This window comes from Streptomyces sp. NPDC005181, from assembly GCF_040608395.1.
Lineage (GTDB): Bacteria > Actinomycetota > Actinomycetes > Streptomycetales > Streptomycetaceae > Streptomyces.
In genome coordinates this window covers 1-56,004 of the sequence record NZ_JBEXID010000001.1, presented here as the reverse complement: position 1 = coordinate 56,004, position 56,004 = coordinate 1, and the positions used below count along the sequence as shown (strand labels likewise).

Sequence of the window (56,004 nt, the reverse complement as noted above, 5' to 3'; positions counted from 1 at the left end):
CTTGCCGTCATGTCAGTTGTAGAATCAAACTCACTCGCGGGCGAGGCCGATCCGAGGCCGCCCGCGGAGCCCGCGCCGCCTGCGGCGGACAGACCAGGAAAGGGCTCGGCGAACGGGTCCACGAAGAGTCCGGCCACCGGATCCCGTGCCTCGGCCTGGATCGTCTCGGCCGGGGTCTTCGTCGTGAATCTCGACCTGTTCATCGTCAACGTGGCCGTACCCGCCCTCGGCGACTCGTTCGACGGCAGCTCGCTCGCCTCGCTGTCCTGGGTGCTCAACGCGTACGCGATCGTCTTCGCCGCGCTGCTCGTCGTCGCCGGCCGGCTCGCGGACCGGTACGGGCACCGGCGCGGCTTCCTCCTCGGACTGGCGGCCTTCACCGTGGCCTCCGCGCTGTGCGCCGTCGCCCCCGGGGTCGGCTGGCTGGTCGCCGCCCGCGCCCTGCAGGCGGCCGGGGCCGCCGCCCTGATGCCCACCTCGCTGGCGCTGCTGCTGGTCAACACCGCGCCGGAGCGCCGGCCGCAGGCCATCCGCAGCTGGGCGGCGATCGGAGGCATCGCCGCCGGTCTGGGTCCCGTGATCGGCGGGCTGCTCGTGGAGGCCGACTGGCGCTGGGTGTTCCTCGTCAATGTGCCGGTGGGTGCGGTCGGCCTGGTGGCCGGGGCCCGGCTGCTGCCCGATGCCCGCCCGGACCGCGACGGTCGGCTGCCGGACCTGGTCGGCGCCGCGCTGCTCACGCTCGCCATCGGCGTACTGGCGCTCGGCCTGGTCAAGGCCGATGCGTGGGGCTGGGGTTCGCCGGAGGTGATCGGCTCGCTGGTCGCCGCGGTCGCCCTCGCCGGGGCGTTCTGGCTGCGCTCGGCCCGGTACAGCGCCCCGATCGTCGAACTGCCGATGCTTCGCACCCCGGCCTTCGCGGCCGCGACCCTCGCTGCGTTGCTCTTCTCCGTCGCGTTCGCGGCGCTGCTGCTGACCTCGGTGCTCTGGTGCCAGCAGGTATGGGGCTACTCGGCGATCCGTACCGGACTGGCCATCGCCCCCGGGCCCCTGGTCGTACCGGTGCTCGCCGTCACGTCGGGCCCCGTGGTCCGCCGCCTCGGCGCGGGCCGCACGGCCGCCCTCGGCTGCCTGCTGTTCGCCGTGGGCCTCGGCTGGTGGGCCGTAGCGCTCGATACGGCCCCGCACTACGCGGCCGGGCTCCTGCCCGGCATGCTGATCACCGGTATCGGTGTCGGCTTCGCCCTGCCCACCCTGGTCGGTGCGGCCGCGGCGGCCCTGCCGCCCACCCGGTTCGCGACCGGATCGGCCGTCACCACGATGGCCCGCCAGACGGGTTCGGTCCTCGGCGTCGCCCTGATGGTCACGCTGCTCGCCACCCCGGACGGCCCGGCCGAGGCGCTCGACGCGTTCCGGCACGGCTGGTGGGCAGCGGCCGCCATCGCCGCACTGGCTGCGGCGACCTCCCTCGCACTGCCCCGGCCGGGCGCTGCGGGCCGCACCTGACCGCGTAACGACGGAACGGAACGGGAGGGGACAGCGAGGTGGCGGTCCACCGGAGACTTCCCGGTGGACCGCCACCTCACACGGTGCTGCGCACCGTACGAGCGAATTACGCGGCCGAGCGGAAGGCGGGCAGATAGCCGCCCGACTGTCCTGCGGACTTGGGATGGTACGACTCGTAGACAGGGAGGGTCACGCTGTTGAGCCACGGACTGCCTGAGCACAACTCGTGCCCCGTGAACTCGTCGACCACGCTGGAGAAGGTGAACCCGGCATGGGACGCCTGCTGGGCGACGACGCCGTTCAGCACGTCGGACGCGTTGTTGATGGCGGAGCGCTCGGTCTCGGAGAGACCGGCGATGCAGTCCCCGCTCAGCCGGTAGAAGCGCGGATATCCCAGCACCACCACATGGGCCTGTGGGGCGCGTGACCGGATGGAGCTGTAGAGCGAACCCAGTCCGGACGGCAGTGAGTTCTCCATCTGCGAGACAGCCGTGTTCACGCTGCTCAGGCAGGTGGCCTCGCTGTACAGAACGCAGTCCTCCATGACATCGGCGAAACCGACGTCATTGCCGCCCGCCGTGACACTGACCAGGGTGGTGGACGAACTCAGCGCGCCCAGCTGACTGCTCGCCACCGAACCCGTCGTGGCCCCCGAACAGGCCACGAAGGCGAACGAGGACGGCGAGTTCTGGGTGGCCCAGAGGTAGGGGTAGGCCTTGGTGCTCCGGTGGCAGTCGCCGCTGTCGGAGAGGTAGCTTCCCGAGCCGACGCCGGACGAGTAGGAGTCGCCGAGAGCGACGTACCCGCCGGCGGCGGCCGTGGAGGTTGCCGAAGCCGGCTGGGCAACGCCCAGTGCGGCCACGGCTGCGAGGACCAGAGTGGATGCGGACGCCCAGAATCTCCGTACTGACATCACTGTCAGCCCTCCGAAGTGTGGGGGGTGGGTGGGGGGTTGAGTGAGCGAGCACGTTTCTAGCAGCTGCAGGTACCGGCCGGTAATAGCCGTGCAGGAACCCGCCTGATATGCCCGAATGATCGTTCGGTAGGCATAGCTCCGCGCGTAGATAAACCTTCAACTGCCCCTGCAAATAGGGCTGATGTGGTGTGCTGCCATGGCTCCACGCGAGCAGTGTGCGCTGCTTCCGGCTGTGGAAGGTGACGATGTACGCGATATCCCTGGGCGACGACGGCGCCGAGCTGCGTCCGCTCGAGCCGTGGCGGGCCGAGGAGTTCCTGGCCCACATCGACCGAGGGCGGGAGTTCATCGGGCAGCACAACGCGCTGCCCGACGTCGTCACGGACCTGAAGTCGAGCCGGGCGTTCCTCCAGGCGTACGCGGAGAAGACCGCCGCCGACGCCGGGCGGCTCCACGGCATCTGGACGGACGGCAAGCTGGTCGGCGCGGTCCTCTTCCGGACCATGGACGTCGAGCAGGGCACCGCCGAGGCGGGCTGCTGGCTGGAGCCGTCTGCGGTGGGCAAGGGGCTCGTGACCCGGGCCGTGCGCGTGATCATCGATTGGGCCGTCGAGGAGCGGGGTATCCACCGCGTGGAGTGGTGGGTCTCGGCGACGAACGAGGCCAGCATCGCCGTGGCCCGGCGGCTCGGGATGACGAAGGACGGCGTGCTGCGAGCGAGTTACCTGTACCGGGGGAAGCGGCACGACGAGGAGATCTGGTCGGTGCTCGCACCGGAGTGGCGGGCGGGCCGACAGGCGTCCTGAGCTCGGGGCACGGTAGGTGCCGCTGCTCTTCGGCCTCGGCCCCCGCCCCCGTGCAGACCGTCTACGCCCCCGTGCAGAACGCGATCGTCGCTGCCGTCGTGGCCGCCATGTCCTCCGCGTCCGCACCCGAGGCGGCATACGCGGCGCCCCACTTCTCGCCCGACCGTGTCATGAACTCCTTCGCCTCGGGTCGCGACGACTACCTCAGCACCATCTCGGCTCCGTCCGTGAACATCCAGTACTTCGGCTTCGGCTCGACCAGCAGCCGCTGAATCGGCGTCGCGTACGTGTTCCTGCCGGACCGCTTCCCACGTGTACCTGTCCACCCCGCTCGCGGTGGCAGAAGGCATGCACGCCTTCGCGGCCAGGATCCGGGAGGCGGTGCATGAACTCCGCGAACTCCTCGCGGAGGGCCGGCGCACCACAGCTACCCGAGGCAACCCTGGTTTCAGGGCACTGAAACCATCGTGAAACCGCGCTGAATGCGCCCTGCCGCAACCTCTGCGGCATGACGACAACGACTCCGCACTCTCTCGCCATCGCGGCCAAGGGGCTGCGCAAGGCCTACGGGGACAAGACGGTCCTCGACGGCATCGACCTGGCGGTGCCGACCGGCACTGTCTTCTCCCTGCTCGGCCCGAACGGCGCCGGCAAGACCACCGCCGTCAAGATCCTCTCCACCCTCATCACCGCCGACGCGGGCGACCTGCACGTCGGCGGCCACGACCTGGCTGCCGACCCGCAGGCCGTGCGGGCCGCGATCGGCGTCACCGGCCAGTTCTCCGCCGTCGACGGCCTGATCACCGGCGAGGAGAACATGCTCCTCATGGCGGACCTGCACCACCTCTCCCGCAGCGAGGGCCGCCGTACCGCCGCCGAACTCCTTGAGCGCTTCGACCTGGTGGAGGCCGCGACGAAGCCCGCCTCCACCTACTCCGGCGGCATGAAGCGCCGCCTCGACATCGCCATGACGCTGGTCGGCAACCCGCGGATCATCTTCCTCGACGAGCCGACCACCGGCCTCGATCCGCGCAGCCGCCACAACATGTGGGGGATCATCCGCGAGCTGGTCTCCGACGGCGTCACCGTCTTCCTCACCACCCAGTACCTGGAGGAGGCCGACGAGCTCGCGGACCGTATCGCCGTGCTCAACGACGGGAAGATTGCCGCCGAGGGCACCGCCGAGGAGCTGAAGCGGCTCATCCCGGGCGGGCACGTCCGGCTCCGCTTCACCGATCCGTCCGCGTACCAGTCCGCCGCCGTCGCGCTGCGCGAGGTCACCAGGGACGACGAGGCGCTGTCGCTGCAGATCCCCAGCGGTGGCAGCCAGCGCGAGCTGCGCTCCATCCTCGACTGGCTGGAGGCCGCCGGTATCGAGGCGGACGAGCTGACCGTGCACACCCCCGACCTCGACGACGTGTTCTTCGCCCTGACCGGCTCCACCAACGTCCCCAACCAGCCCAAGGAGACTGTCCGATGAGCGCCCTCTCCCTCGCCGTACGCGACTCGAACACGATGCTGCGCCGCAACCTGCTGCACGCGCGGCGCTACCCGTCCCTCACCCTGAACCTGCTGCTCACGCCGATCATGCTGCTGCTGCTCTTCGTCTACATCTTCGGCGACGTGATGAGCGCGGGCATCGGTGGCGGTAGCGCCGATCGCTCCGAGTACATCGCCTATATCGTCCCAGGCATCCTGATGATGACCATCGGCAGCACCGTGATCGGGGCCGCGGTGTCCGTCTCCACCGATATGGCCGAGGGCCTCATCGCCCGCTTCCGTACGATGGCGATCCACCGCAGCTCTGTGATCATCGGGCACGTCGTCGGCAGCGTGCTGCAGGTGCTCGCCAGCCTGGTCCTCGTCGGTGCCGTCGCCGTGGCCATCGGCTTCAGGTCCACGGACGCCACGGCCCTGGAGTGGCTGGCGGCGTTCGGGCTGCTCGCGCTGTTCGCCCTGGCGCTCACCTGGATCGCGGTCGGGATGGGCATGGCCAGCCCGAACGCCGAGGCGGCCAGCAACATGGCAATGCCGCTGATCCTCCTCCCGCTCATCTCGAGCGCCTTCATCCCGGCCGACACGATGCCGGGCTGGTTCCAGCCGATCGCCGAGTACCAGCCGTTCACGCCCGCCATCGAGACCCTGCGCGGCCTGCTGCTCGGCACCGAGATCGGCAACAACTGGTGGATCGCGATCCTCTGGTGCGTCGGCCTGTCCGCGCTCGGCCACCGCTGGTCGACGGCGTTGTTCAACCGCGACCCGGAATGAGCGTGCGGGCTGCCTCCCGCAACTCGTCCCGCTCCAGGGCGGCGTACTCCGACACCGCGTCGGCGTACGCCGCCCTGTCGGCGTCCTTCGCCGCATGCCGGGCGCGGGCCGCCGACATCGTCGGCTGGAAATCGCGCGACACCCGCAGCCGTTCGGCCAGCGCGATCATCCGTACGGCAGAGGCGTCGCCGGACGCGAGCCCCGCCATGCCAAGGGCGTGCAGCACCGTCCCGAACACAGGGAGCTCCAGGTGCGAGCGGGACGGACCGGAGAGCAGGGTTCGCAGCCTCTGCCGCAGCCGGCCGACCGGCTCCGCGACCAGCTCGAGACGGCCGGCGTGCGCGTGCGCCGTCACCAGCGCCGACTGGATCTGAAACGCCCACGGGTCGAGCCAGGAGTCGCTGCTGTGCATCGAGCCGGCCGCGAGCATTCGCTCCACGGCGCTGCGCCACAGGCCGAGCCCGACCTCCGTCAGCCCGCGGGCGAGCGCGATCTCGGCGCGCCCGACGAGATCGGGCCTGTAGAAGGCGTCCTGCTGCGGGGTGTCGTCGCCCTCCGCCTGCCGCAGCCAGTACTCGGCCTCGTCGGGGTCGCCGCGCTGCAGGCAGGCGAGGACGAGGAGCGAGCGGATGCCGATGTAGTCGTGCCCGTCGCCGAGCCACGGCAGCACCTCGAGCGCCGCCTTGAGATGCCCATACGCTTCCTCGCCCTGCCCCGTACGCAAACACAGCTCGCTCAGCCGGGAATGCACCGTGAGCTGCACGGACGGATTGTCGACCGGCGCCAGTTCGGCGACCATCCGGCGAGCCGATGCGAGCGCGCGGTCGATGTCGTGCTCGTACTCCCAGACGTAGGAGGCGATGCACTCGGCGAGGCCGGCGACCAGCGGCTGCTCGCTGTCGCAGAGCCCCCGCAGCACGTCGTAGTCGGGAGGCAGCATCTCGGGGACCGCGCTCAGCACGACCGCGGTGGCGCGCAGCAGCGTGTCCGGCGGGGGCGGGGGCAGCCGCCGGAGGGTGACGAGCTGGCGTACGGCGCGCGGGCCGTAGCCCATGAACACGGTCGCCGTGCCCAACACCGCAGCGGAGCGGGCGACTTCGACGTATTCGGACCCAGGGTAGTAGTGCGACAGCGGCGGGCCGGTGTCCGCGGCGAGGGCGGCGAGGCGGGGAAAGTTGGATTCGGTGGACCACAGAGCGCCGAGGACGGCGGTGAGGGCAGCGATGGTGGGGCCGTCCGTACGGGCCAGGGCGTGCCGCAGGGCCAGCACGAGGTTGTCCTGCTCGGCCTTGATCCGCACCCAGGCGGCCGGCCGTTCCGAGCCGAAGAGCACGTCGTGGTACGCGACCCCGAAGTCCCGTGCCCAGGCGAGGAACCGGCCGACGGCCTCCTCGTCCTCGCCCGCCTCGGCACGCCGGGCCGCGCTGAACTCCCGTACGGTCTCCAGCATCCGGAACCGAACGCCGACCGGGGTGTCGGCGACGGTGAGCAGCGACTGACCGGCCAACTGCTCAAGGAGGAACAGTGCATCCTCGCCAAGCACCTGCTCCGCCGCCTCGCCGGAGAAACCGCCGGGGAAGACGGACAGCGTGCGCAGCGCGGCCCTGACGTCCTCCGAGAGCAGGTTCCAGCTCCACTCCACGACCGCGTGCAGTGTGCGGTGGCGCTCGGGCACGTCCCGCGCCCCGCCGCGCAGCAGCGCGAACCGGTCGCCGAGGCGGCGGGCGATCTCCGGAACCGAAAGGACTCGCACCCGCGCCGCGGCCAACTCCACGGCGAGCGGCAGCCCGTCGAGGTGGCGGCACAGCTCGGCCACCGCGTCCTGCGGCAGCTCAACGCCGGGCCGGGCGGCCCGGGCCCGCTGCGTGAACAGCTCGACCGAGGTGTCGAGACCGAGCTCCGGCAGCCCGTACACCGCCTCCGATGTGAGGCCAAGGGGGGCCCGGCTGGTGGCGAGCACCCGCAGGTCCTTGGAGGACGAGACCAGGGCCTGTACGAGGTCGGCGGCGCCCCGGACGACCTGCTCGCAGTTGTCGAGGACCAGCAGCACGGGCCCGGAGCCGAGCACACCGAGGATGCCGGACACCGGGTCGGCCGAGGCGTGGCCGCTCACGGCGCCGGGCCGCCCCTCGCCCGTGCCGAGCGCGGAGGCCACCTCCGCGGCCACGTCCTCGTCCGCGGTGACGCCGGCGAGCGGCACGAAATACACCACGCGCTGCTCGGCCCGGCGGCTGACGGCGTGCGCGAGCCGGGTCTTGCCGAGGCCGCCGGGGCCGACGACGGTGACGGCGCGGGAAGCGCGCAGCAGCCGCTCCACCGCCGCGATGTCCTCGTCCCGGCCAAGGAGCTGGTTCGGCTCGTGCGGTACGCCGTGCCTGACCGCAGGTGTCTCGCCGCGCAGCAGCTCCTGCTGTACGGCCTTGAGTCCGGCGCCCGGATCCGTGCCGAGCCCGTCGCGCAGCTCACGGCGGTACGCCTCGTACCGCGTCAGCGCCGCGGACGGGCCCGCCGTCGTTGCCTCGCCGCGCAGCAGCTCGGCGAGTATTTCCTCGTCGCGTGGATGCTCCGAGGCGGCCACGGCCAGCGGCCCGGCCGCCTCGGCGTGCCGCCCCAGCCGGGCGAGCGCGAGCGCCTGCGCGCGTACGAGCGTGTTGCGGACGGGGGCGCGCTCGGTGCGCAAGGCGGCTACGGGGTCGTCGGTGTCGCCGGCCCCGTCAGGGGTGCCTTTCCACAGCGCGAGCCCGGCCTCGGCCGCAGCCAGCGATCCTGCGTGGTCCCCGGCCCTGGCCCGGTCCGCGCTCGCGGCGGCGTGCAGCAGCAGGGCGGAGCTGTCGACCTGGTCCTCGGCGAGGGTGAGCCGGTATCCGGTCGGCGTGCTTACCAGGACGTCGGCGCCCAGCTGCGCCCGGGCCCTGGACACGAGGACCTGCAGCGCCTTTCCCGGCCGCTCCGGCAACTCGTCCGGCCACAGCCCTGCCACAAGCCGCTCGGTGCTGCAGCCCGTGCGCAAGTCGCCCGCGAGCAGTGCGAGGAGGCTGCGGAGCCGGGGCGCGGTGACCTCCTGTCCGCGATAGGCGACACGCGGCAGCAGGGTCAGGTCGGTGGTCACCCGTGCAGACTAGCCAAGGCCCGGCCGCCGGAACCCCCGCCGCGGGCCGAACTCCCGCTGCGCGGGCGGCCGTCGCAGCCGCGCCGACCGTTCCTGCACCCGCGCCAAAGCCTGGGGGGTTTGCCGGACAGGCGGACGGCCCTTGCCTGATCCAGAGCGGCCCGATCGGTGTTGCGGAGCAGCGCCTCGGGCTCGGGTAGGCCGGCCGCAGTCGAAGCGCTCAATCGGTCACGTAGCGTGATGCGGGACACTATTGCAAGCATGTGCTTGCAATAGTTAGCGGTGAGGGGGCACTATCGAGTCATGGCATCACTCAACGTCGGCAATCTCGGTGAGTATCTGCGCGAGCAGCGCCGCAATGCCCAGCTGTCGCTGCGGCAGCTCGCCGATGCGGCCGGGGTGTCCAACCCGTACCTCAGCCAGATCGAACGCGGGCTGCGCAAGCCGAGCGCCGAGGTGCTGCAGCAGGTCGCCAAGGCGCTGCGGATCTCCGCGGAGACGCTCTACGTGCGGGCCGGGATTCTGGACGAGCGGGAGCGGGGGGAGCTGGAGACCCGGGCGGTCATTCTGGCCGACCCGTCCATAAACGAGCGGCAGAAGAACGTGCTGCTGCAGATCTATGACTCCTTCCGCAAGGAGAACGGGTTCGAATCCGGCCCCGGGGACACCGGTGACGCATCGGGCCTCAGCGCCGACGGCTCAGATGCCGATACAGCTTCAAAGCCTTCACCACCCTCAAACTGAGTCTGATGATCCGGGAGGACCACAGTCATGGCCATCACCGATGACCTGCGTAAGACCCTCACCGACCCGACCCCCCTCTACTTCGCCGCCGGTACGGCCGACCTCGCCGTCGAGCAGGCGCGGAAGGTCCCGGCACTGATCGAGCAGCTGCGGGCCGAGGCGCCCGAGCGGTTCGAGGCTGTGCGCAACACCGACCCGCGGGCCGTGCAGGAGAAGGTGACCACGCAGGCCAAGGAGGCGCAGGCCACCGTGCAGGCCAAGGTCACCGAGGTGCTCGGTTCGCTCGACACCGATCTGAAGAAGCTCGGCGAGTCCGCCCAGGACCTGGCGCTGCGGGGCCTGGGTGTGGCCGCGGAGTACGCGGTCCGGGCCCGGGAGACGTACGAGAAGGTCGCCGAGCGCGGCGAGCAGACCGTGAAGACGTGGCGTGGCGAGACCGCCGAGGATCTTGTCGAGATCGCCGTCGTGGTCGAGCCGCGGCGGGAGTCCGAGCCGAAGCCGGCGCCTGCCGCGAAGAGCGAGCCGAAGAGCGCTGCCAAGGCGGAGACCCGGACCCCCAGCACCCCCGCCAAGAAGGCGGCGACGCCCGCGCGCAAGCCCGTAGCGAAGAAGCCCACGCCGCCGACCGCCAAGTAGCGCCGCGGCCGATGTGTACCGGGGCGCGGGGCGGGCACCTTTCGGGGTGGCCGGCTCGTTGTCCCGGTACCTTGGCGGCGAGGCGCTCATCCATTTATTAGGCGGTGCACACCATGTTGCTCACGGGGTTCAGCACACTCATCTGGCTGCTCTACCTGATCATGCTCGTCCTGGCCGTGGTCGCACTGTTCCTGGCCGCGACGGCACGCGCGGATGCGTACCGCGCCGCGGACAAGCAGAAGAAGTCCTTCTGGCTGATCATGCTCGGCATCACCGTTGCCGTGAACCTCTTCGTGCCGATCCTGTTCCTGCAGCTTGCGGGCGCGGTCGCGTCGATCGTCTTCCTGGTCGACGTACGGCCCGCACTGAAGGCGGTCTCGGGCGGCGGCGGCCGACCCGGTGGTTCCAGCAGCGACGGGCCGTACGGGCCCTACAACGGCGGGCGTTGAGCGCTCGCGGGTGACGCCGATCCGGGGCGGGGGCGCGGAAGGGACGCGCTCCGGCCCCGGTCACCACCGCGACTCCGGTCGGTGCTCCGGTCGCGGTCGAGCAGCAGGACGGCGACGTCGTCGGTGAGCTCGCCGCCGTTCAGCTCGCGCACCTCGGCGACGGCCGCCTCGAGCAGCGCCTCGCCGCTGAGCCCCTCCGCCAGCTGGCGGTTGATCATCGTGACCATGCCGTCCTGGCCGAGCCGCTGGGTTCCGGTCGGCCCGACGCGGCCCTCGATCAGCCCGTCGGTGTACATCATCAGGCTCCAGGAGCCACCCAGTTCGACCTGACGGCGCGGCCAGCGGGCGTGCGGCAGCAGGCCCAGTGCCGGGCCGCCATCCTCATTCGGGAGCAGCTGCGCCGCCCGGCCGTGGCGAGTGATCAGCGGGGCGGGGTGGCCCGCCAGGCAGAGTCCGGCGCGCCGGCCGTCGGGGGCGATGTCGACGGTGCAGAGCGTCGCGAAGATCTCCTCGCTCTCCCGTTCGTGCTCCAGGACCTGCTGGAGCGTGGAGAGCAGTTCGTCGCCGCAGAGTCCTGCCAGCGTCAATGCCCGCCACGCTATGCGCAGTTCGACGCCGAGCGCCGCCTCGTCGGGGCCGTGGCCGCAGACGTCACCGATCATCGCGTGGACGGTGCCGTCGGGGGTGCGGACCGTGTCGTAGAAGTCCCCGCCGAGCAGCGCACGGCTGCGGCCGGGGCGGTAGCGGGCGGCGAACCGCAGATCGGAGCCCTGGAGCAGCGGGGTGGGCAGCAGTCCGCGTTCCAGCCGGGCGTTCTCCTGGGCGCGCAGTTTCGACTCGGTGAGCTGGTGCTGTGCGACGTCGGCGCGTTTGCGTTCGACGGCGTAGCGGATGGCGCGCGTGAGCAGCCGCCCGTCGAGCTCGCCGCGGAAGAGATAGTCCTGGGCGCCGACGCGTACCGCCTCGGCGGCCAGCTCGGCGTCGTCCTCCGCGGTGAGCGCGAGGACGGCGTGGCGCGGCGCGATGCGCAGGACGTGCTTGAGGGTGGCGAGCTCGGCAGGCCCCTCGGCACCCTCGTCGGCGCGTGTCTCGCTGCTGGGCGGCAGAGCCAGGTCCAGCAGGATGCAGTCGACGTCGTCCGTGAGGAGCCGTCCCGCCTCGGTCAGATTGCGGGCGGTGCGGATGCGGACCCGGGTGCCGGCCGCCGCAGGGAGCTCGGGGACGGTGAAGGTGCCCGCCGGGTCGTCCTCGATCACCAGGAGGGTGAGGTGGGCGACGTGGGTGGTCTCCGCAGCGGGAGCGACACGCTGCTGCGGTACGGGTACGGGCATAGGTTCGGTTTCCTTCCCTCCCCCCGAGGGCGCGGCGGGACGACGATCGACGACCCGCCAGACCGGGACGATAGCGGTATCGGACATGCGAACGGAATGGCGAATGGCATCCGACCCCTGGCATATGCGGAGCCATAAGCCGCGTCCTGTCACGGATCCGGCGAGAAATGCCCGCCCGTGGGCGGACGGAGGGCCATGACAAACATCACCCCTGAGGCGCGGGCGCGGGTGGCGTGACTCACGGCGCGGTCGAGCGAGCGCGTGGTCCGGGTCACTCGCGCGGGGCCGGCACGGTGGGGTCGCTCGGCGGGCCGGCTCGGGTGGGTCACTCGGACGGGGACACCCGGGATCGAGCCGGGCGGGACAGGGCGGTGTGTGGCCCGGTCACCGGTCCGGGCGGACCACTCCGAGGATCTCCATCGAGCCCGCCCCGGCGAGCGTCACATTCCGCCCCGGGCGCGGTGCGTGCACGATGGCGCCGTCGCCGATGTACATCCCCACGTGGCTGGCGTCACCGTGGTAGATGATCAGGTCGCCGGGGCGCATGTCCTTGATGGCGATGTGCGGCAGCTGCCGCCACTGCTCCTGCGAGGTGCGCGGGATCGGCCGTCCCGCAGCCGCCCACGCCTGGGACGTCAGGCCCGAGCAGTCGTACGATCCGGGGCCCTCGGCCCCCCATACGTACGGTTTGCCGATCTGGGCCGTCGCGAAGGCCACCGCCTTCTTGCCGTGTGCGCTCGCCTCGCGGTTGATCTCCTTGAGGGCGCCGGAGCCGAGCCAGGCGGTCTGCGCCTTGTACTCCGCCTCCTGCTCCAGTTCGAGGAGGCGCGCCCGCTCCTCCTTCTCCAGCTGCGATTCCAGTTTCTTCGCCGCTGCGATCTGCCCGTTGATCTGCTTCTTGGCCCTGGCCTGCTTGAGACGGTTGGCCTCGAGCCTCTTCCAGTTACTGCTCGCGTCCTTGGTGTATGTCTCCAAGTCCTCCTGGGTTCTGGTCAGTTCACCGAGAACTCCCTTGGCGGCCTGCTGGCCCTGCCAGACCCTGTTCACGCCGTCCATGAACATCTGCGGGTCGTCGCTGAGCATCATCTGCGCGCCCGGCGGCAGCCCGCCGGTGCGGTACTGCTCGCGGGCCTGGGCGCCCGCCCTGCTCTTGAGGTCGGCAATCTTCGCCTGCCCCGCGACGATCGCCTGCGCCAGTTCGACGATCTCGCCGGACTGCTTCTTCGTCTGCTCCTCGGCGAGGTTGTACGCGTCGGTGGCCGCCTCGGCCTTGAGGTAGAGGGCCTCGATCTCCTTGCGTACCTCTTCGAGGCTCTTCTTCTGCGGACCTGTGGGGGAGTGAGAAGGGGAGGGGGGTGCGGGTGCGGCGAAGGCCTGGGCCGGCGCGGTCAGTACGGCCAGAGCGCAGACCAGAGTGAGCGCAGCAGCGGCACAGTGACGTCGGTTCACGAGCTCCCCCTCCGAGCAGATCTGATTTACCGTCAGTAACTTTTCACGACGTCGTGATCGTGCCACGCCGTACCGAAAAGCAACAGAGGCATTCCCCGTCATCTGGGACGAACGGAGCCGCGTCCGTGTTCCCGGATGCGCCCCGAATCGCGTCTGGTCAGAGTCCGTTGGCCACCGTTCGGCGCCCGCGGTCCACCGCTCCGTGTCTGTCGGGCTACTGCTCGGGCCGCAGCGCCGCCCACTTCACCGTGACTTCGCCCTGCCGCCACCGCCGTACCCCGTCCGTCAGCGGCCAGTCCCCCGACAGGGCGCGCACCGCGGTGATCCAGCGCTGCCGCGCGCCGAGTGAGGCGTACGGAGCCGCCGCGGCCCACGCCCGGTCGAAGTCGCGCAGGAAGGCGTGGACCGGTTCGCCGGGCACATTGCGGTGGATCAGCGCCTTGGGGAGGCGTTCCGCGAGATCGGAGGGGCGGTCGAGGGAGCCGAGGCGCGTGGCGAACGTGACCGTGCGCGGTCCTTCGGGTCCGAGCGCCACCCACACATGGCGCCGCCCGATCTCGTCGCAGGTGCCCTCCACCAGAAGCCCGTCGGGGGCGAGCCGGGCGCACAGCCGCTGCCAGACCGCGGCGACCTCGCCCTCGTCGTACTGGCGCAGCACGTTCGCCGCCCGGATGAGGGTGGGGCGGCCGGCCAGCGGGATCTCGAAGCCGCCGTGGACGAAGGTGAGCCCCTCGCGCTCGTACGGCTTCGCCGCCGCGACCCGCTCCGGGTCGATCTCGATGCCGACGACCGCGGTGCGGGGTTCGGCGGTACGCAGGCGGTGCAGCAGCTCGACGGCGGTCCAGGGGGCGGCGCCGTACCCGAGGTCGACGGCTACGGGGGCGTCGGAACGGCGCAGGGCAGGGCCGTGCGTGGCGGCGATCCAGCGGTCCATGCGGCGGAGCCGGTTCGGGTTGGTGGTCCCGCGGGTCGCGGTGCCGATGGGGCGCATGACAGCGAGCCTAACGATCCCGCGGACCCGGGCGGGCCGCGGTGACGCGCCGTAGCCGATCGTAATGATTTGGCAAAACGGAAACACAAGCGGAAATGAAAGGGTGCCTTCCGCTGTTCCAGGCTTTCGAGGGGGTGCCATGCCCTCTCGGTGTCATGCCCCGAGCGAGGAGGACCGGACGACGTGAGCCAGTACGTCTCTCGGCTCGGCAGCAACCGCATGGCGCCGCGCCTGAGGTTCCCGGGCGCCTTCCCCGGCAGTCACCGCAAGCCCCGTCGCATCGCGATGCTCTCCGTGCACACCTCCCCGCTGCACCAGCCGGGCACAGGCGACGCGGGCGGCATGAACGTCTACATCGTGGAGCTGGCCAAGCGGCTCGCCGCGATCAACATCGAGGTGGAGATCTTCACCCGGGCCACGACCGGTGCCCTGCCCCCCGCGGTCGAGCTCGCGCCCGGCGTCCTGGTCCGGCACGTCGACGCGGGGCCGTACGAAGGTCTGGCCAAGGAGGACCTGCCCGCCCAGCTCTGCGCCTTCACCCACGGGGTGATGCAGGCCTGGGCCGGCCAGCGCCCGGGTTTCTACGACCTGGTCCATTCCCACTACTGGCTCTCCGGCCATGTCGGCTGGCTCGCCGCGCAGCGCTGGGGTGTTCCCCTCGTGCACGCCATGCACACCATGGCGAAGGTGAAGAACGCGGCGCTCGCCGAGGGCGACACCCCTGAGCCGGCCGCCCGGGTCATCGGCGAGACCCAGATCGTCTGCGCCGCCGACCGGCTGATCGCGAACACCGCGGAGGAGGCGGACGAGCTCGTCCGGTTCTACGAGGCCGATCCGGCGGCCGTCGCCGTCGTCCATCCCGGGGTCAACCTGGAACGCTTTCGCCCCGCCGACGGGCGGGCCGCCGCCCGGGCCCGTCTCGGACTGCCCCAGGACGCCTTCATCCCGCTCTTCGCCGGCCGTATCCAGCCGCTGAAGGCCCCCGATGTGCTGCTGCGCGCGGTGGCCGTGCTGCTGGGCCGCGATCCGTCGCTGCGGTCCCGGATGGTCGTACCGGTGGTCGGCGGCCCCAGCGGCAGCGGGCTCGCGAAGCCGGAGGGGCTGCAGAAGCTGGCGGCGCGGCTCGGGATCACGGATGTCGTACGGTTCCACCCACCGGTCGGGCAGGACCGGCTCGCCGACTGGTTCCGGGCGGCGTCCGTGCTGGTCATGCCCTCGTACAGCGAATCGTTCGGCCTGGTCGCCATCGAGGCGCAGGCGGCCGGCACCCCGGTCGTCGCGGCGGCCGTGGGCGGGCTGCCGGTGGCGGTACGGGACGGGATGAGCGGCTTCCTGATCCCCGGGCACGACCCGCAGGCGTACGCGCAGCAGCTGGCCCGGTTCGCCGACTCGCCGGAGCTCGTCACCAGGATGGGTGCGGCAGCCGCCGCACACGCGCAGGGCTTCGGCTGGGGCACGGCGGCGTCCGCGACCGCCGACGTCTACACCGCCGCGATGCACGAGCACCGCCGTCGCGTACGCGTGCACCACGGCTGACGTACGCGCGAGCCCGTGGCCGAGGCATGCGAGCGCCACGGCAGACCCCCGCGCACCCACGCCCGCACCCATGCACGCATCCCGGCCGACGCCCGCGCACAGCCACCGCTGCCGTACGCTCACCCCATGGCTGACGTATCCGCCGCAGCGGCAACAGCGCAGGTCATCGAGGCGACGTTGAAGGACGCCGAGCTCGAGTGGGAGAGCCCCGAGTCCGGCAGTTACGTGGTGAAGCTGCCCGGCACCCGCAAGTTGTCCACCACCTGCTCCCTCATCGTCGGCGCGCACTCGCTCTCCCTCAACGCATTCGTCATCCGCCACCCGGACGAGAACGACGCGGCGGTCCACCGCTGGCTGCTGGAGCGCAACCTGCGTCTCTTCGGCGTGAGTTACGCGATCGACCGGCTCGGCGACATCTATCTGGTCGGCCGGCTGCCGCTCTCCGTGGTCACCCCCGAGGAGCTGGACCGCCTGCTCGGCGCCGTCCTCGAAGCGGCCGACGGCTCCTTCAACACGCTGCTGGAACTGGGCTTCGCCAGCGCGATCCGCAAGGAGTACGCGTGGCGGGTGTCGCGCGGCGAGTCCACGCGGAATCTGGACGCGTTCACTCATCTGACTCAGCGTCCCGCCAACTGACCCTCTCGATCGGCCTAATTCGGCGACGCACGACTCTTTCGCTGTGCTGTCGGGCCGTGGCATGCTCACCGCAGACGCAAGTATGAACGTCGTTCACATGCATGAAAGGCGGGTCAGTTCGATGGCTTCTGTGGGGAACATCAGCAGACGTGGACTGCTCGGCAGCGCGGTGGCCGTGGCCGCAGCCGCGGCGACCGGCGTGATCGGCGCGGACACCGCCCGGGCGGCCACGCAGGGCGGTCACACTTCGGGCGGCGCCACCGCGATCTGGCGCGAGTTCGCCGCCGCCCCCTTCACGCACGCCCAGATCCCGTTCATCGGCCGGGCCGGCTACCGGGGCGGCTCCGACCTCCCCCGACACCGCAAGATCGTCGCCAACGTCCTGCACTACGGCGCCGAACCCGACGGTTCCGCCGACGCCGCCCCCGCGATCAACCGTGCCATCGCCGCTGCCGGAGAGCGTGGCGGTGGCACGGTGCTCATCCCCGCAGGCACATACCGCATCGACGACATCATCCGGATCGGCCACAGCAATGTGGTGGTGCGCGGTGCGGGCAGCGGACGTACGAAGCTGTACGCGACCAAGAACCTCACCGAGCTGGTCGGCGTGTACGGCAGCCGCTACGGCGGCGACAAGTCCAGCTGGTCCTGGGCCGGCGGCCTGATCTGGCTCTGCCCCGAGGACCGTTGGACCTCGCTCACCGACGCGATCAAGGCGAAGGCCTGGCCCTTCGAGGGCTGGACCGGCAACAAGCGCGACGAGTGGCAGACCCTGACGACGGTCGCACCCGCCCGCCGCGGCGACCGGTCGGTCACCGTCGGGTCGACGAAGCAGCTGAGGCGCGGTCAACTCGTCCTGCTCCGCCTCGCCGACGACACCGGCCACACCCTCCTGGAGCACATGGCGGGAGGCGGCCCCGGCCCGGAGGCGTACTACTGGGACGACAAGACCAAGCTGACCTCGTACGTTCCCTACGAGTGGCCGGTCCGCATCACCGCCGTACACGGGCACGAGGTCACCCTGGAGCGCCCGCTTCCGCTGGATGTCCGCCCCGAGTGGGACCCGCGCCTGACCACGCTCGCCACTCCGCTGACCGGCTCGGGCGTCGAGGGCCTCACCCTCGAGGCGGTCGAGACCCCGCAGCCGCTGCATCTGCTCGACAAGGGGTACAACGGGGTCGCGTTCCAGTGCGCGTACGACTGCTGGGCGGACGACATCACCGTCCGCCACGTCGACAACGGCTTCGGGCTGATCGGCGCGTCCGCCTGCACCCTGCGCCGTACCCGGGTCGAGGGCCGCGGCTCCCACCACCCGTACTACTGCCGTGAGGGCTCGCACGACAACCTGATCGAGGACTTCACCATCGCCCAGCGCACCGTCCCGGCGCCCGCAGGGACGCAACTGCACGGCATCAATGTCGAGGGGCTGTCCAGCTACAACGTCTGGTCGCGCGGTGAGATGGAGATGGGGACGTTCGACTCGCACCGCGGGATGCCGTTCGCCAACGTCCGCACCGACATCACGGTGAACAACAACGGCCGGCACGGCGGCGACGCGAGCGCGGGACCGCTCTTCGGCGCCCGCTTCACGCACTGGAACATCCGGGTCACCAACGGGCGGGCCGGCTTGATGCGGATCGACGGGCTCGCCCCGTACAGCGCGACGGTCGGCGTCAGCGAGGTGACGGAGTTCGACCAGATCGACGTCCCGGACTTCACCGGCGATCTGCACACGCGGCTGGAGGCGTACGGCACACCGGAAGCGGTGTGGCCGCCGAACCTGCACGACGCACAGCGCGCACTGGTGCGCTGACGGGCGTCGGCGCTGCGGTCACTCCCGGGTCCGCAGCGCCGACTCGACGTCCACCAGCGCCGATTCGAGCTGCGGCCCCACCTCGTGCCACACCCACTCCCGCATTGCGGCGGGGGAGCGGCGGGGGACGGTCTCCACGAGCATGATCAGGTAGAGGTAGCAGCGGTAGAGAGCGAGCCGCAGCCGCAGGGACGAGTCGAAGACCACGACCTCGCCCGCCGTCGACGCATGCCCGGCGAGGAGATCCTCGTCCTTCTCCACATCCCCGAGCAGGGCGAGCGAGACGAAGTCGGCGGCCGGGTCGCCCCAGAACATCCGCTCCCCGTCGATGATCCCGCCGATGGTCCGGGCCCCCGGCTCCCCGTCGACGAGCAGATTGCCCTGCCACAGGTCGAAGTGGACGAGGGCGGGCCGGGTGACGTCGTCGAGGACGGGCGCCGCGGCGGCGAGCAGTGCACGGATCCGGTCCGTCGGGCGCGGCAGCCAGGCGCAGTACGTGTCCGCGTCGGCGAGCACGGCGTCCGTCATCGCGGTGAACGCGTGCCGCCAGGTCGGGGCCGGCGGGCCCAGTGCCTGCCCTGGATAACCGAACCCGCCGCGCCCGGTGACGGAGTGCAGCCGCCCGACGAGCTGCCCCAGCTCATGCCGGAGCCGCCGCTCCTCACGGTCCGTCAGGGCCGGGCTGATTCCGTACCAGGACTTACCGGGGCAGGCCGACATGATCAGGTACGGTCCGGTCGCGGAGCCGGGATCGAGCCGGCTGTGCACGACGACGGGGACCGCGACGTCCCCTGCCGATACCGCCGCCGAGTAGAAGGCGACTTCGTTGACCAGGAGGTCGCGCTCGTACCTCATCCCGGCGACGGTGGGCGGCGGCGGGATTTTCACCACCCAGTCCCGCCCGTCGGTGAGCGTGACGCGGGTGACGGTGTTGTACGTGCCGCCGGTGAGCGGGCTGCACGCCGCGATGCGTTCCGACCCGAGTCCGATGTCATCGAAGACACTGGAGACGGTTGCTCGGCTCTGCATGTACGTGCCCCTTTGCGTCAGTTGTGGAGCGGGCTGTCCTGCACCGGCACCGGCCCGGCGTCTTCACGGGGTGATCACAACGCAATCACGATCAAGTTCTTTGCCCGAATTGGTTGATCGTCAAACCACTGCTGACTCATAGAGTTGGGCCATGAGACCTACTGCCATACGCCGCGCCGCCGTTGCCGCCTGTGCGGCCTCCCTCGCCCTGGCCGCCACCGCCTGCGGAAGCTCGGATTCCGGCAGTGGGGGCGCGGACGGCAAGGGCAAGGAGAGCCCTGCGGCCACGCCGGCAGCGGCCAAGGCGCTGACCGCCGCCGAGCTGGACAAGGCGGCGCTGGTCCAGGGCGACGTCAAGGGACACAAGGTCAGCAAGGCGGGTAAGGACGACGTCCTCGCTCCCTCCGCCGTCACCGTGGACAACAAGGCCTGCGACACCTTCGCCGACGCACTGCTGGGCGCTCAGGTCGGCAAGCCCGCGGCGGCCAACCAGCGCAAGGTCGTCAGCGAGCCCAAGAAGGACCAGAAGGAGAAGCAGGACAGCGCGGATGCGGAGGAGGCGTTCATCGCGGCCTTCGATATCACGACGACGATGACGTCCCTCTCCTCGTACGACGGCAAGGGCGCCCAGGACACGATCGACGGCCTGCGCACCGCAGCCACCGCCTGTTCCGGCGGCTTCGGCCTCACGGTGGCCGGCGACAAGCAGAAGGTCGTCAAGATCGAGGAGGAGAAGATCACGGGCGGCGAGGAGGCCGCAGCCTGGACGGTGACGGTGGAACAGGGCGGCGAGAAGGCCCCGTTCAAGCTCGTGGTCGTGCGCCAGGGCGCCACGATCGCCTCGTTCACCTCGCTCAACCTGGCGGCGTCCGGCACGGGCAAGGACTTCGGGCTGCCGACCGCGGTGGTCGACGCACAGCTCGCGAAGCTGGTCTGAGCAGCGGGGCCCGCCGGGGCAACGGGCCTCGGGGCAAAGGGCCTCAGGGCAGCGGGACGAGCCTCACCACAGTGACGGTGAGGACGGATCCGGAGACGTAATAGAGCACGATGGCCCCGAGGACCGTCGCCTCGCGCCGGTCGTGCTCGCTCTTGACGGCCGACGACCCGTGCCCGTACGGGTCGTGGCCCAAGGTCCGCGCCATCTCGTGCCGGAACGTACCGTCGTCCCGCATCTTGGCCAGGGTGTCGTCGGCGGGCGGGGCGTAGGAGATGCGGAAACTCAAGAGACGCTCCGCCTCTCGGCCTCGTCCCGCGCCAGCCGGTCCAGGATCCGTTCGGCCTCGGGGTCGGGCACGGCCTCCAGCATCCAGTGCCGCATGACCGCCTGGATCTCGTGCACCCCGGCCTCGTTGATGGCGTGGTCGAACTCCGCCCGTCTGTCCTCGGGGAGCGTGGCGCGGATATCCGGGATGCTGTTAGGCACGTCGACTTCGGTGCCGCCGACAAAGGTCTTCAGAGGCTCGCCCACGATGGTTCTCCCGGTCTCCCGACGTGCGCCACAGAGTACGTCGGCGGGTGCGGTGCGGCATCATCGCCATTTCCACCATGGGTGCAGGGGAGTTGGAGCGGATCCGGGAGCCGGGTCCGCCGACTCGGGCAGGCCGCGTACGGCGGAACGCATGCGGTCGGACGTGGTTGTCGGATGGCGCGCGTCACCGCCCGGTAGGAGCACGGTCATCAGCGGCGGACGCCTTCAAAGCGCGCGCCGATCAAGAAACGTCACGTCCGGCACCCGTGAGCACGTCCTCTTGATCGGCTCTGCGAAGCCCGGCTTCATCTGTGCTTTCGATGACTGCGGTTGCTGTCAGGTAGTGGTGCCCGTTCCTCTGCGCCGGAACAGGAGCCGGGTGCCGCGCATGAAAAGGATGAACACCGCCCGGACGACCACGAAGACCGTGGTGAGGGCAAGCACATGAGCAACGACGTCAGAGATCGCGATCCCGGGGTCGGGTACGTCAAGGAGGCGCGAGAGCTCTGCGACCACTACGACCAGCCCGAACATGAACGGCAGCCATTCCCAGTGAGTCCGTGAGCGCCAACTCACCGCGGCCTGCCGCCTCTGCCGCCATCGACGAGTGCCCAGGCTGAGGATGACACTGAGGGCCATCATCGAAACGGGCGTCCACAGATCCCACCAGTCCACGGTGAGCTGCACGGCTCCTCCTCCCTTGCGGCCTTGTGGCCTGCCTGGACGGGCGGTGAGCCTACCGCGCGGACGGCGGTGCCGAGCGGGGCGGAGCGCACCGGCGACGGACGGCCCACGGGCAGCGACAAGCCCCCTGCCGGCGGAGAACCCGCAGGCAGGGGGCTTGATCGTGCGTGGGTGCTACTTCTTGCCCTGGTTCTTCACGGCCTCGATGGCGGCCGCCGCCGCGTCCGGGTCGAGGTACGTGCCGCCCGGCTTCAGGGGGCGGAAGTCTGCGTCCAACTCGTAGGCGAGCGGGATGCCGGTCGGGATGTTCAGGCCCGTGATGTCGGCGTCGGAGATGCCGTCGAGGTGCTTGACCAGGCCGCGGAGGCTGTTGCCGTGGGCGGCGACCAGGACCGTGCGGCCGGTCAGCAGGTCCGGGACGATGTCGTCGTACCAGTACGGCAGCATGCGCTCGACGACGTCCTTGAGGCACTCGGTCCGCGGGCGCAGCTCGCTCGGGATCGTGGCGTAACGCGGGTCGTCGCTCTGCGAGAACTCGGTGCCGTCCTCGAGGGCCGGCGGCGGGGTGTCGTACGAGCGGCGCCAGAGCATGAACTGCTCCTGGCCGAACTCGGCGAGCGTCTGCGCCTTGTCCTTGCCCTGGAGGGCGCCGTAGTGGCGCTCGTTCAGCCGCCAGGAGCGGTGGACCGGGATCCAGTGGCGGTCCGCGGCCTCCAGCGCGAGCTGGGCGGTGCGGATGGCGCGCTTCTGGAGAGAGGTGTGCAGGACATCGGGGAGCAGACCGGCGTCCTTGAGCAGCTCACCGCCGCGGACTGCCTCCTTCTCGCCCTTCTCGGTGAGGTTGACGTCCACCCAACCGGTGAACAGGTTCTTCGCGTTCCATTCGCTCTCGCCGTGGCGGAGGAGGATCAGCTTGTACGGTGCGTCGGCCATGGCTCCGAGCGTAATCGAACCCTCTCGGCCTTCGCGCCCCCGGTCACAGGGCGGACACCGCGAGGGGGCGGCCGGGGACGATTGACGGCCCGCGTCAATCGACTGGCGGTCGAGAACCCCCACTTCGTAATGTTCGGACTGCTATCGGGCCACTTACCGGCCGCATCCGTTCCGTACGCCCTGGGGGAACCCGTATGTCTGTCGCCGGTCTCAGACGGGCCGCACACGAGACTGTCTCCGGTCTCCCCAGAGAGTTCTGGTGGCTGTGGACCAGCACCCTGGTCAACCGGCTCGGGGCGTTCGTCGCCACGTTCATGGCGCTCTACCTGACCCTGGACCGCGGCTACTCCGCCTCGTACGTCGGTCTGGTAGCCGCGCTGCACGGGTTGGGCGGGGTCGTCTCCTCGCTCGGTGCGGGGGTGATGACCGACCGGCTCGGGCGCCGGCCCACCATGCTGATCGCGCAGAGCTCGACCGCGGTGTCGGTGGCCGTGCTCGGATTCATGGTCCATCCGGTCGCGATCGCCGCCGTCGCCTTTGTCGTCGGTATGACCAGCAACGCGTCGCGGCCCGCCGTGCAGGCGATGATGGCCGACATCGTCCGCCCCGAGGACCGGGTGCGGGCGTTCTCCTTGAACTACTGGGCGGTCAACCTCGGCTTCGCGGTCTCCTCCGCCGGTGCCGGGTTCATCGCCGAGTACAGCTATCTCGCCGGGTTCCTGGTCGAGGCCGCGATGACGCTGTTCTGCGCGGTCGTCGTCTTCCTGAAGGTGCCGGAGTCCCGGCCGCAGAAGGCGTCCGCGGTGGTCAGCGGCGCGTTGCCGGACGAGCCCGATGTCCGGCTCTCCACCGTGCTGCGCGACGGCCGGTTCATGAGCGTCGTCGGGCTGTCGTTCGTGGTGGCGCTGATTTTCCAGCAGGGGTACGTGGGGCTGCCGGTCGCGATGGGTACGGACGGGCTCTCCAGCTCCGACTTCGGCACCGCGATCGCCGTCAACGGCGTGATGATCGTGGCGCTCCAGATCCCGGTCACCCGCTTCATCCAGCACCGCGACCCGCGCCGGCTGCTGATCGTGTCGTCGCTGCTGGCGGGGTACGGATTCGGGCTGACCGTGTTCGCCGGGTCGGTCGCCGTGTACGCGCTGACGATCTGTGTCTGGACGATCGGCGAGATCATCAACGCACCGGTCCAGAGCAACCTGGTCGTCAGCCTCTCCCCGGCCCACGGCCGGGGCCGCTACCAGGGCATGTACACGCTGTCGTGGTCGGCGGCCGCGCTGGTTGCTCCGCTGATGTCCGGTCTGGTGATCGACCACTACGGGGCGAAGTGGCTGTGGGGGATGTGCGGGGTGCTGGGGACGGTCGCGGCGCTCGGGTACGCGGTGCTCATGCGCGGACTTCCGGCGGAGGAGAAGGCGACCGGGGTGGTGGCGGTGACGGCCGCGGAGGCCGAGCCGGATGCCGCCTCGGGTGCGCCGCAGGGCGTGGTGGAGCGGGCGGTCTGACCGGCGTGGGCGGGCGCAGGCGCGCCCGCCCCCCCCACGTGTCTGTTACGCGGTGGTCGCCGGTTCGTGTGGTGCGCGCTGTTCGGGGCCGGTGCCGTCTCGCCGCGGTTGCGGGCCCAGAGGTAGTACACCGGCGTCGTCACCGCCAGGCCGACGAGCCGGGACAGGCCCGCGCCGCCGAACGGTTCGACCAGCGGGCCCGTGCAGAGGAGGTCGCGTACGGCGTCGGGCACGGCTTCCGCGGCCTCGACAGCGCATCCTTCCCGCCCACCACCGCGGGGTGGCCCGTACCCGCCGCGCGCCCCGGAGCCCGTCACCGCCTGAAACGGCACTGCCTCAAACGGCACCGGACCGGCTCCCCGCAGGGGGCGCCGGTCCGGTGCCGTCCGGTCAGCCGCAGTCAGCCGCCGCACTGGCACGGGGCGCCCGACTGGCAGCCGCACCCGCAGCCCGAGCCGCAGCCACAGGCACCGAGCACCGTCAGATGAACCACTTCAGCGGGTGTCTCCTGCTGTGGCTCGGTCGTGGGGGAGTCGGCCATCGTTCCTCCTCAAGGACATGCATCCAGGCGTACGACAAGGCCGTACGCCCGACAATGCCGTACGACCGGGGCGTACGACGTCGGCGTGCCGCCCCACCCCATTGCATGCCCAATCGGACCCGCACATGAACGGCGCACCGACGGCGCACGAGTGCAGAGGGCGCCGCCCGGTCTCCGCTACGCGCCCTCCACCGAGGTCGGCGCCTGCAGGTCATCGGCGTGCTCGCCCGTCACGAGGTAGACGACCCGCTTGGCGACCGACACGGCGTGGTCGGCGAAGCGCTCGTAGTAGCGGCCGAGCAGCGTCACATCGACGGCCGTCTCGATGCCGTGCTTCCAGCGGTCGTCCATCAGGTGCTGGAACAGTGTGCGGTGCAGCAGGTCCATCTCGTCGTCGTCCTGCTCCAGCTGGAGCGCCAGGTCGACATCCTTCGTAATGATCACCTCGGCGGCCTTGGCCATCAGCCGCTGCGCCAGCTGTCCCATCTCCAGGATGGTGGCGTGCAGGTCGTTCGGCACCGCCGAGTCCGGGAAGCGCAGCCGGGTCAGCTTGGCGACGTGCTGGGCGAGGTCGCCCGAGCGCTCCAGGTCGGCGCTCATCCGCAGCGAGGTGACCACGATCCGCAGGTCGGTCGCGACGGGCTGCTGGCGCGCGAGCAGGGCGATCGCCCGCGCCTCCAGGTCGTGCTGGAGGTCGTCGACCTTCTGGTCCGCGGCGATCACGCTCTCCGCGAGCTTGAGATCGGCGTCGAGCATGGACGTCGTCGCCCGCCCGATCGCCGACCCGACGAGCCGGGCCATTTCGACGAGGCCTTCGCCGATCGAGTCGAGTTCCTCGTGGTAAGCGTCGCGCATGGAAGTCCCTCTCCAGTCCTCACTAAGGCCGGGGCCAGGTCTGAACCCCACGCTCTCACCCTGTGGGGCGTACGCGTCCGGACCCGGCCGACCAAGTGAACCAGCCCTTGCCCCTCAGTGAATTCTGGGCGACGAGTGTTCGAGTAGGCACCTGGGCGGCTGGGAGAGTGGGCTCGCACCCGCTTAACCTTTAGGTATGGACGTGAACGCGGCGGTCGCCGCAGCTGCAGCGATCGCCGGGTTGTGCACCGGTGTGATCGCCATGCTGGCGTTCCGCTGGAGCGAGCGCGACCAGAAGAAACCGACGCGCACCTCTCTGCGGCCCGACAGCAACGGGGCACTGCCCCCCGGGGTCGACACGGTCCTGTCCGTGCTCTCCTCCTCCGCGGTCGTGCTCGACGAGAGCGACAGCGTCGTCAAGGCCAGCTCCGCCGCGTATGCGCTGGGACTGGTCAGGGGCGGCCGGCTGGCCGTCGAACCGATGCTGAACATGGCCAGGGACACCCGCCGGGACGGCGAGATAAGGCAGGTCGAACTGGACCTCCCGCGGCGCGGTACCGGCCGGGGCGAGGCCCTCGCGGTCTCCGCCCGGGTCGCCCCCCTGGGCTCCCGGCTGGTGCTCCTGCTGGTCGAGGACCTCACCGAGGCCCGCCGTATCGAAGCGGTACGGCGCGACTTCGTCGCCAACGTCAGCCATGAGCTCAAGACCCCGGTCGGTGCGCTCTCGCTGCTCTCCGAGGCCGTCATGGACGCCTCCGACGACCCGGAGGCGGTGGAGCGGTTCGCAGGCCGGATGCAGATCGAGGCGACCCGGCTGACCAACCTCGTACAGGAACTGATCGACCTCTCCCGGGTGCAGAACGACGACCCGCTGGAGGACGCCGAGCCGGTCCGGGTGGACGAACTGGTCGCGGAGGCCATCGACCGTTGCCGCCAGCAGGCCGGAACGAAGCAGATCACCATGGCTGCCGGCGGCATCGCGGAGCTCCGCATCTGGGGCAACCGCGGCCAGCTCGCCGCGGCACTCGGCAATCTCGTCGAGAACGCCGTCAACTACAGCCCCGCCCGCACCCGCGTCGGCATCGCCGCGAGGCGCCTGGCCGTACCGGGCGGGGACCAGATCGAGATAGCCGTGACCGACCAGGGCATCGGCATCTCGGAGAAGGACCGAGAGCGGGTCTTCGAGCGCTTCTACCGCGTCGACCCGGCCCGCTCACGGGCCACCGGTGGCACCGGTCTCGGCCTCGCCATCGTCAAGCACGTGGCCGCCTCGCACGGCGGGGAGGTCACCGTATGGAGCTCGGAGGGCCAGGGCTCCACCTTCACCCTGCGGCTGCCCGAAGCGGGTTCCGTACGGGACCGAGACCGCACATCCGGCGGACCGCTCATCGTCAACGGTGACGACGGGACCTACCTGACCGCCCAACCCGACACCCTTGAAACATTCCCTGCCCCGGAGGTCCTTCCGTGACCCGAGTGCTTGTCGTCGAGGATGAGGAATCCTTCAGCGACGCTCTGTCCTACATGCTTCGCAAGGAAGGCTTCGAGGTCGCCATCGCGGCCACCGGCCCCGACGGGCTCGACGAGTTCGAGCGCAACGGCGCCGACCTCGTCCTCCTCGACCTGATGCTGCCGGGCCTGCCCGGCACCGAGGTCTGCCGCCAGCTGCGCAGCAGGTCCAACGTCCCCGTGATCATGGTCACGGCCAAGGACAGCGAGATCGACAAGGTCGTCGGCCTGGAAATAGGAGCCGACGACTATGTGACCAAGCCGTTCTCCTCGCGGGAGCTCGTCGCCCGCATCCGCGCGGTGCTGCGCCGCCGCGGCGAGCCGGAGGAGGTCACGCCGGCCGCCCTGGAGGCGGGCCCGGTCCGGATGGACGTGGACCGTCACGTCGTCACGGTCTCCGGCGGCAAGGTCGATCTCCCGCTCAAGGAGTTCGACCTGCTGGAGATGCTGCTGCGCAACGCGGGCCGGGTGCTCACCCGGATGCAGTTGATCGACCGCGTCTGGGGCGCGGACTACGTGGGTGACACCAAGACCCTCGATGTCCACGTCAAGCGTCTGCGCGCCAAGATCGAGCCGGACCCGGGAGCGCCGCGCTTCCTGGTCACGGTGCGCGGCCTGGGCTACAAGTTCGAGCCGTAAACCGGCCGCCAGGCACAGATGACGCAGGCGCCCCCCGCCCGGGGGGCGCCTGCGTCATGCGTCACGTCAGTAGTCGGTCGACGTGTCCGTCGACGCCGAAGCCGCGTCGGTCGGGGTGTCCTCGCTGCCCGCGGCGCCCGTCTCATCGGCCGGGGCGTTCTCGCTGCCCGCGGCGCCCGCCTCCTCGGACGGCGCGCCCGGGGTCGCGGACTCGGACGGCGAGGCGGACGGCGTCTCTGCCGGTGCCGCCGGCAGCGAGCTCGGGCCGAAGTCCTTGAAGAAACTGGTGGCCGGGACGACGAATGCGCCGAGCGGGACGTCACCGGTCTCGCTGAACTTGAAGACGACCGCCTGCACGTTGCCGGTCTGCGCGGCCTCGCGGCCGTTCTCGATCACGGCGGACGCATTGCCCTCGCCGCCCAGGACGACCCTGCCGCCGGCCGGGACGACGACCGGTCCCGAGCCCTCGGCGGCGTGCAGCTGCACCGAGACGTCGGAGCCCGGCAGGGTGATGGCGTCGAGTGTCTGGCGCTTGGTGCCGTTGTTGAACAGCGTCGCCGTGACGACGGCCGGACCCTCGGCGTCGCGCTCCGGCTGGGTGATGACGTTCGCGTTCTGGATCCTGATGTCACCGAGGGTGGTGGCAGCGTTGTCCGGCTTGATCTCGAGCGTCTGCGCGTCATTGCCGGCAGCACACGCGGAAAGTGCACCGATCGAGATCACGATGGCGGCGGCGGCAAGGGCGCCGCGTCGAAGGCTGCGGCTCACGGCTGCGGCAACTCCTTGAACGTACGACTTCACGGACGGGAGGGGCGAGCGACGTAAAGCCGCCCTAAGGGTGTGTCAGCGGCCTTAGGTTACCGAGCCGCCGTCCCCGCCCCGCACCCGACCCGCCCCTACTGCCCCGGTCATCACCATCGGAGCCCTCACCGGACCCCCGCCCCCGGCCCTCGCCCCCCGGCCCTCGCCCCGCGATTCGCACGCCGTTCGCCGTTCACATAACGGGCTTGATCAATTCCCCGGACCGTGGCGCATTCCTTGCACATAATCTCCGCAGCAGCCGATCGTTGATCAATTTCATTGGCCATAGGTACTTACGTCCGTACGGGTGATCGATCTCCGAACGGCGTACGGAAAGTTCATCATCTGGAATCCGGCAAACCGGGACGTTCGGTCCCTTCGCGGCGGGTTCGGGGGCGTGTAACGTGCGCGTTTCACCTGCCCCGTACAGACGCTCCGACCTGCGAATACCGTCTCCCAGAAGCCTTCCGCAGCACGTTCCTGTTGCTGTTGTCAAGCCCCGAGATATGCCCTGACCTGCGAAAACGCCATTCAGGAGAAGTCGTTCTCGTGTTACCCTGGATAGCCACGGAAGGGGTACCTGTCACATGACGTTCAAGGTTGGCGACACCGTGGTCTATCCCCATCACGGGGCCGCGCTGATCGAGGCTATCGAAACTCGCCAGATCAAAGGCGTGGACAAGACCTACTTGGTGCTCAAGGTCGCCCAGGGCGACTTGACGGTTCGTGTGCCGGCGGACAATGCGGAGTTCGTGGGTGTGCGCGACGTAGTCGGGCAGGAGGGGCTGGACCGGGTCTTCGAGGTGCTGCGTGCGCCGTACGCCGAAGAGCCGACGAACTGGTCCCGGCGCTACAAGGCAAATCTCGAGAAGCTCGCCTCCGGCGATGTCATCAAGGTCGCCGAAGTAGTTCGTGACCTGTGGCGTCGTGAGCGCGAGCGTGGACTCTCCGCAGGTGAGAAGCGCATGCTCGCCAAGGCGCGGCAGATCCTGGTGAGTGAACTCGCTCTCGCGGAGAACACGAACGAAGACAAGGCCGAGGCTCTGCTCGACGAGGTCCTCGCGTCCTGACCCGGATCGCACCGGTCATAAATAAATGTGCCGCGGTGCCCGCTGGCCAGCCGTATTCACGGTGTGTCGTCGGGCGCTGCGGCATGTCCGGAATCACTCCGGACCACCTCATCGATACTTTCGATATCTTGCTCGCGATCTTGCACAGCCAACCCCGAGCGGCCCGATGCGGCTGACCCGACCCCGACCGGGGGTCACGGAAAGGGTCCCGGTCAAGTCAAGCGTCGCGCCCGGCTCGCTTGTGGCCATACCCATGTCGGCTGTGGAAACAAACATGCTGATGCTTCGGAGTGCAACCGATGTCTGATCAATCGCGTCCGTACCGCACCGCCGCGGTGATTCCCGCCGCCGGCCGCGGCGTACGGCTCGGCCCGGGCGCCCCCAAGGCGCTCCGCGCGCTGAGCGGAACGCCCATGCTCATCCACGCGGTACGGGCCATGGCGGCGTCCCGGTCCGTCTCCCTGGTCGTCGTGGTCGCACCACCGGACGGCGCGCCCGAGGTCAAGAACCTGCTGGACGAACACGCCCTGCCCGAACGCACCGACTACGTCGTCGTGCCGGGCGGAGACACCCGCCAGGAATCGGTCGGGCTCGGCCTCGACGCCCTGCCCGAGGACATCTCCGTCGTCCTCGTCCACGACGCGGCCCGCCCGCTGGTGCCCGTCGACACCGTGGACGCGGTGATCGAGGCCGTACGGGACGGGGCGCCCGCCGTCGTCCCCGCACTGCCGCTCGCCGACACCGTGAAAGAGGTCGAGCCCGGCGCGCCCGGCGAGCCGGAACCGGTGCTCGGTACGCCCGTACGGGCCAGGCTGCGCGCCGTACAGACCCCACAGGGCTTCGACCGGGACACCCTGGTCCGCGCCCATGCGACGGTCGCCGTCGACGGCGAGGGCGCGACCGACGACGCGGGCATGGTCGAACAGCTCGGGGCGCCCGTCGTGGTCGTACCCGGGCACGAAGAGGCATTCAAGGTGACCCGGCCACTGGATCTGGTGCTGGCCGAGGCGGTTCTCGCACGCAGGAGGGCGAACGATGGGTTCTGAGCACGCACCGGTGATTCCGCAGGTCGGCATCGGCACGGACATCCACGCCTTCGAGGAGGGTCGCGAGCTGTGGTGCGCGGGCCTGCTCTGGAAGGGCGAGGGCCCCGGTCTCGCCGGCCACTCCGACGCCGATGTCGTCGCCCACGCCGCCTGCAACGCGCTCTTCTCGGCAGCCGGCCTCGGTGACCTGGGCCGGCACTTCGGCACGGGGCGCCCCGAGTGGTCGGGCGCCGCGGGCGTCACTCTGCTGGCCGAGGCGGCTCGGATCGTCCGCGCCGAGGGGTTCGAGATCGGGAACGTCGCGGTCCAGGTCATCGGCGTACGGCCGAAGATCGGCAAGCGGCGCGACGAGGCGCAGAAGGTGCTGTCGGCGGCGGTCGGCGCCCCCGTGTCGCTGTCGGCCGCCACATCGGACGGCCTCGGCTTCACGGGCCGCGCCGAGGGGCTGGCGGGACTCGCGACGGCCCTGGTCTACCGGGCCGGCTGACCGCGCACCGGTCGGGCACCGCCGCCTCTGCCCGGTGGGCCCAGGGGCCTCCGCACGACGGCACCACGCGGGGGCACCCGCTGGAAGGGTGGGCGGCGTTGCCCGGTTGGAGGTACGTGTAGGAGCACTGCACGCACCCGCACCACCTCCAGGAGGATGTACGCCATGACCGCCGAACTCTCCGACGAGCTCAGGTCGCTCCTCGACACCCCCGTCTTCGTGAACGTCGCCACCATCCAGCCCGACGGCAGCCCTCAGTTGTCCCCTGTCTGGGTGAAGAGGGACGGCGACGACGTCCTCTTCTCGACGACCCGCGGCCGTCGCAAGGAGCAGAACCTGATCCGCGACCCGCGCGTCTCCGTCGTTGTGCAGCCGTTCGCCGCCCCGTACACCTACGCCGAGATCCGCGGCACCGCCGCCCTCACCACCGAGGGCGGCGAGGAACTCATCGACGAGCTGTCCGTGAAGTACACCGGCAAGAAGTACGCGGAATTCAACCCCGCATCCGGCGACGACGACGAGCGTGTCGTCGTCCGGATCACCCCGCGGAAGATCGTCGGGCGTATCTGAGGACCCGTTCGGGATCGTGCTTGTCACAAAGTTGTCCCCGCGATCCCGCATGGGTCGCGGGGCACTGGTGCGGGCCCACTACCCTTGAGGGGTGACTATTCGCCTGTACGACACCAGCGCCCGGCAGATCCGTGACTTCGTCCCGCTCACAGCGGGCTGTGTCTCGATCTACCTCTGTGGCGCGACTGTCCAGGCCGCCCCGCACATCGGGCACATCCGGTCCGGTCTGAACTTCGACATCATGCGCCGCTGGTTCGAGTACCGCGGCTACGACGTCACGTTCATCCGGAACGTCACCGACATCGACGACAAGATCATCAACAAGTCGGCCGAACAGGGCCGCCCCTGGTGGTCGATCGGGTACGAGAACGAGCGCGCGTTCAACGCCGGCTACGACGCCCTCGGCTGCCTCCCGCCCACCTACGAACCGCGCGCGACCGGCCACATCACCGAGATGATCGAGATGATGCGCGGCCTCATCGAGCGCGGTCACGCCTACGCGGCCGACGGCAACGTCTACTTCGACGTGCGGTCGTTCGCCGGCTATCTGGCGCTCTCCAACCAGGACCTGGACGATCTGCGTCAGCCGTCCGGCGACGGCGAGACCGGCAAGCGCGACCAGCGCGACTTCGCGATGTGGAAGGTCGCCAAGCCCGGCGAGCCGAGCTGGGAGACCCCGTGGGGCCGTGGTCGGCCCGGCTGGCACCTGGAGTGCTCCGCCATGGCGCACAAGTACCTCGGCACCGCCTTCGACATCCACGGCGGCGGCATCGACCTGATCTTCCCGCACCACGAGAACGAGATCGCCCAGGCCAAGGCCTACGGCGACGAGTTCGCGAAGTACTGGGTGCACAACGGCTGGGTCACCATGTCCGGCGAGAAGATGTCGAAATCGCTCGGCAACTCCGTGCTGGTCAGCGAGATGGTCAAGGCGTGGCGACCGATCGTGCTGCGCTACTACCTCGGCACCCCGCACTACCGGTCGATGATCGAGTACAGCGAGGAGGCACTGCGCGAGGCCGAGTCCGCGTTCGCGCGGATCGAGGGCTTCGTGCAGCGCGTCATCGAGAAGGCGGGCGGCGAGGTCGCGGCCGCCCCCGAGGTGCCGCCCGCGTTCGCCGAGGCGATGGACGACGACCTGGGCGTCCCGCAGGCGCTCGCAATCGTCCACACCACGGTCCGGCAGGGCAACTCCGCTCTCGCCGCCGACGACAAGGAAGCGGCCGTCGCAAGGCTCGCGGAGGTACGGGCCATGCTCGGCGTCCTCGGCCTCGACCCGCTCGACCCGCACTGGGCGGGCGAGGGCGACCGCGGCGAGGATCTGCACGGGGTCGTCGACACGCTCGTACGCCTCGTCCTGGACCAGCGTCAGTCGGCCCGCGACCGCAAGGACTGGCCCGCCGCCGACGCGATCCGCGACCAGCTCAACCAGTCGGGCCTCGTCATCGAGGACAGCCCGACCGGCCCACGATGGACGCTCGGCCCGCGCCAGTAGTCCTCACCGTGTGCCGCCCGGCGATCCGGGCGGCACACTTTCATTACGTACGCACGTCTGAAGCAACGAAACAGGTAGGTCATGGCCGGGAACAGCCAGCGCAGGAACCGCCGCACGTCCAACAAGAAGGGCATGCAGGTCGGCAGCGGTGGGCAGCGTCGCCGTGGCCTGGAAGGCAAGGGACCGACGCCGCCCGCCTCCGTCCGCAAGGGACACAAGAAGAACCGGGTGGCGAACGCCCAGGCCCGGCAGGCCGCGGTCCGCCGACCCGCCCCGCGGCGCGGTGGCGCCAAGGGCACGTCCGAGATGGTCGTGGGCCGCAACCCGGTCTACGAGGCGCTGCGCGACGGCGTCCCGGCGACCACTCTCTACGTCCAGCAGTACATCGACAACGACGAGCGGGTCCGCGAGGCGCTCCAGCTCGCCGGCCAGCGCGGCAACATCAACCTGATGGAGGCGCCGCGCCCCGAGCTCGACCGGATGACGAACGGCCTGAACCACCAGGGCCTCGTCCTCCAGGTCCCGCCGTACGAGTACGCGCACCCGGAGGACCTCACCGCCGCCGCGTACGACAACGGCGAGGACCCGCTGATCGTCGCGCTCGACGGGGTCACCGACCCGCGCAACCTGGGCGCGATCGTCCGCTCCGTCTCCGCGTTCGGCGGCCACGGCGTGGTCGTGCCGGAGCGCCGCGCCGCCGGGATGACGGCAGGCGCCTGGAAGTCCTCGGCCGGCACGGCGGCCCGTACGCCGGTCTCCCGGGTGACGAACCTGACCCGCGCCCTGGAGGGCTATCAGAAGGCCGGCATCACGGTCGTCGGCCTCGCCGCGGACGGCGAGCACACCGTGCAGGACCTGGAGGCCCTCGGCGGCCCCGTCGTCATCGTCATCGGCAGCGAGGGCAAGGGCCTGGGCCGCCTGGTCGGCGAGACCTGCGACTACCTCGTGCGGATCCCGATGCCGGGTGGCGCGGAGTCGCTGAACGCGGGTGTCGCGGCAGGCATCGTGCTGTACGAGACGGCACGCCGCCGCGCCTGACGCACCAGGTGACCGGTCCGGCCGGCCGGTCCGGTCGGCCGGACCCCGCCCGACGGTGAGCGTGGCACCGTCGGCGGAGTCGGGCAGCGGGAACGAACCGGCGCGCCGGGGGGCCGCAGGCCGGGGCCGCCATCGGACGTGCCCCTCGCACCGACGGGACGGGAGTGCCACATCCCGTACGCCCGCCGCAGTATCGCGAGTCATCGCTCCCCGGAAAAGCACCCGGTCGGGCGTCGGCCGACGGAGGGTCCACCCGCCGCACCTGTTGACGGGCCTCGGACACATCGGGCCCGTCAAGGCAGTGTCCTAAACACACATCACTCGGTTAGATGAGTGTGGACACCAGAACGCCTCGGTTCGACGAACTACCCGCCCTGAGTATGACCAAGGTGGACTGCGACCCTGCGCAGGTCATCGTCAACCACGCCAGCTTCCGGGTGCAGCTCGCGCCCGGCCAGCACGCACGGCCGCGTGGTACCGCTCCCGCGGGTTCGGTCAGGATCCCTGCCATGAGCGGCCCCGCTGCGGGGCGCGGTCGGCGCTCGCCCGTCGTATGGAGCGGCAAGTCCGCCCCCGGCGACCCCGGCGCCACCGGACTCCTCCAGGCCGTACGGAACTCCACCGCCGGCCGTCTCGACGACCGGTACGGCTCATACGGTTCGTACAGCTCGTACGGCTCCGAGTTCGACGACGGACGAGGTCCGGGCGCCACGCGGGTCATCCCACGCCTCGACGAGACCCAGCCGAACCCCGTCATCACGGCACCTCACCAGCCCGGCCGCACCGGCAACGGCCCGCTGCTGCCGCCCATGCGGAAGGCCGTCGGCGCCTACGACACCGTCGACACCGGTCCGTACGAGCAGGAGCCGTACAGGGAAGAGCCCTACGGGGACGACGAGTTCGACGAGACCGTCGGGAGCAGGTCCCACCGCCACAGCGCGGACACCGTCCGGCACGCGTACTACCCCGGCCGCCGGATGAACCTCGGGGTCGTCCTCCTCCCCATGCGGGTCTTCCTCGGGTTCATCTCCATCTACGCCGGCATGGGCAAGCTCTGCGACCCCGTGTACTTCGACGGCGGCGACCGCGGCTCCATGGTCAAGTGGCTGACGTCACTGCAGCCCTGGGCGCTTGCCGAGCCGCTGCGGGACTTCGCGCTCTCCCACCCGGTCGGCGCCGGGCTCACCGTCGCCTTCCTCCAGGTCGTCGTCGGGGTCCTCACCGTCCTCGGCCTGTGGCAGCGGGTCGCCGCCTCCCTCGGCGCCCTGCTTTCCGCCGCGCTGCTGGTCACCGTCAGCTGGCGCACCGTCGCCGTCTACGACGCGCCCGACATCATCTACCTCGCTGCCTGGAGTCCGCTGATCATCGCGGGCGCCCCCGTCTACTCCGCCGACGGACGGCTGGCCGGCGAGGCATGGCGCAGGCTCGGCCCGCGCTCCGCGATCTGGGACCTGCGCCGCCGGGTACTGCGCCGCGGCGCAGCCGTCGCCACCGTCGTCGTCGGACTCACCCTTCTGGTCGGCTCGATGCTCGGCGGCGCCGTCCGCTCGTCCGAGGTCGTCACCGTGCCCGGCCCCCACGACAACCCGACCAACCAGCTGCCCGGATCCCCGCTCCCGCAGGAGTCCACCGGTGGCCAGGCGTCGCACACCCCCGCCGGGCGGAAGCCGTCACCGTCGCTTTCCCGCTCCGCCACCCCGTCCGCCCAGGCGTCCACGCCCGGCACGGACAGCGCCCGCGAGTCCGGCCAGGCCGCCGGCGCCGGACAGCCCAGCCAGACGCAGGGCACCGGCCGGCAGCCCCCGCAGCAGACCACCCCGCAGCAGCCCCCGGCCACCACCTCCGGAGGACCGACCTCGTCCGGCTCCACCGGCACGGGCGGCGGCTCCACCGGCGGCGATTCGACCGGCGGCGGTTCCACGGGCTCGGCGTCCGGCGGCACGTCGGGCGGCGGCCGCAACCCGATCGGCGGCCTGCTCGGCTGAGGCCCGGCGTCGGACGGGTACGGAGGAGGGGCGGTCATCGGGAACCCGGCGACCGCCCCTCCTCCGTACCCGTCATCCGGCCGTCCGCCTCAGCGGGCCTGCGGGCCGTCCAGCTCCCGCGCCGCCTCGGTGAGGTCCTTCGCCGTGTCGATGGCCCGCCAGTACGCCCCGTGCGGCAGCGGATACCCGGCCAGCCGGCGCTCACGGGCCAGCCGCGGGAACGTCGTCCGCTCATGGTCGCCCCGCTCCGGCAGCAGCGTCGTGAACGTCGGCGAGAAGACGTACACACCCGCGTTGATCAGATACGGCGACGGCGGCGACTCGATGAAGTCGGTGATGTGTCCGAACGCGTCCGTCTCCACGGCACCCCACGGGATCCGCGGACGGGCCAGGGCCAGCGTGGCGGTGGCATCGCGTTCCGCATGGAACGCCGCCATCTCGCGCAGCGAAAAACGGGTCCAGATGTCGCCGTTCGTGGCGTACCAGGGCTCCGAAGGATCCGGCAGCCGGGCAGCGGCGTACTTGAGGCCACCGCCGCGGCCCAAAGGCTCCGACTCCACCACTGTGGTCACCCGGAGCGGCAACACGGCCTCGGCGAGCCACTCCTGGAGCACCTCGGCAAAATGGCCGCACGAGACGACGGCATCGGTCACGCCCTCCGCGGCCAGCCAGGAAAGCTGATGACCGATGATCGGGGTCCCGGTGCCCGGGATCTCGACCATCGGCTTGGGGCGGTCATCGGTGTACGGGCGCAGCCGCGATCCCTGGCCACCCGCCAGGATCACGGCCTGCGTCGGATACGTATGCATGCCAGGCACGATATGCCGTGCCCGTACCGTGCCCGGTCAGCTGAACTGCGCGACACCCGAGGCGAACGACGTGTCACAGACCGGACGCGAGAACCGGTGCGCCCGCACAGGACCGTACTGCTCGACGGCGGCCCGGCCCAGCGCCCTGGCGATCGACATGCAGTGCCGGGCGAGCGACGGGCGCCCTTCGACAGCCCGCTGAAGGTCTGTCAGTGCGGCGCCCGGGTCCTTCTGCCGCAGCTCCACGAGCAGCCGGTCGCGCAGCACGTCCTGCGGGGCGCGCTCCGCGACGGGCTTCGATACGGTCTCCGCCGACGCGGTGAGTACCTGCGACGTGGAGTTGTGCGCTGCCCACGGCACACGGGTGACCGCGAGGGTCCCGGAGAGGACCATGACGACGGGCAGGACGAGGGCGAGAGTTCGGCCGATGCGGCGCGCGGTGTGGGTCACGCAGCGAGCGTAGCGGGCAGTGATGATTTGGCGACATTTCGTCACCCTCGCGGGGGACGGTTCGAGGGTGCTTTTCGAATCCCGTGTTGACGACAGCCGGTGAAATGACCGAAGTATCGGGGTATTTGGCGGCGTCCCCGGGGTGCCCCGACTCAAACCCCCATGCGCGCTCGGAAGCGCGAACGGCCCCGCACCACGAGGGGTGCGGGGCCGTCGTACGGCGGGGTGCGTGACGTCAGCCGGCGAGACGCTCGCCCGTCGAGGTGCAGAAGACGTGCATCTCGTCCGGGCGCGGCACGACGTGCAGCTTGGTGCCCTTCTCCGGCACGGCGCGGCCGCCGACGCGGACGACGAGGTCCTTGTCCGCACCGCCGACGTGCGCGGAGCCGTAGACGAAGCCGTCGGCGCCGAGCTCCTCGACGACGTTGACCGAGACGGCCAGGCCGGCCGGGGCGTCGGCGCTGTCCTTGGAGAGTGTCTTGGCGGCGGCGCCACCGTGCTCGACGATGTCGAAGTGCTCCGGGCGGATGCCGACCGTGACCGTGGTGTCACCCTTGTCCGCGGCGGCGGTGAGCGCCTCGCGGGAGACCGGGACGACACTGTTGCCGAACTTCACGCCACCGTCGGTGATCGGGACCTCGACCAGGTTCATGGCCGGGGAGCCGATGAAGCCGGCGACGAAGAGGTTGGCCGGGCGGTCGTACATGTTGCGCGGCGAGTCGACCTGCTGCAGCAGACCGTCCTTGAGGACCGCGACGCGGTCACCCATGGTCAGGGCCTCGACCTGGTCGTGCGTGACGTACACGGTCGTGATGCCGAGACGGCGCTGGAGCGACGCGATCTGCGTACGGGTGGAGACACGGAGCTTGGCGTCGAGGTTCGACAGCGGCTCGTCCATGAGGAAGACCTGCGGCTCACGCACAATGGCGCGGCCCATCGCGACACGCTGACGCTGACCACCGGAGAGCGCCTTCGGCTTGCGGTCCAGGTACTCGGTGAGATCCAGCATCTTGGCGGCCTCTTCGACCTTTGCCCGGATCTCGGTCTTGTTGATACCGGCGATCTTCAGCGCGAAGCCCATGTTGTCCGCGACGGACATGTGCGGGTAGAGCGCGTAGTTCTGGAACACCATGGCGATGTCCCGGTCCTTCGGCGGCAGGTGTGTGACGTCGCGGTCACCGATGCGGATCGCGCCGCCGTTGACGTCCTCGAGACCCGCGAGCATGCGCAGGGAGGTCGACTTGCCACAACCGGAAGGGCCGACGAGGACGAGGAACTCACCGTCCGCGATGTCGATCTCCAGCTGGTCCACGGCGGGCTTGGTGGAGCCGGGGTAGACGCGGGACGCCTTGTCGAACGTGACACTGGCCATGTAAATCTTCTCCTCCACCGGCAGGAACGTGCCGGACGATCCGAGTAACGGAGTGGTCTGGTCCACTTGCGTGAACCCTTAGCGACGCTACCTGGCCATTAGGAATCTGTCAGTAGTTCGAGGGGGACAGATATCTCGCACTGGCCGGGTGGTCGCGGATGCGGAAGAACGTCGTGGATCAGGAGGCGGGCCGCTGTGTAGAGTGAGGGAACTTGCGCGCGCGGCTTTGGTGTGCGCGTTGCCTCCTTAGCTCAGCTGGCCAGAGCAACGCACTTGTAATGCGTAGGTCGTCGGTTCGAATCCGACAGGGGGCTCGGAGAAACCCCAGGTCACATAGCCCGTGACCTGGGGTTTTTTATCGCTCGGGGCATGGCGTGCCAGATGGCGGGGATGCCGTGGGAGGGCCTGCGTGAGCGATGCGTGAGCGGAGCGGCTCCGCGGTCTACCCGGTGGGCTTCCGGGCTCCACCCTTCTTCTTTCCCTTGGCCCGGCCCCGGTCTTTCGGCTTGCCCTTCGCTTTCTTGAGGGCCTTCGCGGCCTTGCGGGCGGCTTGCTCGGCATCGGTGCGGCGCTGGAGCGGGACCAGCTTGGCGGTGGCCTCGGCCGCGCTCTTGCCGACGTGGGGGAGGACGCTCTGGTAGATGTCCCGCGTGATCCGGGTGTCGCTGTGCCCGAGGGTGTCGGAGACGACCTTGACGTCGATGCCGGCGGCGAGCATGAGTGTGGCCGCTCCGTGGCGGAGGTCGTGCAGGCGGATCGGTGGCAGGCCCGAGGCCGCGACGAGGCGTTCGAAGAGATCGGTGACCTTGCCGGGGTGGAGCCACGAGCCGTCCTCCTGGGTGAAGACCAGGCCGGTCTCGACCCATGCCGGTCCCCACTTCTCGCGGTCCGCGTCCTGTCGCTGACGGTGCTGCTTGAGTACGCCGACTGTGTCATCGTCGAGTGCGACGACGCGGAAGCCGCTGTCGGTCTTCGGTTCGGACGTCTCGACGCCCCAGCCGTCCTGTACGAGCTGGGCGGAGACGGTCAGCGAGTGGGTGTCGAGGTTCGTCTCCGACCACGGCTGCCCGCACGCCTCGCCCCGGCGCAGGCCGCGGAAGGCGATCAGGTGCCACATGGCGTACAGCCGGTCCGTGGCCACGGAGTCGAGGAAGGCGCCCGTCTGCTCCGGCGTCCAGACCATGACGGGGGAGGGCTTCTCACCGGTCTGACGCCACTTGATGACCCGCTCGTCGGTCCAGACGAGGGCCTTCGGCTTGCGTGCGGAGTCGATCTCGACGTGGGCGGCCGGGTTGAAGGTGATGATCTGCTGACCGATCGCGTCGTTCAGCGATGCCCGGAGGGTGGCCTTGACGTGCTGGCGGGTGGCCGGGCCGGTGACCCGCCGGAAGGTCGGCATCGCGTCGATCGCTTCCTTCAGGGCCTTGCGGCGGGCGCGGTTCTCCGCCCCCTTCCAAGGGATGGACGTGAGTTCGTCGACGGCCGCCCGGCGCTGGGCGTTCTGTTCCAGGATCTCGGCGTTGGCGTCGGCGATGGCCGTGAACATCTCGCTGAGGTGGCTGACGCGTAGCCGGTCGAGGCGCCGGCCGCCGATGTGCGGTTTGAGGTGTACGCGGACGTCGGTCTCGTAGCGGTTCAGGCCGGACTTGCGGATCCGCTTGCCGGCCAGCCACCGGTCGAGCCATTCGGCGACGGTCAGGCTGCCGATGAGGTCCTGGCCGGAGTTGAGCCGCCGCCGGGTCTCCTCGACCTCCGGCAGGGGTGCCTTCTCGCTGCTGACTTCCGCGAGCATGGCTGCGATCAGCTCCGTGCCCTCGCGGTCGTCGGCCTCGGCGAGGCTCAGGAGGGCGCGTACGTGGTCGAGGTCGGCCTGAGCCGCCTTGAGGCTGCTGTATCCGCCCCGTGCGAAGGAGCGCCGGCTGCCGTCCTCGCGGGAGGGCAGTTCCTGGCGTATGGAATACGTGCAGTGGTTCCTGGTGCCGCGCTTGGGGCAGGCGGTGCCGAGTTCCCTGCCGGTCTTCGGGTCCCGGCAGGAGCAGCGGCGGTAGGTGGAGCCCTTCAAATGTCCTACTCCTCGGTGGTGTCGGGGAAGTCCTCCGGCGCGTCGACGTCGGAGAGTTCGGGTGCGAGGTACGGGGGTGTGCCGCCGTCTTCGCGGATGTCGGCGCGTGCGGTACGCAGTCCGTGCTTGGCGCGCGCGGCTTGTCTGGCGTAGTCCTCCCGGGCGAGCAGGGCCTCTGCGCGGGTGGCGGGGTTGTTCGCGGTCCTGGCCTTCCACCGCTCGTACTCCTCGCCTCTGAGGGCGGTGAGCGCGGCGTGGTGGTGGTTGGCGTGCGCCCGGAAGTTGCGCAGCATCACGGACTCGGTGTCCAGGGCGTCGGGGATTTCGCCGGTGAACCACTGCATGGCGTCCCAGGTGGGCCGGGGGGCCTCCAGCGGTTGTCGCTGGACGTGGCCGACGTACCCGACCGGGTAGATGAGGCAGATCGGGTGGGTGTCGAGGGCCATGGCCAGGACCATGACGTCGACGAGGGGCAGGGTGGACCGGCGCCCGGACTCCATGTTCGCGATGACGTTGCGGGGGATCGGGTGGCCGAGGTCCGCGCACCGGTCGGCCAGGTCCTGAGCGCTCATACGCAGCTCCTTCCTCCGTCTCCGTACCTCGCCGGCCACGGTCGCCGTGACCTGGTCCTCCCACAGGGGGACGTCGTCCCCGTCCTCTCCATGGTGAAAATCGGGTTGTGTCATGGAGACACATTAGCTCGATCATCCTGGATGTACTGGCCTGGAGACGGACGCGATCGCCGTGTTCGCCGAGGGCTCGTCATGGACGGAGCATGGATGCGCGAGAACCAGGGCCTTGAGCGGGACCACGGCATGAGCCGGGAGGAGTTGCTCGCCTTGCCAGTAGCCGTTGACCTGGAGACAGGTAATCGGGCGCTGGGGTTGGGCCGGAGCAAGGGCTATGAACTGGCCAAGCGGGGCCAGTACCCGTGCAAGGTGCTCCGATTGGGCAATGCCTACCGGGTGGTGACTGCCGACTTGCTCGACCTGTTGGGCTTGGCCGCATGACGAGGCGAACGCGACGCGGGCGCTTCTGCGCTGAGCTGACACAGAAGCGCTGGACTGTGCTCGGACGTGGACGTACTGTCCGTGGTCCCTCGAGATCACCCGATGCCCTCGAGACGCGAACGGGCCCCCGGCGGTGCAACGCCGGAGGCCCCAGCAACCCCGAACGGCCCGTGAAGAACCAACCCGGCGGTCAGGGCGTGCAAGCCCACGACCGCCAGACAAGGAGCTGCCCCGTGGAACACACGGGAGCCGAACCCTATTCCGAAGCCGCCAAGTCCGCGTGGCCCCCGGTCGCCGTACCCGGACGGCCCGCCCGCCTCCAGGACGACGAATCCCAAGAGCACCCCGACTGCAGCGCCCAGTGCGCCGTCACGGCACAGGCCCTTGCCTCGGAGCCGACCCCCGATCCGGAGCCGACACCGGGCTCGGCGCTGCTGGAGGAACTGCGCTCCCAGATAGCGAAGTTCGTGATCCTGCCCTCCGCCGAGGCGCTGGACGCGGTCACGCTCTGGGTGGCCGCGACGCACCTGCAACCCGCCTGGCAGCACGCACCACGGCTCGCGGTGGTGGGCCCGGCCAAGCGGTGCGGGAAATCGAGGCTGCTCGACGTGCTGAGCGAGACGGTCCACGAGCCGATGATCACCATCAACACCACGCCGGCCGCGGTCTTCCGGTCGATCACGGAGGAACCGCCCACGCTGCTGGTGGACGAGGCGGACACCATCTTCGGTACGCCGAAGATGGCGGAGAAGAACGAGGAGATGCGCGGCCTGCTCAACGCGGGTCACCAGCGCAACCGTTACGTCACTCGGGTCGTCGGCAACGACCACACCCCGCACCGGTTCGCGACGTTCGCGATGGCGGCGCTGGCCGGAATCGGCGATCTGCCGGACACGATCATGGACAGGGCCGTGGTGGTCCGCATGCGGCGCCGGGCCGAGGGCGAGTACGTGAAACCGTTCCGCTCACGCCGTGACATCCCTGTCCTGCACGAGCTGCGGGACCGGATAGCGCAGTGGGCCAAGCCGCACCTGGAGGTCGCGGCACAGCGGGAGCCGGACATGCCCGTGGAAGACCGGGCCGCCGACACCTGGGAGCCGCTGGTCGTCATCGCGGACCTCGCCGCAGGCCCCTGGCCCCGCCTCGCCCGTACGGCGTGCGGACGGATGGTCGCCACCGAGGTCGAGGTGGAGGAGGACCAGCCCGGCGGAGCGCGGATCCTGGCCGACATCCGCAGGGTCTTCGCCGCTCAGCGCGAACCCGACAGCCTCACCACGGAGGACATCCTCCGCCTGCTCCGCCAGGACCCCGAAGGCCCCTGGGCAGAGTGGGGACGAGACGGCCTCACCTCCCGCCACCTGGGAGACCTGCTGCGCGAGTTCGGCGTCAAGCCCGGCAACGTCCGCCTCGCCGACGGAACCCAACGCAAGGGATACACGCGCAACAAGTTCCTCGACGCGTGGCGGCGCTACTGCCCCACCGTCCACCCCGTAGACCCCGGGGGCGGCGCCCCCGAGGCGGGCTGAGCCCCACACCCCCGAATGCCGTCCCTGCCGTCCCTGCCGTGATCCCGCAGGTCAGGCGGCCTGCCCTCAAGACGGCAGACGCAGCCAAGACGGATGAGCGACCCGGTACGGCGTGGTCGTCCCCGAACGGCGACCGGATCCGTCTTGTGCCGTCCCAGGCGTCCCTGCCGTACCGCCGCAGGTCACAGCCGCACCGGCCGGGACGGCACCCCGAAGTAGAGCCGTCCCGGCCGGCGGCCATGGGCACAAAGCACCCCGCCCGCCGGCCCGGACGGCCCGGTGAAACGACTGCCGTACCGGCCCTGACCTGGGCTTGCAACGGCCAAGACGGCCAAGACGGACCACCAGATCACGAACCACAGGAGCACCCGCTTGTCCCTCCCGGTCCTTCCCTCCCTCTCCTCCCACCGCACGTCCAACCCACCACCCCACCGCCCGCAGCCCGCCAAGCACGCCGCCGAGCGGTACGCGCTCGGCGCCGCCGGGGTCGTCATCGTGGCCCTGACCGCCGCCGGGTTCTGGCTCTCCTACGCCCACCTCGCCGAGGTCGCCGGACAGCACGGTCTGGGCAGCTCGCCCATCCGACAGTGGGCGTGGCCCGCGACCTTGGACGCGTTCATCGTCGCCGGCGAACTGCTCATGCTCAGGGCGGGCCTGCGCGCGGTCACCGACGGTTGGGCCGTCGCCCTGACGGCCACCGGATCGGTCGGCTCCATCGCGCTCAACGTGGCCGGAGTCGGTGGCACGGGCCGACCGGGCCCCGTGCCCGTACTCGACTACGTCGTCGCCGCAGTGCCCCCGACCGCCGCCCTGCTGGCCTTCGCCGTACTCATGAGGCAGATCCACCAGCTCGTCGACCGAACCACCACCGCAACCAAGGCAGAGCCCATCCCGCTGCTCGAAGCGTCCACCGGGCCTTCCGACCAGTACCCCGACCCCCTCACCGAACTTCCGGTGGGCACTTCCGCTCAGCGGGCGGAAGAGCAGCCGCAGCCGAGCGGCAAGCCACGCAGCGGCCGCCCGGCCGGCGCGACGGTCGAGGAACTCGTGGAGATCGGAAGGACCGCCGCGGCCCAGGAAGGGAGGCTGACCCGTGCATGCGTCCAGCGAGCCGTACGGGCCAAGGGACTTACGGTCGGCGGCAAACGGCTCACCGAGGTGATGAACATCCTCCGGGCCGAACCCGCCACCACGAACGGCACCGGGCCGAAGGACGGCTGACCGCCCGGCCGGTGGGCGCAACCCGCGCGCTCACCGGCCCCCGGCCCCTCACCGCCCGATTGTGTATCCACACCTGTGGACGGGGTGACGGCCACCCACGCCGCCGACCCGCCCGCACCACTACGGAGATGCGACCGTGACGTACGACCCGCACCACCCCGAGAGCAACCCGGCCGAACCGCAGCCATCGACGAAGCCGACGAAGTCGACCACGCCACTGGAACGTCTGCGCCGGGCGTTCGGACGGGCGGCTCCTGGCGGAGCCAGTAGTACCCCGAGTCCGACTCAAGGCCGGTCTTCGGGGGTCTCCGCCCCGGGGATGGCGGAGACGGCCCAGCGCCAGGGGGCGCCGGGCCGGGAGGTCGGGGCCGAGGGCGGCCCCGCCTCGGACGGGCTTCACGCCGCCCAGCAGCAGATCCTTCGCCCCGAACCCGCACCCGCACCCGCCGTCGCGCCGGCAGCCGGTGAGCGAGAGGCGCAGAGCGTGCGGCCGGCGATTCGCCGTTTCACCGGCACCAAGCGGACCGTCCGGGTCGGACCACTGCAGTTCACCGGCGACGAGCATGCCGAACTCCAAGAGGCCGCCGCCGAGCACGGCTACAAGGGGAAATCCGGTTTTGCCGCAGACATCGTCCTGGCGTTCGTATCCGGTCGGTTCACCGCGAATCTGCCGCTGTCCGAGGACCGCCGTCGCACCCACATGTTCCGCGCTCAGGCGCTGCGCGAGCTCAACCGCATCGGCGTCAACGTCAACCAGATCGCCCGCGCCCTCAACAGCGATCTCACCCCGCCGGACGTCCGCCAGCGTCTCGACGAACTCCATGGCCTGTTGAAGCTGATCACCGAGGCCCTGCGCGAGCCGGCCGAATCCAGGAAGGACCTGGCCGCGTGATCGCCGCAATCAAACCGGCCGGATCCAACACCCGCGGCCTGCTCGCCTACCTCTACGGCCCCGGCCGCCACGACGAGCACACCGACCCGCACATCGTCGCCGGCTTCGCCATGCTCGGCATGCCCGACTCCGGCCGCGACGAGAACGCCACCCTCACCCAGCTCGCCCGCCACCTCGACGCGCCCGTTCACCTCCGGAACAGCGAATTCGGGAAACAGGTCACCGATCACGTCTGGCACTGCCCCGTCCGCACCGCCCCCGAAGACCGGAACCTCTCCGACGCCGAGTGGGCGGAAGTCGCCCAGCGCATCGTCCACGCCGCCGGCATCGCCCCCGAGGGCGACGACCTCGCTTGCCGGTGGATCGCCGTCCGCCACGCGGATGACCACCTCCACATCCTCGCCACCACCGTCCGCGAGGACGGCCGCCGCCCGAAACTCCACGGCAGCGGCATACGCGTCGGTGACGCATGCCGTCAGATCGAGAAGGACTACGGCCTGCGGCAGCTGAAGAAGGGCGACGGCACCGGCGCCCGCCGTCCCACCCAGGCGGAGATGCACAAGGCCACCCGCCTCGGCTGGGAGCGGACCAGCCCCGAGTGGCTCCAGGACCGCATCCGCGCGGCCATCCCCCATGCGAGCAGCGTCGAGGAACTCTTGGCCTACCTTGAAGCCGACGGCGTCGAGATCAAAGGACGCCGAGGGCCCTCCGGCGACCTCCTGGGCTACGCGGCAGGCTGCCCCGGCGACCTGGCCGAGAACGGCGAGCAGATCTTCTACGCCGGCGGAAAGATCGCCCCGGACCTCTCCCTGCCGAAACTGCGTGCCCGCCTGGAAAGCACCACGCCCGAGGAACACCCCACCGCCCGCCGCGACCGAACCACGACTCCCTGGCACCAGGCGACCGAGGCTCTCGACACCCTGCACACCGGCATGTCCGACGATACCTACGCCCAAGCGCACATCACCGCGCTCGGCGAACTCATCGAGGCCACAGCCCAGAAGGCCCCCACCGACCTCCGCCAGGAACTGCGAGCGGCTGGAACGGCGTTCGCGCGCGCCCAGCGCTCCCGGATCCGAGCCGAGGACCGCACTGCGAGCGCCTTGCGGAGCGCGGCCCGCGACATCGTGTCCACCGCCGCCGGGCCGGACGGAAGCGCTCTGGCCGCCCTGGTAGCCGCGATGGTCTGGGCCGCGATCCTCGCTGAGCGCTGGCATGAGGCCAAGGGCCACGCCCATCAGGCCGACGCCGCTCGCCAGGCCCTCCAGCACCTCCAGACCGCCACCGACCAAGCCCTTGCACCCGTCCTCGACGGCTTCGCCGCCCGTCAGCCGAACGACCAGACTCGCCGCACCCTCACCCACGACGTACGAGCCGCCATCCCCGACCATGCCGACCGCATCCTCACCGACCCCACCTGGCCGGCCCTCGCCACCGTCCTCGCCGACGCCGAAGCCCGCGGCCACCAACCCCACCAGCTCCTCAAGGAGGCCGCCGCCCAACGTGAACTGACCACCGCCCGCCAACCCGCCCGCGTCCTGATCACGCGCATCCAGCACACCAGCCGCAACCCCGCACCCAACGCCCGCGCCGCAGCCGCCCGCCGCCGTACGACTGCGTCTACTCAAGCCGCCACCCGGCATCCCCATACCCTCCAGGACCCTGCGAAGGTCGGCGCCCCCGGCGCGCGCCAGCTTCACCACCGTCGATAGGGGGAGAAGCGTCGCCTGCCTGCGCTGTCGGCCACGGTCAGTCCGACATCTCCAACTCGATGTCCATCAATGGACTTCACGCCTACGCTGGGCCTGCTGCGTCCGAAGGGCCTGAATCCATCTGAGCGTTCAGACTCTCTCTGCGCGAAGGGAACGCGTTGCCCACTTCCCCCACTGAGAAGAGCCAGTGCCGGCTCTGCGGCGGTGTCATACGAATCGACCGGCGTACCGGAAAGGTGCTCGCCCATCCTCGTGCCGACCGGCAAGTAGGGCAGTGCCCAGAGTCGGCGAAGCAGCGCTATCAGCCTGGGGCGCCCCAGACACCCCTCTACAGGATCGACCCCTCCGGCGGCTCGCCTTCAGTGCCGCGGCGCCCCGGCAGCACGATTCGGGAAGTTCCCGTGCCGAGACCGTCGTGGATCCCGCTGTGGGGCGACATCGACGCCCCCATCGTCACTCTCCCCGCCAAGGGTCGCACCGGCTACTGGATCCCCAAGCACGGCTGGCAGAAGCATGAGCAGTTCGTGCACGACTACGTACATGGCCGAGCCAGGCCGGAGTGGGAACGGGACAACGACTCGTGGGCTGTGGCCACGGACCACTTCATCGAACTCGCCGGCACTCTTGTGCAGCGGCACGGTCGCATTCTGCTCGGCAGGGAGTTCAACCGCTCCGAGAAGTGCAACGCTCGCTGCATGAATGCACTCGGCTACGTATGCACCTGTTCGTGCCGGGCCCGCAATCACGGCGGTGGCCGATGGATGAGCGGATGGCGTATCGCGGACGACACCACCTTGGTGGTCGACGGGCGCTCGTGGAGCTGGACCATGTTGGAGAAGATCGCGCCACAGGCGTCTCGCCTTTGATCAGCCCCAACAGGGGATGCCGCTCGTGTCTGCGCAAGTGATCGCTGGCCCCGAGGCGACTCAGGGACGCAGGGTCGCTTCAAGGTAACCCTGCACCGGCTCGAACAGCCCATACGGCACGTACTGCGGGATCTCGGCGTGGGCGACCCAAGCGAGCTCGGCCAGTTCCTCCGTGTCCGCGACGTGGGCAGTGCCGCCCACCACTTCGCAGGCCGTGTACGACATCAGCCGGCCCGTCTTCGGGTGAACCCGCTCGCCGAGCAGCTTCACGGCGACCACGTCCAGGCCAGTCTCCTCCTGGGTCTCCCGCACAGCGGCGTCATCGCGCGCTTCCCCGGGCTCGACCTCTCCGGCCGGAAACTGCCAGGAGAGCTGGCCCTCGCTGACCCGTCGCCGCACCATGAGCACGCGTCCTTCGTTCACCACGATGGCTGCGGCGATGGGCCGCTGGTGCCCTTCACTCACCTGCGTACCTCTTCCTCGATGGCGCATGCGATCTGAGGCCACGGAGCCCGTAGGCCGCCGAAGAGCGACCAGTAACCGTACGCCTCGCGAACTACGGCGCTGACCCCGAGGCGTACCGCTTCGGGGTCGATCGTGCCTATGACCCGCCGGGTGACACCCCCGGCCCCGCGGGGCGCGGGGGTGATCCCGCTGCCAAGGAGAAGCGTGGCAGTGCGGATGGCGTCCAGCGTGGTGGGTGGTGCTGTGCCGGCGAAATCTCCGTAGACCAGTTCGTGCCAGCGTTGCTGGGTGCGTGCCCAGGCGAGGCGTTCCAGGCCGGTGCCCAGGTCTACGGCCATGCGGGTCGGGTCCTTGGCGTTCCACAGCAGGACGATGTCGCCAAGGTCGAGCCCGACGTGGCGGAAGTGCAGCGTGATGCCCGCGACCTCGCGTCGGAGCCATGGGGTGAGGGTCCCGTGGACGCTCAGGTGGCGGGCGTGGAAACCGAGTTGGGAGAGGACGGAGAACCAGCCATCGAGAATCGCGCCGTACTCGTCGAGCCCTCCTACGGGTTGGACGCAGGAGATGTTGACGAAGGACGTCAGGAAGCCGTCGCAGAGGTCGCCGGAGGTATCGCGTTCACCGGTGAAGCGGACGACCGGCTGGGGGAGGAAGCCCCGCCGGTACGTCTGGGGTCTTCCGTCCTTGAGGAGCGGGTCGAGGGCCTGGATCGCCGAGATGGTCAGTTCCGTGTCGCGCCCCCACCGGAGGGGGAGACAATCGTCGCGTGGAGCGCCGACGTGGGCGAAGGCGGTCTCCAGGCTGCGGAGAAGTTCCCTCCACGAGGGCGGCCGGCGCGGCGGGCGGTACGGGGTGCCTCGCCGCTGATGCAGGATGTCGACGTGGGGGCCGTCGATGGTGAACTCCCACCGCGGGTGGGCTAACGCGCCACGGAGTACGGAGGGTATCCGCGAGGCCAGCGCGTCTCCGGTCGTACGAGCTGTGCCGGTCAGCACGACCGTGACGCCATCGCCAGGAAGTGCCGGGCGGGGTCGAAGCGGTGCTGGCCGATCTCTTGAACCTGCCGGTGGTCGAGGGTTTCTGCCTGCTCGATGACGCGCGCGAGTCGCTGGGCCGCGGTCTCGTCGTCCTCGTCCGGGTCGGCCACGGTGATGGCGCCCGTCTGGTCGCAGAGGGCCGCTTCGGCGCAGGTGCCCGTGCGCCAGGTGAGCGCGGCCATGGGGGTGCCGGCGCGGAGGGATTCGCCGAAGACGGCGGCGCCGGCTTCGACGTACGTGCGGGCGTAGGTGTAGACGAATACGGAGGCGTCGCGGATGGCGGCCGTCTTGGCCGGCCCTCCGAGTTCGCCGAGCCACTCGAGGTGGTCCGCGTTGAAGAGGCGGGCGTGGCTCTGGATGTAGTCGTGGTCGAAGACCGGGCCGACGACGCGGATGCGGCGGCCGAGGATCTGGGCGGCGCGGACCGCCAGGTGGGGTGCCTTTTCGGCGTCGACGCGGCCGAGCCAGACGAGGTCGCGTCCGGCCACCGCCGGCGGTTCCTCCTCGTTGAGGCCGAGGTGTACGGCCAGTTCGGGGATCGGTCGGTGGTCCGCGTACCGCTGGATCATCTCGGGCGAGTAGCAGTACAGCCGGGACCGCCTGCCGTCGAAGGCGCTGGAGGTGTGCTGGAAGGTCGGGGAGTGCTGGAAGGTGGCGACGTCGCAGTCCAGCGCGTTCCAGGTGCGGGTCCAGGCGGGCAGCGAGGGGTACTCGTGCCCGACGACTAGGAGGTCGTACCCGGTGTCGCGGAAGTCGCGCTCGGCGAGCGATCCGGGGGTGATGTCCTCCAGGCGGACAGGCTTGCGGACCCAGTCGTTCTCCAGGTCCGCGAGCCAGCCCGGCCCGAGGAGGTGTACGTCGGCGCCCGCGGCCCGGGCGCCTGCGGCGACCGCCCACAGCCATCGTTCGATCCCGCCGTAGCCGGCGGGCGGAAAGGCGTAGCTACCAGGGAAATCGCAGACGCCGACGAGCACGTTATGCCTCCGGTGTTCCGTCCGCCTTGATCCGGCGGAAGCCGAGGTACGGGAAGAGGGATTCGGGAAGGACGAGAGAGCCGTCCTGCTGCTGACACTGTTCGAGGAGCGCGGCCAGCGTGCGGCCGACGGGCAGGCCGGAGCCGTTGAGGGTGGCGACGAGCTTGGGCTTGCCGTCCTCGCCTCGGGTCCGGATGTTGGCGCGGCGGGCTTGGAAGGTGCCGAAGTTGGAGACCGAGGAGATCTCCCGGTACGTGTTCTGGCTCGGGATCCAGACCTCGATGTCGTAGGTGAGCTGGGCGGAGAAGCCGGTGTCGCCGGCGGGCAGCTTGATGACCCGGTAGGCGAGGCCGAGCTCCTTCAGGCACGCCTCGGCGTGGCCGACCATCGTCTCCAGCTCGGCGTCCGCCGTCTCCGGGTCGACGATCTTGACCATCTCGACCTTGGCGAACTGGTGCTGGCGGATCAGACCGCGGGTGTCCCGGCCGTACGAGCCGGCCTCGGAGCGGAAGCACGGGGTGTGGGCGGTCATGGCCAGCGGCAGCTCGGCCGGCGGGATGATCTCGTCGGCGTAGAGGTTGGTCAGCGGGACCTCGGCCGTCGGGATCAGGAACAGATCGCGGTCGGCCACGCCCGTCTTGAACAGGTCCTCCTCGAACTTCGGCAACTGCCCGGTGCCCGTCATCGTCTTGCGCGTGACGAGGAAGGGCACGGAATGTTCGACATACCCGTGCCGGCGGGTGTGGATGTCGAGGAAGAGCGTGGCCAGAGCGCGCTCCAGGGCCGCGCCGGCCCCGCGCGACACCGCGAAGCGGGGGCCGGACAGCTTCGTCGCCCGAGCGAAGTCGAGGATGCCGGTGGCCTCGCCGAGGTCGACGTGGTCCTTCGGCTCGAAGGTGAACGCGGGGGGCGTGCCGACGCGCCGTACCTCGATGGCGAACTCCTCGGAGTCGCCGTCCGGGGCCGAGTCGTCCGGCAGGTTCGGAATGCTCAGGAGCAGGTCACGGAGCTGGGCCTCGATCCCCTCCTGCCCGGCCTCGATGTCGCGGATCTGGTCCTTCAGCTCGCGGGCGCGCTCCTTCAGCTTGCCGATGTCCCCGCCCTGCTTTGCGGTCTGCTGGACCTCGCTCGCCACCCGCTTGGACTCCGCCCGCAGCTCGTCGGAAGAGCGGATGTTCTGGTTGCGCCGGGACTGGAGGGACTCCAGCTCGGACAGGTCCAGGGAGTAGCCGCGACGAGCGAGCCGACGAACAGCTTCGGCACCCATTTCGATCAGGGCGCGGGCGTCATGCATGGGGAAGATCCTTTTTATCCAGCGAATGGGATGGGGAAACCGAATCGACGGTAGCAACCGCCGGCCCCTCCCTGATCCGGAATATGGCCGAGCCGCCGGCGCCGGTGATCTTCTCGAACATGCCCGATTCAAGATCGTCCAAGAGGCCGGTGATCAGAACGGGCAGTTCGTCGTCGGAAATGGCGACCGGTTCGACGTACGGGGCCTCGGGAAGGAACAGCGGCATGGGCTCCCCCTCGGTGCGATCGCGGTACCAGAGGAGGACGGAGACCATCAGGCCGTGCCCGACGAGCACCCTGGGACCGGGGTGCTCGCTGGCTGAGAGCACCCCGGCGAGCATCCGCCTGATGCCCTCGCGCTGGGACTCGGACGCGTCGGGCGGGCGCTCATCGGCTCCATGGGCGTCCAGCCAGACGGCGTAGTCGAGGAACGGGCCGCCCTCGAATTGCCCGTAGTCGAGTTCGTTGAGCCGCGCGTCGACGACGAGCCCGGCGGCCGAAACGCCCATCAGCAGCGAAGTGGTCTGGAGAGCTCTGGGGAATTCGCTGGTCAGCCAGGTGGCCACGGAGTGCAGGGGGAGCGTGGTCCAGGCGTGGCTCAGGGACTGCCGGCCTTCCTCGTCGAGGTGGATGCGCTTGCCCGGGTCGCCGTTGACGAGGTAGCGCTTGCTGTAGTTCGTCTGGCCATGGCGAAGGATGTACGTCGTCATCGGGTCCGCCCCACCCCGGACGTCGCCTTTCCGGAAGCCCTCAGAGAAGACAGCACCGCCGCGATCTTCGGCCTCGCCGGGTCGCCGATCTCCGTGTAGTAGAGAAGCCCGTCGAGCGCGAGCGCCCGGCACCAGGGCGTGATCTCCGGTACGGGGATGCGGGAGGTCCGGGCGGCCGTGGCGAGCCGATCGGCCATCCCTCGTTCAAGGTCGTAGTAGACGCTCCAGAAGGCCCAGTCGAAGACCGCGTCACCCTCTACAGGGTGGGGATCGATCAGGCGAGGACGCTGCTCCACGTCGAAGATCACGTTCTCCGCGTACAAGTCGGCATGCAGGACCGTCGTCCGGGCGGGGACTTCGCGCAGGCCGGCGAGCTCCTGGCTCACCTCCCTCGCGAGCCCTCCGTGAGAGCCGAGGTCAAGGGCGCGCATCCGTCGGTAGACGCGCGGTAAGACCACCTCGTGCAGGAAGTCGTCCAGGCTGGGCACGCCCGGCCCGAGCGTCCGCCGGCCGAGCGTGTGAACCCTGTGGATCGCGGCGGCCACCGCCTGCGTCTCGCGTACGGGACGGACATCACCTCCGGGCTGCCCACCGACAAGCTCAAGGGCAGCCACCGACAGGTCATCCGCAGCGTGGACAACGTTCGAGGTCGGGCCGCCGGCCCACACCCGCAACGCGGCCGTCTCGTGGCGGTAGCGGATGGGCTCCACCCACGCCTTCAGCACCAAGCGGCTCCGGTCAGGCGCCACGGCGAGCGCGACCGCCGAGGCGTGTCCCGCGTCGTGGTAGCTCCTCAGCGAGAAGTCCCACCGCCTCGCCGCCTCGGCCAGGAGGCCCGGGGCCGCGTCCAGCCACTCCTCAACCGAGGGGCCGTAGTGCGCGAGCAACCGCTCCCGACACCCCGAAGGCACGTCTCCGAGCGTGCGCCTAGCCATCAGCTCAGCACGATCCCGTCGGAGACCAGCTCGTCAGTGAGGGCGGGGAATCCCTCCAGCGTCTCGGCGACGAGCGCCTGGACCTTGTCGGCCTGGGCGTCCGGGGAGGACAGCCGGATCAGGATGCGCCACGGCTGGTCGAGACGCTGGCCGGTGGTGCTGACCAGGTGGACCTCGGCGTGGCCGTCGGTGGCCTCGTGCAGCCGCTGGGCCAGACGCTGAGCGGCGATGTTGTAGAGCTTGCCGACGTGGTAGACGGGGTTCTTCCCGTTGGCGCCCTCCAGGTTCATCGGCCGCAGGGGTGTGATGAGCCCGTTGACGCGGTTGCCGCGACCGACAACGCCCTCGTCCCCGGACTCGATCGAGCTACCGGTGTAGGTGAGGTACAGCTCGTCCTTCTCCGGTACGTCACGGGCGTTGAGCCGGAAGCGGACCGCGGCTTCGGGAAGTCTGAGGCCGGCGAACCGGTAGCACTCGGCGAGGACGCTCTCGGCGTTCCGGACGTACTCGGCGCGGCTGCCGACATGGCGCGACTTCTGCGGCACGCACAGGACGACGTCGGCCTGGTCGCCGTCCCAGTAGCCCATGAGCTTGACGTCGGAGCCGCACCAGGCGTGGGCGAGCGTGAACTCGCTCTCACCGGAGAAGTGGTTCACCAGCTCGCGGACGAACGACTCGAAGGCGTTCTCCGGCGCCCATCCGGTCCCGAGCGAGGTGTCGTTCGACAGCCGGACCCGTCGCTCGCGCAGGTCTTCGATGGAACGGGGGTTGAACCAGCGGGTGCGGTCCGGGACCTCGTCGCCGGTGAGTACGGCGCCGGGGCTGGAATTGCTGGTGATGTTGAACTTGATGTCGAGTTGGTCCAAGACCTCGCGGAGCCTCTCGGCGAAGAACGCGCGGACCTCGGCCTCGACGATCTCCTCGACGGGGATCCCCTCGCCCCCGCACATGGGCGCGGCCCGCCCGTTGACCAGGACACGCACCGGGGCCGTGAGCCGGCCGGCGCCGTACCGGACCTCGCTGGCCCCTCCGAGGAGAGCGAGCTTGTCGAAGTTGTGGTGCAGCACGGCGCCGAAGCGCTGGACGGTGTAGTGGCTGTAGGCGCGGGACAGCCGCTCGGCGAGGTGATCGGCCAGGGTGTCCGGGTGGCCGAGGCCCTTCCGCTCCACGATGGTCGTCGCGTCGGGCTTGGCCATGCCGGTGTCGATGACGAGGTGGCTGTGGTTGATGGTCGTGCTCGTACGAGGCATCACGAACTCCCGTTCATGGGGGACAGGTCGGAGACGAGCGCTACTGGCCTTGCGGAGATGCCAACTATCCGGGCCCCACAGGTCCTCTTCGAGGGCTCTGACAGGTCACCAAAAGGGCTTTCATAGGGCTTTGTTGGTTTCCCATGGACGATTTCGCGCCGCGACAGGGACACCGCATGTCACTCTCAGAAGAGAGTTCGTCCCGGAGGAGATCCATGTCCCGTCCCGCAGGCAACACCCGACTCAAGTCCGCTCGCCTGGCTGCCGGATACAACTCGCAACAGGCACTGGCTGACGCCATCACCAAGACAGCACCCAAGCTGGGCATCAGAGGGCTCGCTGTCGGCGTCCGTCAGATCCGGCGCTGGGAGTCCGCCACACCGCCCTGGCCGCAACCCGACGTCCACCGAGTCCTGACCCACCTCCTGGGCCAGAGCATGGAGGACTTGGGATTCACCCCGCCCTGGGGAACCGAGAGCCGCCCCGCCGGTTCGACGGTCCGCAGCACCCCTCGTACCCCCCTGACGGGTGGGCGGCTAGCCAGCGTCCCCGCGCAGGCGGGTGTCACAAGGCAGCCGGTCACGGTGGGCAAGGACTTCGAGGCCGTTACCCGTTCCCATCGGCACCTCTACTGGTCCGTGGCGCCGGCCGTACTTCACCCCGCGGTCCTGGAGCATGCCCGTCTGGGATGCGCTCTCCTGCCCGAGACGGCGAACCCCGCTCGCCAGACCCTCGCCGGCGCACTCGCCGAGTCCTATCTCTTGGCCGGCCGCATTGAGTTCTTCGACCTCCGCCAGCCCGAGCAGTCCTCGGAAACCCTCCTGCGTGCCCTGCAGGCGGCAGGGGAAGCCGACGACCCTCTTCTCGGATCGACGATCCTCGCACACATGGCCTTCGCCCCCGGCTGGGCCGAGGACCGCGAAACGGCGATCGAGCGCATGATCGCGGCCCGTACCTACGCTCGACGCGGAGACGCCTCCGCGGAGCTCTGGGCGTGGCTGGACGCGGTCGAGGCGGAGTGCGAGACCCGATGCGGCGACCCTCGTGCGGCGCTCCGTCTGATCCATCACGCCGAGGACATCCTTATCCTCGGGCTCGGAGCACCCCACTCCCGACTGGCTGGACTGGTTCAGCCGGGTGCGCCTGTCCGCGTTCAAGGGGAACACGCAACTGAAGGCCGGCCACCTGCCGCAAGCCCGCCAGACCCTCCAGGAGGTTTGCGACGATCTGCCGCCCGAGTCGGACAAGCAGCGCACGGTCGTCCTCGGCGATCTCGCCGCGGTCGAAGCCGCGGACAGCCACCCGGAGATGGCATGCCAGTACGCCATCCAAGCTCTCGATCAGCTCGCCATCACCTGGTACGCGACAGGCATGGAGCGCATCCGCGAAGTCCGACGCACGCTCGCCCCATGGCAGAACGAGCAGTGCGTCCGGGACCTCGACGATCGTCTCTACGACTGGGGCACGACGGTCAGCGCTCTCCCCTGAGTTCCACAGTTGGCGGTGCCGACTAGGGCACGAATATGTAGGTTGACCTGCGGATATGCCTGTGGGCACGCCGAAGTGGCGTGTCACTAG

The 56,004-nt window shown here is 70.2% G+C and carries 51 protein-coding genes, 1 tRNA gene and 2 pseudogenes; 30 read left to right on the top strand and 24 right to left on the bottom strand.

Annotated features, from left to right (window positions below; translation table 11 throughout):
* Positions 1-9: 9 nt before the first annotated feature.
* Positions 10-1,503, top strand: coding sequence for an MFS transporter (locus ABZV38_RS00270; RefSeq protein WP_356322915.1), 1,494 nt, complete (start codon positions 10-12; stop codon positions 1,501-1,503).
* A gap of 106 nt (positions 1,504-1,609) precedes the next feature.
* Here the strand turns inward: ABZV38_RS00270 and ABZV38_RS00265 are convergent, their stop codons facing one another.
* Complete coding sequence (locus ABZV38_RS00265) at positions 1,610-2,416, bottom strand: SGNH/GDSL hydrolase family protein (protein ID WP_356322913.1); 807 nt, start codon at positions 2,414-2,416, stop codon at positions 1,610-1,612.
* Between the two features lie 248 nt (positions 2,417-2,664).
* On the opposite strand from ABZV38_RS00265, the gene ABZV38_RS00260 reads away from it, so the two are divergent.
* The 4 genes and pseudogenes from ABZV38_RS00260 (at position 2,665) to ABZV38_RS00245 (ending at position 5,493) form a co-directional block, all read left to right on the top strand.
* Complete coding sequence (locus ABZV38_RS00260) at positions 2,665-3,225, top strand: GNAT family protein (protein ID WP_356322910.1); 561 nt, start codon at positions 2,665-2,667, stop codon at positions 3,223-3,225.
* Between the two features lie 191 nt (positions 3,226-3,416).
* Positions 3,417-3,696 (top strand): annotated as a pseudogene (locus tag ABZV38_RS00255) (hypothetical protein); the annotation flags it as partial.
* 37 nt (positions 3,697-3,733) lie between these two features.
* The gene (locus ABZV38_RS00250) at positions 3,734-4,705 is read left to right on the top strand and encodes an ATP-binding cassette domain-containing protein (protein ID WP_356322908.1); all 972 of its coding nucleotides are present in this window, start codon (positions 3,734-3,736) and stop codon (positions 4,703-4,705) included.
* Positions 4,702-5,493, top strand: a complete 792-nt coding sequence (locus tag ABZV38_RS00245; RefSeq protein WP_356322906.1) for an ABC transporter permease — start codon at positions 4,702-4,704, stop codon at positions 5,491-5,493. Before ABZV38_RS00250 ends, ABZV38_RS00245 begins: the two co-directional genes overlap by 4 nt.
* Here ABZV38_RS00245 and ABZV38_RS00240 read toward each other — a convergent pair.
* On the bottom strand, positions 5,474-8,602 hold the full coding sequence (locus ABZV38_RS00240) for a BTAD domain-containing putative transcriptional regulator (RefSeq protein WP_356322904.1): 3,129 nt from the start codon (positions 8,600-8,602) through the stop codon (positions 5,474-5,476). The two genes, ABZV38_RS00245 and ABZV38_RS00240, sit on opposite strands and share 20 nt — an antisense overlap.
* A gap of 303 nt (positions 8,603-8,905) precedes the next feature.
* Between ABZV38_RS00240 and ABZV38_RS00235 the strand changes: the two genes are divergently transcribed.
* From ABZV38_RS00235 to ABZV38_RS00225, 3 genes are all read left to right on the top strand, one after another.
* A complete protein-coding gene (locus ABZV38_RS00235; protein WP_356322902.1) occupies positions 8,906-9,346 on the top strand; it encodes a helix-turn-helix transcriptional regulator in 441 nt (146 codons plus the stop codon).
* A gap of 27 nt (positions 9,347-9,373) precedes the next feature.
* Positions 9,374-9,982: a hypothetical protein gene (locus ABZV38_RS00230; protein WP_356322900.1), complete on the top strand. Its 609-nt coding sequence runs from the start codon at positions 9,374-9,376 to the stop codon at positions 9,980-9,982.
* 113 nt (positions 9,983-10,095) lie between these two features.
* A complete protein-coding gene (locus ABZV38_RS00225; protein ID WP_356322898.1) occupies positions 10,096-10,431 on the top strand; it encodes a DUF2516 family protein in 336 nt (111 codons plus the stop codon).
* On the opposite strand, the gene ABZV38_RS00220 is transcribed toward ABZV38_RS00225, so the two are convergent.
* The 3 genes from ABZV38_RS00220 to ABZV38_RS00210 form a co-directional block, all read right to left on the bottom strand.
* Entirely contained in the window at positions 10,413-11,762 is a 1,350-nt protein-coding gene (locus ABZV38_RS00220) for a fused response regulator/phosphatase (protein WP_356322895.1), read from the bottom strand. The genes ABZV38_RS00225 and ABZV38_RS00220 overlap by 19 nt on opposite strands.
* Before the next feature lie 384 nt (positions 11,763-12,146).
* The gene (locus ABZV38_RS00215) at positions 12,147-13,211 is read right to left on the bottom strand and encodes an NlpC/P60 family protein (RefSeq protein ID WP_356322893.1); all 1,065 of its coding nucleotides are present in this window, start codon (positions 13,209-13,211) and stop codon (positions 12,147-12,149) included.
* A gap of 214 nt (positions 13,212-13,425) precedes the next feature.
* Positions 13,426-14,202, bottom strand: a complete 777-nt coding sequence (locus ABZV38_RS00210) for a class I SAM-dependent methyltransferase (RefSeq protein ID WP_356322891.1) — start codon at positions 14,200-14,202, stop codon at positions 13,426-13,428.
* 183 nt (positions 14,203-14,385) lie between these two features.
* Here ABZV38_RS00210 and mshA point away from each other — a divergent pair, with 183 nt between their 5' ends.
* The 3 genes from mshA to ABZV38_RS00195 all read left to right on the top strand — a co-directional run bounded on the left by mshA (position 14,386) and on the right by ABZV38_RS00195 (position 18,187).
* Positions 14,386-15,738 (top strand): D-inositol-3-phosphate glycosyltransferase, encoded by a 1,353-nt coding sequence (gene mshA / locus ABZV38_RS00205; protein ID WP_356322889.1) that lies wholly within the window; start codon positions 14,386-14,388, stop codon positions 15,736-15,738.
* Positions 15,739-15,864: 126 nt separating this feature from the next.
* Complete coding sequence (locus tag ABZV38_RS00200; RefSeq protein ID WP_356322887.1) at positions 15,865-16,374, top strand: YbjN domain-containing protein; 510 nt, start codon at positions 15,865-15,867, stop codon at positions 16,372-16,374.
* A gap of 121 nt (positions 16,375-16,495) precedes the next feature.
* Positions 16,496-18,187: a glycosyl hydrolase family 28-related protein gene (locus ABZV38_RS00195; RefSeq protein ID WP_356322885.1), complete on the top strand. Its 1,692-nt coding sequence runs from the start codon at positions 16,496-16,498 to the stop codon at positions 18,185-18,187.
* Between the two features lie 18 nt (positions 18,188-18,205).
* Here ABZV38_RS00195 and ABZV38_RS00190 read toward each other — a convergent pair whose 3' ends face one another.
* Positions 18,206-19,216 (bottom strand): aminoglycoside phosphotransferase family protein, encoded by a 1,011-nt coding sequence (locus ABZV38_RS00190; RefSeq protein WP_356322883.1) that lies wholly within the window; start codon positions 19,214-19,216, stop codon positions 18,206-18,208.
* Between the two features lie 151 nt (positions 19,217-19,367).
* On the opposite strand from ABZV38_RS00190, the gene ABZV38_RS00185 reads away from it, so the two are divergent.
* Positions 19,368-20,153, top strand: coding sequence for a hypothetical protein (locus ABZV38_RS00185; protein ID WP_356322881.1), 786 nt, complete (start codon positions 19,368-19,370; stop codon positions 20,151-20,153).
* 43 nt (positions 20,154-20,196) lie between these two features.
* Here the strand turns inward: ABZV38_RS00185 and ABZV38_RS00180 are convergent, their stop codons facing one another.
* The 4 genes from ABZV38_RS00180 to ABZV38_RS00165 form a co-directional block, all read right to left on the bottom strand.
* Positions 20,197-20,439, bottom strand: a complete 243-nt coding sequence (locus tag ABZV38_RS00180) for a hypothetical protein (RefSeq protein ID WP_356322879.1) — start codon at positions 20,437-20,439, stop codon at positions 20,197-20,199.
* On the bottom strand, positions 20,436-20,684 hold the full coding sequence (locus ABZV38_RS00175; protein ID WP_356322877.1) for a hypothetical protein: 249 nt from the start codon (positions 20,682-20,684) through the stop codon (positions 20,436-20,438). Before ABZV38_RS00175 ends, ABZV38_RS00180 begins: the two co-directional genes overlap by 4 nt.
* Before the next feature lie 336 nt (positions 20,685-21,020).
* Positions 21,021-21,371 (bottom strand): hypothetical protein, encoded by a 351-nt coding sequence (locus ABZV38_RS00170; RefSeq protein WP_356322875.1) that lies wholly within the window; start codon positions 21,369-21,371, stop codon positions 21,021-21,023.
* A 171-nt stretch (positions 21,372-21,542) separates the two neighbouring features.
* On the bottom strand, positions 21,543-22,301 hold the full coding sequence (locus ABZV38_RS00165; RefSeq protein WP_326605025.1) for a phosphoglyceromutase: 759 nt from the start codon (positions 22,299-22,301) through the stop codon (positions 21,543-21,545).
* Between the two features lie 194 nt (positions 22,302-22,495).
* On the opposite strand from ABZV38_RS00165, the gene ABZV38_RS00160 reads away from it, so the two are divergent.
* On the top strand, positions 22,496-23,806 hold the full coding sequence (locus tag ABZV38_RS00160) for an MFS transporter (protein ID WP_356322873.1): 1,311 nt from the start codon (positions 22,496-22,498) through the stop codon (positions 23,804-23,806).
* Between the two features lie 718 nt (positions 23,807-24,524).
* Here the strand turns inward: ABZV38_RS00160 and phoU are convergent.
* A complete protein-coding gene (phoU, locus tag ABZV38_RS00155) occupies positions 24,525-25,202 on the bottom strand; it encodes a phosphate signaling complex protein PhoU (RefSeq protein WP_356322870.1) in 678 nt (225 codons plus the stop codon).
* A 196-nt stretch (positions 25,203-25,398) separates the two neighbouring features.
* Here phoU and ABZV38_RS00150 point away from each other — a divergent pair, with 196 nt between their 5' ends.
* Together ABZV38_RS00150 and ABZV38_RS00145 are read left to right on the top strand one after the other, a co-directional pair.
* Positions 25,399-26,673, top strand: coding sequence for an ATP-binding protein (locus ABZV38_RS00150; protein WP_356322868.1), 1,275 nt, complete (start codon positions 25,399-25,401; stop codon positions 26,671-26,673).
* A complete protein-coding gene (locus ABZV38_RS00145; protein ID WP_030977814.1) occupies positions 26,670-27,350 on the top strand; it encodes a response regulator transcription factor in 681 nt (226 codons plus the stop codon). The genes ABZV38_RS00150 and ABZV38_RS00145 overlap by 4 nt, the downstream gene beginning before the upstream one ends.
* 66 nt (positions 27,351-27,416) lie before the next feature.
* Here ABZV38_RS00145 and ABZV38_RS00140 read toward each other — a convergent pair whose 3' ends face one another.
* The gene (locus tag ABZV38_RS00140; protein WP_356322866.1) at positions 27,417-28,118 is read right to left on the bottom strand and encodes a DUF461 domain-containing protein; all 702 of its coding nucleotides are present in this window, start codon (positions 28,116-28,118) and stop codon (positions 27,417-27,419) included.
* Between the two features lie 620 nt (positions 28,119-28,738).
* Here ABZV38_RS00140 and ABZV38_RS00135 point away from each other — a divergent pair.
* The 7 genes from ABZV38_RS00135 to ABZV38_RS00105 all read left to right on the top strand — a co-directional run bounded on the left by ABZV38_RS00135 (position 28,739) and on the right by ABZV38_RS00105 (position 35,842).
* On the top strand, positions 28,739-29,221 hold the full coding sequence (locus ABZV38_RS00135) for a CarD family transcriptional regulator (protein WP_006380568.1): 483 nt from the start codon (positions 28,739-28,741) through the stop codon (positions 29,219-29,221).
* A 299-nt stretch (positions 29,222-29,520) separates the two neighbouring features.
* The gene (ispD, locus tag ABZV38_RS00130) at positions 29,521-30,267 is read left to right on the top strand and encodes a 2-C-methyl-D-erythritol 4-phosphate cytidylyltransferase (RefSeq protein ID WP_356322864.1); all 747 of its coding nucleotides are present in this window, start codon (positions 29,521-29,523) and stop codon (positions 30,265-30,267) included.
* Positions 30,257-30,754 carry a 2-C-methyl-D-erythritol 2,4-cyclodiphosphate synthase gene (ispF, locus tag ABZV38_RS00125; RefSeq protein WP_356322862.1) on the top strand — a complete coding sequence of 166 codons (498 nt, stop codon included), beginning with the start codon at positions 30,257-30,259 and terminating at the stop codon, positions 30,752-30,754. The genes ispD and ispF overlap by 11 nt, the downstream gene beginning before the upstream one ends.
* A 165-nt stretch (positions 30,755-30,919) precedes the next feature.
* The gene (locus ABZV38_RS00120; RefSeq protein ID WP_356322860.1) at positions 30,920-31,324 is read left to right on the top strand and encodes a PPOX class F420-dependent oxidoreductase; all 405 of its coding nucleotides are present in this window, start codon (positions 30,920-30,922) and stop codon (positions 31,322-31,324) included.
* 91 nt (positions 31,325-31,415) lie between these two features.
* A complete protein-coding gene (gene cysS, locus ABZV38_RS00115) occupies positions 31,416-32,819 on the top strand; it encodes a cysteine--tRNA ligase (protein WP_356322857.1) in 1,404 nt (467 codons plus the stop codon).
* 81 nt (positions 32,820-32,900) lie between these two features.
* Positions 32,901-33,857 carry a 23S rRNA (guanosine(2251)-2'-O)-methyltransferase RlmB gene (gene rlmB / locus ABZV38_RS00110; protein ID WP_356322856.1) on the top strand — a complete coding sequence of 319 codons (957 nt, stop codon included), beginning with the start codon at positions 32,901-32,903 and terminating at the stop codon, positions 33,855-33,857.
* 380 nt (positions 33,858-34,237) lie between these two features.
* Complete coding sequence (locus ABZV38_RS00105; RefSeq protein ID WP_356322854.1) at positions 34,238-35,842, top strand: DoxX family membrane protein; 1,605 nt, start codon at positions 34,238-34,240, stop codon at positions 35,840-35,842.
* An 89-nt stretch (positions 35,843-35,931) separates the two neighbouring features.
* On the opposite strand, the gene ABZV38_RS00100 is transcribed toward ABZV38_RS00105, so the two are convergent.
* The 3 genes from ABZV38_RS00100 to ugpC all read right to left on the bottom strand — a co-directional run bounded on the left by ABZV38_RS00100 (position 35,932) and on the right by ugpC (position 38,473).
* On the bottom strand, positions 35,932-36,651 hold the full coding sequence (locus tag ABZV38_RS00100; RefSeq protein ID WP_356322852.1) for a nucleotidyltransferase family protein: 720 nt from the start codon (positions 36,649-36,651) through the stop codon (positions 35,932-35,934).
* A gap of 36 nt (positions 36,652-36,687) precedes the next feature.
* Positions 36,688-37,101 (bottom strand): hypothetical protein, encoded by a 414-nt coding sequence (locus ABZV38_RS00095; RefSeq protein WP_356322850.1) that lies wholly within the window; start codon positions 37,099-37,101, stop codon positions 36,688-36,690.
* A gap of 235 nt (positions 37,102-37,336) precedes the next feature.
* Complete coding sequence (gene ugpC / locus ABZV38_RS00090; protein ID WP_356322848.1) at positions 37,337-38,473, bottom strand: sn-glycerol-3-phosphate ABC transporter ATP-binding protein UgpC; 1,137 nt, start codon at positions 38,471-38,473, stop codon at positions 37,337-37,339.
* Between the two features lie 240 nt (positions 38,474-38,713).
* Here ugpC and ABZV38_RS00085 point away from each other — a divergent pair.
* A tRNA-Thr gene (locus tag ABZV38_RS00085) sits at positions 38,714-38,787 on the top strand.
* A gap of 128 nt (positions 38,788-38,915) precedes the next feature.
* Here the strand turns inward: ABZV38_RS00085 and ABZV38_RS00080 are convergent.
* Together ABZV38_RS00080 and ABZV38_RS00075 are read right to left on the bottom strand one after the other, a co-directional pair.
* Positions 38,916-40,535 carry a site-specific integrase gene (locus ABZV38_RS00080; RefSeq protein WP_356322846.1) on the bottom strand — a complete coding sequence of 540 codons (1,620 nt, stop codon included), beginning with the start codon at positions 40,533-40,535 and terminating at the stop codon, positions 38,916-38,918.
* Between the two features lie 5 nt (positions 40,536-40,540).
* Positions 40,541-41,221 (bottom strand): helix-turn-helix transcriptional regulator, encoded by a 681-nt coding sequence (locus ABZV38_RS00075; protein ID WP_356322844.1) that lies wholly within the window; start codon positions 41,219-41,221, stop codon positions 40,541-40,543.
* Positions 41,222-41,314: 93 nt separating this feature from the next.
* Here ABZV38_RS00075 and ABZV38_RS00070 point away from each other — a divergent pair, with 93 nt between their 5' ends.
* The 6 genes from ABZV38_RS00070 to ABZV38_RS00045 all read left to right on the top strand — a co-directional run bounded on the left by ABZV38_RS00070 (position 41,315) and on the right by ABZV38_RS00045 (position 47,762).
* The gene (locus tag ABZV38_RS00070) at positions 41,315-41,545 is read left to right on the top strand and encodes a hypothetical protein (protein ID WP_356322842.1); all 231 of its coding nucleotides are present in this window, start codon (positions 41,315-41,317) and stop codon (positions 41,543-41,545) included.
* Between the two features lie 233 nt (positions 41,546-41,778).
* Positions 41,779-43,071 carry a DUF3631 domain-containing protein gene (locus tag ABZV38_RS00065; protein WP_356322840.1) on the top strand — a complete coding sequence of 431 codons (1,293 nt, stop codon included), beginning with the start codon at positions 41,779-41,781 and terminating at the stop codon, positions 43,069-43,071.
* Positions 43,072-43,443: 372 nt separating this feature from the next.
* Positions 43,444-44,292: a DUF2637 domain-containing protein gene (locus tag ABZV38_RS00060; protein ID WP_356322838.1), complete on the top strand. Its 849-nt coding sequence runs from the start codon at positions 43,444-43,446 to the stop codon at positions 44,290-44,292.
* Between the two features lie 319 nt (positions 44,293-44,611).
* Positions 44,612-45,184, top strand: coding sequence for a MobC family plasmid mobilization relaxosome protein (locus ABZV38_RS00055; RefSeq protein ID WP_356322835.1), 573 nt, complete (start codon positions 44,612-44,614; stop codon positions 45,182-45,184).
* Positions 45,181-46,896: a mobilization protein gene (locus tag ABZV38_RS00050; RefSeq protein ID WP_356322833.1), complete on the top strand. Its 1,716-nt coding sequence runs from the start codon at positions 45,181-45,183 to the stop codon at positions 46,894-46,896. The genes ABZV38_RS00055 and ABZV38_RS00050 overlap by 4 nt, the downstream gene beginning before the upstream one ends.
* Before the next feature lie 401 nt (positions 46,897-47,297).
* Positions 47,298-47,762 (top strand): hypothetical protein, encoded by a 465-nt coding sequence (locus ABZV38_RS00045; RefSeq protein WP_356322831.1) that lies wholly within the window; start codon positions 47,298-47,300, stop codon positions 47,760-47,762.
* Between the two features lie 60 nt (positions 47,763-47,822).
* Here ABZV38_RS00045 and ABZV38_RS00040 read toward each other — a convergent pair whose 3' ends face one another.
* Genes ABZV38_RS00040 through ABZV38_RS00010 form a run of 7 tightly spaced genes read right to left on the bottom strand, consistent with a single transcriptional unit; the run spans position 47,823 to position 54,426 of the window.
* Positions 47,823-48,254 carry an NUDIX hydrolase gene (locus ABZV38_RS00040; RefSeq protein ID WP_356322829.1) on the bottom strand — a complete coding sequence of 144 codons (432 nt, stop codon included), beginning with the start codon at positions 48,252-48,254 and terminating at the stop codon, positions 47,823-47,825.
* Positions 48,224-49,222: a hypothetical protein gene (locus tag ABZV38_RS00035; protein WP_356322827.1), complete on the bottom strand. Its 999-nt coding sequence runs from the start codon at positions 49,220-49,222 to the stop codon at positions 48,224-48,226. The genes ABZV38_RS00040 and ABZV38_RS00035 overlap by 31 nt, the downstream gene beginning before the upstream one ends.
* Positions 49,216-50,238 (bottom strand): glycosyltransferase, encoded by a 1,023-nt coding sequence (locus ABZV38_RS00030; RefSeq protein ID WP_356322825.1) that lies wholly within the window; start codon positions 50,236-50,238, stop codon positions 49,216-49,218. Before ABZV38_RS00030 ends, ABZV38_RS00035 begins: the two co-directional genes overlap by 7 nt.
* Position 50,239: 1 nt before the next feature.
* Positions 50,240-51,532 (bottom strand): serine--tRNA ligase, encoded by a 1,293-nt coding sequence (serS, locus tag ABZV38_RS00025; protein ID WP_356322823.1) that lies wholly within the window; start codon positions 51,530-51,532, stop codon positions 50,240-50,242.
* On the bottom strand, positions 51,525-52,241 hold the full coding sequence (locus ABZV38_RS00020; RefSeq protein WP_356322821.1) for a histidine phosphatase family protein: 717 nt from the start codon (positions 52,239-52,241) through the stop codon (positions 51,525-51,527). Before ABZV38_RS00020 ends, serS begins: the two co-directional genes overlap by 8 nt.
* Positions 52,238-53,152, bottom strand: coding sequence for a phosphotransferase (locus ABZV38_RS00015; RefSeq protein ID WP_356322819.1), 915 nt, complete (start codon positions 53,150-53,152; stop codon positions 52,238-52,240). The genes ABZV38_RS00020 and ABZV38_RS00015 overlap by 4 nt, the downstream gene beginning before the upstream one ends.
* A 23-nt stretch (positions 53,153-53,175) precedes the next feature.
* Positions 53,176-54,426, bottom strand: coding sequence for a methionine adenosyltransferase (locus ABZV38_RS00010; protein ID WP_356322817.1), 1,251 nt, complete (start codon positions 54,424-54,426; stop codon positions 53,176-53,178).
* Positions 54,427-54,641: 215 nt separating this feature from the next.
* Between ABZV38_RS00010 and ABZV38_RS00005 the strand changes: the two are divergent.
* Positions 54,642-55,914: pseudogene (locus ABZV38_RS00005) on the top strand (transcriptional regulator).
* The last annotated feature ends 90 nt before the right edge of the window (positions 55,915-56,004 follow it).

What these genes read in the sequence shown, in the direction of transcription:
- ABZV38_RS00270 (WP_356322915.1), top strand. Translation starts at nt 10, where the DNA reads ATGTCAGTTGTAGAATCAAACTCACTCGCGGGCGAGGCCGATCCGAGG.
- ABZV38_RS00265 (WP_356322913.1), bottom strand. Translation starts at nt 2,416, where the DNA reads ATGTCAGTACGGAGATTCTGGGCGTCCGCATCCACTCTGGTCCTCGCA.
- ABZV38_RS00260 (WP_356322910.1), top strand. Translation starts at nt 2,665, where the DNA reads ATGTACGCGATATCCCTGGGCGACGACGGCGCCGAGCTGCGTCCGCTC.
- ABZV38_RS00250 (WP_356322908.1), top strand. Translation starts at nt 3,734, where the DNA reads ATGACGACAACGACTCCGCACTCTCTCGCCATCGCGGCCAAGGGGCTG.
- ABZV38_RS00245 (WP_356322906.1), top strand. Translation starts at nt 4,702, where the DNA reads ATGAGCGCCCTCTCCCTCGCCGTACGCGACTCGAACACGATGCTGCGC.
- ABZV38_RS00235 (WP_356322902.1), top strand. Translation starts at nt 8,906, where the DNA reads ATGGCATCACTCAACGTCGGCAATCTCGGTGAGTATCTGCGCGAGCAG.
- ABZV38_RS00230 (WP_356322900.1), top strand. Translation starts at nt 9,374, where the DNA reads ATGGCCATCACCGATGACCTGCGTAAGACCCTCACCGACCCGACCCCC.
- ABZV38_RS00225 (WP_356322898.1), top strand. Translation starts at nt 10,096, where the DNA reads ATGTTGCTCACGGGGTTCAGCACACTCATCTGGCTGCTCTACCTGATC.
- ABZV38_RS00220 (WP_356322895.1), bottom strand. Translation starts at nt 11,762, where the DNA reads ATGCCCGTACCCGTACCGCAGCAGCGTGTCGCTCCCGCTGCGGAGACC.
- ABZV38_RS00210 (WP_356322891.1), bottom strand. Translation starts at nt 14,202, where the DNA reads ATGCGCCCCATCGGCACCGCGACCCGCGGGACCACCAACCCGAACCGG.
- ABZV38_RS00200 (WP_356322887.1), top strand. Translation starts at nt 15,865, where the DNA reads ATGGCTGACGTATCCGCCGCAGCGGCAACAGCGCAGGTCATCGAGGCG.
- ABZV38_RS00195 (WP_356322885.1), top strand. Translation starts at nt 16,496, where the DNA reads ATGGCTTCTGTGGGGAACATCAGCAGACGTGGACTGCTCGGCAGCGCG.
- ABZV38_RS00190 (WP_356322883.1), bottom strand. Translation starts at nt 19,216, where the DNA reads ATGCAGAGCCGAGCAACCGTCTCCAGTGTCTTCGATGACATCGGACTC.
- ABZV38_RS00185 (WP_356322881.1), top strand. Translation starts at nt 19,368, where the DNA reads ATGAGACCTACTGCCATACGCCGCGCCGCCGTTGCCGCCTGTGCGGCC.
- ABZV38_RS00165 (WP_326605025.1), bottom strand. Translation starts at nt 22,301, where the DNA reads ATGGCCGACGCACCGTACAAGCTGATCCTCCTCCGCCACGGCGAGAGC.
- ABZV38_RS00160 (WP_356322873.1), top strand. Translation starts at nt 22,496, where the DNA reads ATGTCTGTCGCCGGTCTCAGACGGGCCGCACACGAGACTGTCTCCGGT.
- phoU (WP_356322870.1), bottom strand. Translation starts at nt 25,202, where the DNA reads ATGCGCGACGCTTACCACGAGGAACTCGACTCGATCGGCGAAGGCCTC.
- ABZV38_RS00150 (WP_356322868.1), top strand. Translation starts at nt 25,399, where the DNA reads ATGGACGTGAACGCGGCGGTCGCCGCAGCTGCAGCGATCGCCGGGTTG.
- ABZV38_RS00135 (WP_006380568.1), top strand. Translation starts at nt 28,739, where the DNA reads ATGACGTTCAAGGTTGGCGACACCGTGGTCTATCCCCATCACGGGGCC.
- ispD (WP_356322864.1), top strand. Translation starts at nt 29,521, where the DNA reads ATGTCTGATCAATCGCGTCCGTACCGCACCGCCGCGGTGATTCCCGCC.
- ispF (WP_356322862.1), top strand. Translation starts at nt 30,257, where the DNA reads ATGGGTTCTGAGCACGCACCGGTGATTCCGCAGGTCGGCATCGGCACG.
- ABZV38_RS00120 (WP_356322860.1), top strand. Translation starts at nt 30,920, where the DNA reads ATGACCGCCGAACTCTCCGACGAGCTCAGGTCGCTCCTCGACACCCCC.
- rlmB (WP_356322856.1), top strand. Translation starts at nt 32,901, where the DNA reads ATGGCCGGGAACAGCCAGCGCAGGAACCGCCGCACGTCCAACAAGAAG.
- ABZV38_RS00105 (WP_356322854.1), top strand. Translation starts at nt 34,238, where the DNA reads ATGACCAAGGTGGACTGCGACCCTGCGCAGGTCATCGTCAACCACGCC.
- ABZV38_RS00100 (WP_356322852.1), bottom strand. Translation starts at nt 36,651, where the DNA reads ATGCATACGTATCCGACGCAGGCCGTGATCCTGGCGGGTGGCCAGGGA.
- ugpC (WP_356322848.1), bottom strand. Translation starts at nt 38,473, where the DNA reads ATGGCCAGTGTCACGTTCGACAAGGCGTCCCGCGTCTACCCCGGCTCC.
- ABZV38_RS00075 (WP_356322844.1), bottom strand. Translation starts at nt 41,221, where the DNA reads ATGACACAACCCGATTTTCACCATGGAGAGGACGGGGACGACGTCCCC.
- ABZV38_RS00070 (WP_356322842.1), top strand. Translation starts at nt 41,315, where the DNA reads ATGCGCGAGAACCAGGGCCTTGAGCGGGACCACGGCATGAGCCGGGAG.
- ABZV38_RS00055 (WP_356322835.1), top strand. Translation starts at nt 44,612, where the DNA reads ATGGCGGAGACGGCCCAGCGCCAGGGGGCGCCGGGCCGGGAGGTCGGG.
- ABZV38_RS00040 (WP_356322829.1), bottom strand. Translation starts at nt 48,254, where the DNA reads ATGCGCCATCGAGGAAGAGGTACGCAGGTGAGTGAAGGGCACCAGCGG.
- serS (WP_356322823.1), bottom strand. Translation starts at nt 51,532, where the DNA reads ATGCATGACGCCCGCGCCCTGATCGAAATGGGTGCCGAAGCTGTTCGT.
- ABZV38_RS00020 (WP_356322821.1), bottom strand. Translation starts at nt 52,241, where the DNA reads ATGACGACGTACATCCTTCGCCATGGCCAGACGAACTACAGCAAGCGC.
- ABZV38_RS00010 (WP_356322817.1), bottom strand. Translation starts at nt 54,426, where the DNA reads ATGCCTCGTACGAGCACGACCATCAACCACAGCCACCTCGTCATCGAC.